At 38.5% G+C, this 57,671-nt stretch carries 57 protein-coding genes and 1 riboswitch (2 of these 58 running past the window's edge); of the genes, 17 read left to right on the top strand and 40 right to left on the bottom strand.

Features of this window, described 5'->3' with window-relative positions:
* The 4 genes from HMPREF2957_RS03040 to lysS all read left to right on the top strand — a co-directional run.
* A protein-coding gene (locus HMPREF2957_RS03040) for a DUF368 domain-containing protein (RefSeq protein ID WP_070677433.1) crosses the window boundary here: on the top strand, positions 1-557 show its 3' portion. The gene continues 286 nt to the left of window position 1, outside the view; only the last 557 of its 843 coding nucleotides appear in the window; its start codon lies beyond the left edge, outside the window; it ends in the stop codon at positions 555-557.
* Positions 557-1,042: an aminoacyl-tRNA deacylase gene (locus tag HMPREF2957_RS03035; RefSeq protein WP_070677431.1), complete on the top strand. Its 486-nt coding sequence runs from the start codon at positions 557-559 to the stop codon at positions 1,040-1,042. Before HMPREF2957_RS03040 ends, HMPREF2957_RS03035 begins: the two co-directional genes overlap by 1 nt.
* Entirely contained in the window at positions 1,039-1,662 is a 624-nt protein-coding gene (locus tag HMPREF2957_RS03030; protein WP_070677428.1) for a histidine phosphatase family protein, read from the top strand. The genes HMPREF2957_RS03035 and HMPREF2957_RS03030 overlap by 4 nt, the downstream gene beginning before the upstream one ends.
* Before the next feature lie 139 nt (positions 1,663-1,801).
* Entirely contained in the window at positions 1,802-3,292 is a 1,491-nt protein-coding gene (gene lysS, locus HMPREF2957_RS03025; RefSeq protein WP_070677425.1) for a lysine--tRNA ligase, read from the top strand.
* A gap of 83 nt (positions 3,293-3,375) precedes the next feature.
* On the opposite strand, the gene HMPREF2957_RS03020 is transcribed toward lysS, so the two are convergent.
* Positions 3,376-5,046, bottom strand: coding sequence for a formate--tetrahydrofolate ligase (locus HMPREF2957_RS03020; RefSeq protein ID WP_070677422.1), 1,671 nt, complete (start codon positions 5,044-5,046; stop codon positions 3,376-3,378).
* A 233-nt stretch (positions 5,047-5,279) separates the two neighbouring features.
* Here HMPREF2957_RS03020 and HMPREF2957_RS03015 point away from each other — a divergent pair, with 233 nt between their 5' ends.
* The 3 genes from HMPREF2957_RS03015 to HMPREF2957_RS03005 are packed head-to-tail and all read left to right on the top strand — an operon-like array spanning position 5,280 to position 7,079.
* A complete protein-coding gene (locus tag HMPREF2957_RS03015) occupies positions 5,280-5,966 on the top strand; it encodes a phosphopantothenate--cysteine ligase (protein ID WP_070677418.1) in 687 nt (228 codons plus the stop codon).
* Between the two features lie 14 nt (positions 5,967-5,980).
* Complete coding sequence (gene coaC, locus HMPREF2957_RS03010; RefSeq protein ID WP_070677415.1) at positions 5,981-6,532, top strand: phosphopantothenoylcysteine decarboxylase; 552 nt, start codon at positions 5,981-5,983, stop codon at positions 6,530-6,532.
* Positions 6,516-7,079, top strand: coding sequence for an ECF transporter S component (locus tag HMPREF2957_RS03005; RefSeq protein WP_049496359.1), 564 nt, complete (start codon positions 6,516-6,518; stop codon positions 7,077-7,079). Before coaC ends, HMPREF2957_RS03005 begins: the two co-directional genes overlap by 17 nt.
* Positions 7,080-7,113: 34 nt before the next feature.
* On the opposite strand, the gene udk is transcribed toward HMPREF2957_RS03005, so the two are convergent.
* The 3 genes from udk to HMPREF2957_RS02990 all read right to left on the bottom strand — a co-directional run bounded on the left by udk (position 7,114) and on the right by HMPREF2957_RS02990 (position 9,874).
* Positions 7,114-7,752: a uridine kinase gene (gene udk / locus HMPREF2957_RS03000; RefSeq protein WP_070677412.1), complete on the bottom strand. Its 639-nt coding sequence runs from the start codon at positions 7,750-7,752 to the stop codon at positions 7,114-7,116.
* A 120-nt stretch (positions 7,753-7,872) separates the two neighbouring features.
* Positions 7,873-9,606, bottom strand: a complete 1,734-nt coding sequence (gene ptsP, locus HMPREF2957_RS02995; protein WP_036757512.1) for a phosphoenolpyruvate--protein phosphotransferase — start codon at positions 9,604-9,606, stop codon at positions 7,873-7,875.
* 4 nt (positions 9,607-9,610) lie between these two features.
* Positions 9,611-9,874, bottom strand: a complete 264-nt coding sequence (locus tag HMPREF2957_RS02990; protein WP_000146952.1) for a phosphocarrier protein HPr — start codon at positions 9,872-9,874, stop codon at positions 9,611-9,613.
* Positions 9,875-10,234: 360 nt separating this feature from the next.
* On the opposite strand from HMPREF2957_RS02990, the gene nrdH reads away from it, so the two are divergent.
* The 4 genes from nrdH (at position 10,235) to HMPREF2957_RS02970 (ending at position 14,680) form a co-directional block, all read left to right on the top strand.
* Positions 10,235-10,453, top strand: coding sequence for a glutaredoxin-like protein NrdH (gene nrdH, locus HMPREF2957_RS02985; RefSeq protein ID WP_070677409.1), 219 nt, complete (start codon positions 10,235-10,237; stop codon positions 10,451-10,453).
* A gap of 69 nt (positions 10,454-10,522) precedes the next feature.
* On the top strand, positions 10,523-12,682 hold the full coding sequence (gene nrdE / locus HMPREF2957_RS02980) for a class 1b ribonucleoside-diphosphate reductase subunit alpha (RefSeq protein ID WP_070677405.1): 2,160 nt from the start codon (positions 10,523-10,525) through the stop codon (positions 12,680-12,682).
* Between the two features lie 137 nt (positions 12,683-12,819).
* Positions 12,820-13,782 (top strand): class 1b ribonucleoside-diphosphate reductase subunit beta, encoded by a 963-nt coding sequence (gene nrdF, locus HMPREF2957_RS02975; protein WP_070677402.1) that lies wholly within the window; start codon positions 12,820-12,822, stop codon positions 13,780-13,782.
* 130 nt (positions 13,783-13,912) lie between these two features.
* Positions 13,913-14,680: a DeoR/GlpR family DNA-binding transcription regulator gene (locus HMPREF2957_RS02970; protein WP_070677399.1), complete on the top strand. Its 768-nt coding sequence runs from the start codon at positions 13,913-13,915 to the stop codon at positions 14,678-14,680.
* 37 nt (positions 14,681-14,717) lie between these two features.
* On the opposite strand, the gene lacG is transcribed toward HMPREF2957_RS02970, so the two are convergent.
* From lacG to xseA, 21 genes are all read right to left on the bottom strand, one after another.
* Positions 14,718-16,124 carry a 6-phospho-beta-galactosidase gene (gene lacG, locus HMPREF2957_RS02965; RefSeq protein WP_315940884.1) on the bottom strand — a complete coding sequence of 469 codons (1,407 nt, stop codon included), beginning with the start codon at positions 16,122-16,124 and terminating at the stop codon, positions 14,718-14,720.
* An 87-nt stretch (positions 16,125-16,211) separates the two neighbouring features.
* Positions 16,212-17,906, bottom strand: coding sequence for a lactose-specific PTS transporter subunit EIIC (locus HMPREF2957_RS02960; RefSeq protein ID WP_070677394.1), 1,695 nt, complete (start codon positions 17,904-17,906; stop codon positions 16,212-16,214).
* Positions 17,906-18,223 (bottom strand): PTS lactose/cellobiose transporter subunit IIA, encoded by a 318-nt coding sequence (locus tag HMPREF2957_RS02955; RefSeq protein WP_006152303.1) that lies wholly within the window; start codon positions 18,221-18,223, stop codon positions 17,906-17,908. The genes HMPREF2957_RS02960 and HMPREF2957_RS02955 overlap by 1 nt, the downstream gene beginning before the upstream one ends.
* Before the next feature lie 34 nt (positions 18,224-18,257).
* The gene (locus HMPREF2957_RS02950) at positions 18,258-19,094 is read right to left on the bottom strand and encodes a PRD domain-containing protein (protein WP_070677391.1); all 837 of its coding nucleotides are present in this window, start codon (positions 19,092-19,094) and stop codon (positions 18,258-18,260) included.
* 232 nt (positions 19,095-19,326) lie between these two features.
* Positions 19,327-20,307, bottom strand: coding sequence for a tagatose-bisphosphate aldolase (gene lacD / locus HMPREF2957_RS02945; protein WP_006148581.1), 981 nt, complete (start codon positions 20,305-20,307; stop codon positions 19,327-19,329).
* A 1-nt stretch (position 20,308) separates the two neighbouring features.
* A complete protein-coding gene (locus HMPREF2957_RS02940) occupies positions 20,309-21,238 on the bottom strand; it encodes a tagatose-6-phosphate kinase (RefSeq protein WP_049496385.1) in 930 nt (309 codons plus the stop codon).
* 10 nt (positions 21,239-21,248) lie between these two features.
* Positions 21,249-21,764 carry a galactose-6-phosphate isomerase subunit LacB gene (gene lacB / locus HMPREF2957_RS02935; RefSeq protein WP_001216925.1) on the bottom strand — a complete coding sequence of 172 codons (516 nt, stop codon included), beginning with the start codon at positions 21,762-21,764 and terminating at the stop codon, positions 21,249-21,251.
* 29 nt (positions 21,765-21,793) lie between these two features.
* The gene (gene lacA / locus HMPREF2957_RS02930; RefSeq protein WP_006148584.1) at positions 21,794-22,219 is read right to left on the bottom strand and encodes a galactose-6-phosphate isomerase subunit LacA; all 426 of its coding nucleotides are present in this window, start codon (positions 22,217-22,219) and stop codon (positions 21,794-21,796) included.
* A 262-nt stretch (positions 22,220-22,481) separates the two neighbouring features.
* Positions 22,482-23,375: an aldose 1-epimerase family protein gene (locus HMPREF2957_RS02925; RefSeq protein WP_070677388.1), complete on the bottom strand. Its 894-nt coding sequence runs from the start codon at positions 23,373-23,375 to the stop codon at positions 22,482-22,484.
* A gap of 95 nt (positions 23,376-23,470) precedes the next feature.
* Positions 23,471-24,946 carry a PTS galactitol transporter subunit IIC gene (locus HMPREF2957_RS02920; protein ID WP_070677385.1) on the bottom strand — a complete coding sequence of 492 codons (1,476 nt, stop codon included), beginning with the start codon at positions 24,944-24,946 and terminating at the stop codon, positions 23,471-23,473.
* A 44-nt stretch (positions 24,947-24,990) separates the two neighbouring features.
* The gene (locus HMPREF2957_RS02915) at positions 24,991-25,296 is read right to left on the bottom strand and encodes a PTS sugar transporter subunit IIB (protein ID WP_006148587.1); all 306 of its coding nucleotides are present in this window, start codon (positions 25,294-25,296) and stop codon (positions 24,991-24,993) included.
* A gap of 41 nt (positions 25,297-25,337) precedes the next feature.
* The gene (locus tag HMPREF2957_RS02910) at positions 25,338-25,814 is read right to left on the bottom strand and encodes a PTS sugar transporter subunit IIA (RefSeq protein WP_070677382.1); all 477 of its coding nucleotides are present in this window, start codon (positions 25,812-25,814) and stop codon (positions 25,338-25,340) included.
* A gap of 186 nt (positions 25,815-26,000) precedes the next feature.
* A complete protein-coding gene (locus HMPREF2957_RS02905) occupies positions 26,001-26,612 on the bottom strand; it encodes a hypothetical protein (RefSeq protein WP_070677379.1) in 612 nt (203 codons plus the stop codon).
* 73 nt (positions 26,613-26,685) lie between these two features.
* Positions 26,686-28,509: a translation elongation factor 4 gene (gene lepA, locus HMPREF2957_RS02900; protein ID WP_070677376.1), complete on the bottom strand. Its 1,824-nt coding sequence runs from the start codon at positions 28,507-28,509 to the stop codon at positions 26,686-26,688.
* An 81-nt stretch (positions 28,510-28,590) separates the two neighbouring features.
* Positions 28,591-29,319, bottom strand: a complete 729-nt coding sequence (locus tag HMPREF2957_RS02895; protein ID WP_070677373.1) for a metallophosphoesterase family protein — start codon at positions 29,317-29,319, stop codon at positions 28,591-28,593.
* Positions 29,320-30,987, bottom strand: a complete 1,668-nt coding sequence (recN, locus tag HMPREF2957_RS02890; RefSeq protein WP_070677368.1) for a DNA repair protein RecN — start codon at positions 30,985-30,987, stop codon at positions 29,320-29,322.
* Between the two features lie 6 nt (positions 30,988-30,993).
* Complete coding sequence (locus HMPREF2957_RS02885; RefSeq protein WP_070677365.1) at positions 30,994-31,425, bottom strand: arginine repressor; 432 nt, start codon at positions 31,423-31,425, stop codon at positions 30,994-30,996.
* Positions 31,418-32,233: a TlyA family RNA methyltransferase gene (locus HMPREF2957_RS02880; protein ID WP_004253522.1), complete on the bottom strand. Its 816-nt coding sequence runs from the start codon at positions 32,231-32,233 to the stop codon at positions 31,418-31,420. The genes HMPREF2957_RS02885 and HMPREF2957_RS02880 overlap by 8 nt, the downstream gene beginning before the upstream one ends.
* Positions 32,226-33,101, bottom strand: a complete 876-nt coding sequence (locus HMPREF2957_RS02875) for a polyprenyl synthetase family protein (RefSeq protein WP_004253519.1) — start codon at positions 33,099-33,101, stop codon at positions 32,226-32,228. The genes HMPREF2957_RS02880 and HMPREF2957_RS02875 overlap by 8 nt, the downstream gene beginning before the upstream one ends.
* Positions 33,098-33,310 carry an exodeoxyribonuclease VII small subunit gene (locus HMPREF2957_RS02870; RefSeq protein ID WP_004253516.1) on the bottom strand — a complete coding sequence of 71 codons (213 nt, stop codon included), beginning with the start codon at positions 33,308-33,310 and terminating at the stop codon, positions 33,098-33,100. Before HMPREF2957_RS02870 ends, HMPREF2957_RS02875 begins: the two co-directional genes overlap by 4 nt.
* Entirely contained in the window at positions 33,288-34,628 is a 1,341-nt protein-coding gene (gene xseA / locus HMPREF2957_RS02865; protein ID WP_004253514.1) for an exodeoxyribonuclease VII large subunit, read from the bottom strand. The genes HMPREF2957_RS02870 and xseA overlap by 23 nt, the downstream gene beginning before the upstream one ends.
* Positions 34,629-35,201: 573 nt before the next feature.
* On the opposite strand from xseA, the gene HMPREF2957_RS02860 reads away from it, so the two are divergent.
* From HMPREF2957_RS02860 to HMPREF2957_RS02840, 5 genes are all read left to right on the top strand, one after another.
* Complete coding sequence (locus tag HMPREF2957_RS02860) at positions 35,202-35,381, top strand: hypothetical protein (RefSeq protein ID WP_070677362.1); 180 nt, start codon at positions 35,202-35,204, stop codon at positions 35,379-35,381.
* A gap of 119 nt (positions 35,382-35,500) precedes the next feature.
* Positions 35,501-35,851: a helix-turn-helix domain-containing protein gene (locus tag HMPREF2957_RS02855; protein WP_070677359.1), complete on the top strand. Its 351-nt coding sequence runs from the start codon at positions 35,501-35,503 to the stop codon at positions 35,849-35,851.
* Entirely contained in the window at positions 35,848-36,249 is a 402-nt protein-coding gene (locus tag HMPREF2957_RS02850; RefSeq protein ID WP_083312332.1) for an ImmA/IrrE family metallo-endopeptidase, read from the top strand. The genes HMPREF2957_RS02855 and HMPREF2957_RS02850 overlap by 4 nt, the downstream gene beginning before the upstream one ends.
* 1 nt (position 36,250) lies before the next feature.
* A complete protein-coding gene (locus HMPREF2957_RS02845; protein WP_070677356.1) occupies positions 36,251-36,922 on the top strand; it encodes a zinc ribbon domain-containing protein in 672 nt (223 codons plus the stop codon).
* 127 nt (positions 36,923-37,049) lie between these two features.
* The gene (locus HMPREF2957_RS02840) at positions 37,050-37,874 is read left to right on the top strand and encodes a tyrosine-type recombinase/integrase (RefSeq protein ID WP_070677353.1); all 825 of its coding nucleotides are present in this window, start codon (positions 37,050-37,052) and stop codon (positions 37,872-37,874) included.
* A gap of 85 nt (positions 37,875-37,959) precedes the next feature.
* On the opposite strand, the gene eno is transcribed toward HMPREF2957_RS02840, so the two are convergent.
* Positions 37,960-39,264 carry a surface-displayed alpha-enolase gene (gene eno, locus HMPREF2957_RS02835; protein WP_004253512.1) on the bottom strand — a complete coding sequence of 435 codons (1,305 nt, stop codon included), beginning with the start codon at positions 39,262-39,264 and terminating at the stop codon, positions 37,960-37,962.
* A 163-nt stretch (positions 39,265-39,427) separates the two neighbouring features.
* Here eno and HMPREF2957_RS02830 point away from each other — a divergent pair, with 163 nt between their 5' ends.
* Positions 39,428-39,871, top strand: coding sequence for a DUF1694 domain-containing protein (locus tag HMPREF2957_RS02830; RefSeq protein WP_070677350.1), 444 nt, complete (start codon positions 39,428-39,430; stop codon positions 39,869-39,871).
* A gap of 2 nt (positions 39,872-39,873) precedes the next feature.
* Here the strand turns inward: HMPREF2957_RS02830 and HMPREF2957_RS02825 are convergent, their stop codons facing one another.
* The 14 genes from HMPREF2957_RS02825 to leuC all read right to left on the bottom strand — a co-directional run.
* Positions 39,874-40,983: a glycerate kinase gene (locus HMPREF2957_RS02825; RefSeq protein WP_070677346.1), complete on the bottom strand. Its 1,110-nt coding sequence runs from the start codon at positions 40,981-40,983 to the stop codon at positions 39,874-39,876.
* Positions 40,984-41,001: 18 nt separating this feature from the next.
* Complete coding sequence (gene serB, locus HMPREF2957_RS02820; protein ID WP_070677343.1) at positions 41,002-41,643, bottom strand: phosphoserine phosphatase SerB; 642 nt, start codon at positions 41,641-41,643, stop codon at positions 41,002-41,004.
* 62 nt (positions 41,644-41,705) lie between these two features.
* A complete protein-coding gene (gene glgA / locus HMPREF2957_RS02815; protein WP_070677341.1) occupies positions 41,706-43,139 on the bottom strand; it encodes a glycogen synthase GlgA in 1,434 nt (477 codons plus the stop codon).
* Positions 43,136-44,275: a glucose-1-phosphate adenylyltransferase subunit GlgD gene (glgD, locus tag HMPREF2957_RS02810; protein WP_070677338.1), complete on the bottom strand. Its 1,140-nt coding sequence runs from the start codon at positions 44,273-44,275 to the stop codon at positions 43,136-43,138. Before glgD ends, glgA begins: the two co-directional genes overlap by 4 nt.
* Positions 44,265-45,407 (bottom strand): glucose-1-phosphate adenylyltransferase, encoded by a 1,143-nt coding sequence (locus HMPREF2957_RS02805; RefSeq protein ID WP_004253502.1) that lies wholly within the window; start codon positions 45,405-45,407, stop codon positions 44,265-44,267. Before HMPREF2957_RS02805 ends, glgD begins: the two co-directional genes overlap by 11 nt.
* A complete protein-coding gene (glgB, locus tag HMPREF2957_RS02800) occupies positions 45,397-47,325 on the bottom strand; it encodes a 1,4-alpha-glucan branching protein GlgB (protein ID WP_004253500.1) in 1,929 nt (642 codons plus the stop codon). Before glgB ends, HMPREF2957_RS02805 begins: the two co-directional genes overlap by 11 nt.
* Before the next feature lie 409 nt (positions 47,326-47,734).
* On the bottom strand, positions 47,735-50,017 hold the full coding sequence (pulA, locus tag HMPREF2957_RS02795; protein WP_070677335.1) for a type I pullulanase: 2,283 nt from the start codon (positions 50,015-50,017) through the stop codon (positions 47,735-47,737).
* 107 nt (positions 50,018-50,124) lie between these two features.
* Positions 50,125-52,083 carry an NAD-dependent DNA ligase LigA gene (gene ligA, locus HMPREF2957_RS02790; RefSeq protein WP_070677332.1) on the bottom strand — a complete coding sequence of 653 codons (1,959 nt, stop codon included), beginning with the start codon at positions 52,081-52,083 and terminating at the stop codon, positions 50,125-50,127.
* Positions 52,084-52,176: 93 nt separating this feature from the next.
* Positions 52,177-53,436, bottom strand: a complete 1,260-nt coding sequence (locus HMPREF2957_RS02785; RefSeq protein ID WP_070677329.1) for a nucleobase:cation symporter-2 family protein — start codon at positions 53,434-53,436, stop codon at positions 52,177-52,179.
* Positions 53,436-54,017 (bottom strand): xanthine phosphoribosyltransferase, encoded by a 582-nt coding sequence (locus HMPREF2957_RS02780; protein ID WP_006151911.1) that lies wholly within the window; start codon positions 54,015-54,017, stop codon positions 53,436-53,438. The genes HMPREF2957_RS02785 and HMPREF2957_RS02780 overlap by 1 nt, the downstream gene beginning before the upstream one ends.
* Positions 54,018-54,093: 76 nt before the next feature.
* Positions 54,094-54,190: riboswitch (purine riboswitch) on the bottom strand.
* Positions 54,183-55,166: a GMP reductase gene (gene guaC / locus HMPREF2957_RS02775; protein WP_070677326.1), complete on the bottom strand. Its 984-nt coding sequence runs from the start codon at positions 55,164-55,166 to the stop codon at positions 54,183-54,185. It overlaps the preceding riboswitch by 8 nt.
* Positions 55,167-55,365: 199 nt before the next feature.
* Positions 55,366-56,145, bottom strand: coding sequence for an L-threonylcarbamoyladenylate synthase (locus tag HMPREF2957_RS02770; RefSeq protein WP_070677323.1), 780 nt, complete (start codon positions 56,143-56,145; stop codon positions 55,366-55,368).
* A gap of 27 nt (positions 56,146-56,172) precedes the next feature.
* Positions 56,173-56,766, bottom strand: coding sequence for a 3-isopropylmalate dehydratase small subunit (leuD, locus tag HMPREF2957_RS02765; RefSeq protein WP_070677321.1), 594 nt, complete (start codon positions 56,764-56,766; stop codon positions 56,173-56,175).
* A gap of 9 nt (positions 56,767-56,775) precedes the next feature.
* Positions 56,776-57,671, bottom strand: the 3' portion of a protein-coding gene (leuC, locus tag HMPREF2957_RS02760; RefSeq protein WP_070677318.1) for a 3-isopropylmalate dehydratase large subunit. The gene runs 487 nt beyond the window's last position; the window shows 896 of its 1,383 coding nt (coding positions 488-1,383); its start codon lies off the right edge, out of view — the gene reads right to left on this strand; its stop codon occupies positions 56,776-56,778.

The raw sequence follows: 57,671 nt of genomic DNA, 5'->3' as shown, positions 1-57,671 counted from the left end.
CAGTCCCAAGTCTTGTAAAAGAAGCTACTCAAGATTCAGAAAGAGACAAAGTCGATCTTATCTGGTTTTGGGTGACCTTTATTGTTTCTGGAATTGGTCTTTACGCTTTAAACTTTGTTGTTGGTTCACTCAGCGCAAGTTTCACAAGTTTTATCCTAGCTGGTGCTCTGCTTGCTCTAGGTATCTTGGTTCCTGGATTAAGCCCCTCAAATCTTCTCTTGATTTTAGGTCTTTATACCCCAATGTTAACTGGATTTAAAACTTTTGATTTATTTGGTACCTTCCTTCCAATAGGAATTGGAGCTGCTGCTACTCTTATTATTTTTTCAAAATTGATGGACTACGCTCTTCGAGAGTATCACTCTCGTGTTTATCACTTCATCATTGCAATCGTTCTTTCAAGTACACTCTTGATATTGATTCCAAATGCGGGTAATGCTGAAAGCATTAACTACAGTGGTTTATCTCTTGTGTCTTATGTGATTGTTGCCTTCTTTTTTGCTCTTGGCATTTGGTTAGGTATCTGGATGAGTCAGTTGGAGGATAAATACAAATAATGGTTAAGAAAGTTAAAGTTAAAAAAACCTTAGTAGAGCAAATTTTGACTAAGGCAGGTGTTGACCATCAAGGTATTCAAATCAATGCTTTAGAAGGAGAACTTCCTTCTGGTTATGATAGAAATCATATCTTTAAGACCTTAGCATTATTGGGTGATAAGACTGGTCCGGTAATAGGAATTGTTCCTATCACCGAACACCTTTCTGAAAAGAAATTAGCAAAGATTTCTGGTAATAAAAAAATTGCCATGATTCCTCAAAAGGATTTAGAAAAAACGACTGGATATATCCATGGAGCTAATAACCCTGTAGGTATCCGTCAAAAACACAACTACCCTATTTTTATTGATGAAACAGCTTTAGAATTGGAAAAATTGATTGTCTCTGCTGGCGAGGTCGGACACAGTATCATCATCGCACCTAAAGACCTGGCAAACTTTGTAAAAGCCAGCTTTGTAGACATTTTGGAGGAAAGTAACTCATGAAACTTTACTTTGTCCGCCACGGTCAAACAGTATGGAATCTAGAAGGGCGTTTTCAAGGTGCTGGCGGAGATTCACCACTTCTTCCTGAATCTATTGAAACTTTAAAAAACCTGGGCCAGTATCTTAAAGATATCCCTTTTGACAAGATCTATTCGAGTGATTTACCAAGAGCGGTAAAATCAGCTGAGATTATCCAAAGTCAACTGACAAACCCATGTCCCTTAGAAAGTGTTCCCGAACTCAGAGAATGGCACCTCGGTAAACTGGAAGGTCTAAAAATTGCGACTTTAAATGCTATCTACCCTCAGCAAATTCAAGCCTTTAAAACTAACTTAGCTAAGTTTGATACTCGCATGTTTGAAGCTGAATCACTTTACACTACAACTCAGCGCACCATCCAATTTATCAAGTCCTTAAAAAATTCTAAGGCAGAGCAACTATTACTAGTCGGTCATGGAGCAAACCTTACTGCAAGTCTTCGCACGCTGATAGGCTATCAGGAAGCTCTGCTTCGTAAAGACGGAGGTTTGGCCAATGCAAGTTTAACAATTATAGAGACCGACGACTTCGAAAAATTTACTCTTAAGACTTGGAACGATACATCCTATCAGAAAAATTAATTGAACTTGATCTACTGCGTCAAGTTCTTTTTAGTTTTTATAGAATATCCGTGAATTTCTTGATTATTTATGATAAAATGGGAGTATCGTGAAAAATTGATTTATTATTTCAAAATTTGAATTTCATTAGGAGGAACACATGTCAACAGAACATATGGAAGAATTGAATGACCAGCAGATCGTTCGCCGTGAAAAAATGGCTGCGCTCCGTGAACAAGGAATTGATCCATTCGGTAAACGTTTTGAACGTACTGCTAACTCTCAAGAACTAAAAGATAAATTTGCTGACCTTGATAAAGAACAACTACACGAACTAAACGAAACTGCTACTATTGCGGGTCGTCTTGTTACCAAACGTGGTAAAGGTAAGGTTGGATTTGCCCACCTTCAAGACCGTGAAGGTCAAATCCAAATCTACGTTCGTAAAGATGAAGTTGGTGAAGAAAACTACGAAATCTTCAAAAAAGCTGACCTCGGAGACTTCCTTGGTGTCGAAGGTGAAGTTATGCGTACAGATATGGGAGAACTTTCTATCAAGGCGACTCATATCACGCACTTGTCTAAAGCCCTTCGTCCCCTTCCAGAGAAATTCCACGGTTTAACAGACGTTGAAACTATTTACCGCAAACGTTACCTTGATTTGATTTCAAACCGTGAAAGCTTTGAACGCTTTGTTACTCGCTCAAAAATCATCTCTGAAATTCGTCGTTATCTTGATCAAAAAGGTTTCCTAGAAGTTGAAACACCTGTTCTTCACAATGAAGCTGGTGGTGCTGCTGCTCGTCCGTTTATCACTCACCACAATGCCCAAAACATTGACATGGTGCTTCGTATCGCGACTGAGCTTCACTTGAAACGCCTTATCGTTGGTGGTATGGAACGTGTTTATGAGATCGGTCGTATCTTCCGTAACGAAGGAATGGACGCTACACACAATCCTGAGTTCACTTCTATCGAGGTTTACCAAGCTTATGCAGACTTCCAAGATATCATGGACTTGACTGAAGGTATTATTCAACACGTTGCAAAAGCTGTTAAAGGCAATGCCCCAGTTATTTATCAAGGAACTGAGATTAAACTTAACGAACCATTTAAACGTGTACACATGGTTGATGCTATCAAAGAAATTACAGGTGTTGATTTCTGGCAAGATATGACCTTCGAAGAAGCTAAAGATATTGCTGCTGAGAAGAAAGTTCCAGTTGAGAAACACTATACTGAAGTCGGTCACATTATCAATGCTTTCTTTGAAGAATTTGTTGAAGAAACATTGATTCAACCAACCTTTGTCTATGGACATCCAGTAGCAGTATCTCCACTTGCTAAGAAGAACCCTGAAGACGAACGCTTTACTGACCGTTTCGAACTCTTTATCATGACTAAAGAATACGGGAATGCCTTTACTGAGTTGAACGACCCAATCGATCAGCTTAGCCGTTTCGAAGCCCAAGCCAAAGCCAAAGAACTTGGTGACGATGAAGCAACTGGCATTGACTACGACTACATCGAAGCCCTTGAATATGGTATGCCACCAACAGGTGGTTTGGGAATCGGTATCGACCGTCTTTGCATGCTACTCACTGATACTACTACTATCCGTGATGTACTTCTTTTCCCAACTATGAAATAAAAACTAAACTCCTAGATGATTTCTAGGAGTTTTTTGTAGTTAAAAAGACAACCTTATCAAAGAGGTTGTCTTTTGTGTTTGAATTAGAATAGACCTAAAACAGTTCCATCACTTTCAACATCCATGTTGAGAGCGGCAGGTCGTTTTGGAAGTCCAGGCATGGTCATGACATCACCAGTAAGGGCTACGATGAAGCCAGCACCAAGTTTTGGTACCAATTCACGAATAGTAATTTCAAAGTTTTCAGGTGCACCAAGTGCATTTGGATTATCTGAGAAACTGTATTGAGTCTTAGCCATACAGATTGGCAGTTTATCCCAACCATTTTGTACGATTTGTGCAATTTGGGTTTGAGCTTTCTTCTCGAAGTTTACTTTGCTACCACGATAGATTTCAGTAACAATCTTTTCGATTTTTTCTTGAACAGAAAGGTCGTTGTCATAGAGACGTTTGTAGTTGGCTGGATTTTCGTCGATTGTTTTTACGAGAGTTTCAGCTAGAGAAACTCCTCCTTCAGCTCCATCAGCCCATACGCTCGCTAACTCGACTGGTACATCGATTGAAGCACATAGTTCTTTCAAAGCTGCGATTTCCGCTTCTGTATCAGAAACAAATTCATTGATAGCAACAACCGCTGGAATACCGAATTTACGAATATTTTCAACGTGGCGTTTCAAGTTTGCAAATCCAGCACGTACTGCTTCTACATTCTCTTCCGTCAGAGCATCTTTAGCAACTCCACCATTCATTTTAAGGGCACGAAGAGTCGCTACAATGACTACTGCACTTGGAGCTGTTGGCAAATTTGGAGTCTTGATATCCAGGAACTTCTCTGCACCAAGGTCTGCACCAAAGCCAGCTTCTGTTACAGTATAATCAGCTAAACGAAGAGCTGTTTTTGTCGCCAATACAGAGTTACAACCGTGGGCAATATTTGCAAATGGACCACCGTGTACGAATGCTGGTGTACCATATATTGTTTGCACAAGGTTTGGTTTGATAGCATCTTTCAAAATCAATGCCAAGGCACCCTCAACCTGTAAATCACCAACTGAAACTGGTGTGCGGTCATAACGGTAGCCGATGACGATATTAGCCAAACGACGTTTCAAATCTTCAATATCCGTTGCCAAGCAAAGGATAGCCATGATCTCTGAAGCAACTGTGATATCAAAACCATCTTCACGTGGAATACCATTAAGTGGACCACCAAGACCAACAGTTACGTGACGAAGCGCACGATCATTCAAGTCAACAACACGTTTCCAGAGAATACGACGTTGATCGATTCCTAGCTCATTTCCTTGGTGTAAGTGATTGTCAATCAAGGCAGAAAGAGCATTGTTGGCAGTTGTGATTGCGTGCATATCACCAGTAAAGTGAAGGTTGATGTCTTCCATTGGTAACACTTGGGCATAACCACCCCCAGCAGCTCCACCTTTAATACCCATAACAGGACCAAGTGAAGGTTCGCGAATGGCAATCATCGTTTTCTTGCCAATCTTGTTCAAAGCATCAGCAAGACCAATGGTAATAGTTGATTTCCCTTCACCAGCAGGTGTTGGGTTGATAGCTGTAACAAGAATCAACTTACCAACTGGGTTTGCCTCAACTTCACGAATCTTATCAAAGCTTAGTTTAGCCTTGTACTTTCCATACAACTCCAAATCATCGTATGAAATACCAAGTTTCTCAACAACATCAACGATCGGTTTCAACTCAATACTCTGTGCAATTTCAATATCTGTTTTCATAAAAAACTCCTCTAGCCTCTAATGTGTTAATTCATTATATCATAAAACAAGATTTTTAACAGTCATTATGATTAGTAACATTCGTAAATATCGCTAAATAACAGACTTTCATTAACTCTATTTAAATTTTTATATGCCTTTATAGATTTTAACTATGGATTAACATCCTATTTTCGGGCCTTGTTACATCGCTTTCATTTTACTTAATGCTCATTTTTTTGTACAATAGTTCTATGAAAATTTTAGTTACTTCTGGTGGTACAAGTGAAAAAATAGATAGAGTTCGTTCTATTACCAATCACTCTTCCGGTAAACTTGGAAAAATTATCACCGAGACTCTTCTAAAGGCTGGCCATGAAGTTTGTTTGATTACCACTCTTCAGGCAGTTAAGCCAGTTAGTCATCCAAACTTGACCATCATCGAAATTAAAAATACAGCTGATTTGCTGCAAGTCATGAAAGATAAGGTTACGGATCACCAAGTCTTAATCCATTCTATGGCTGTATCAGATTACACTCCTGTCTATATGGCTGGTTTTGATGAGGTTGAAGCTAGTCAAGATTTAACAGAGTTTTTAGATAAGAAAAATCAGGAAACAAAAATCTCATCTAAGGAAGACGTTCAGGTTCTATTTCTCAAGAAGAATCCAAAAATCATATCTCTTATTAAAGAATGGAATCCTAACATTCATCTGATTGGATTTAAATTACTGGTTGATGTCAGCCAGGAACATCTAATTCAAATTGCCCGGGAAAGTCTTGAAAAGAACCAAGCTGATTTAATTGTCGCAAACGACCTTACTCAGATTAGTAGCGAGCAACATAAGGCTTACTTAGTTGAAAAAAATTCTTTCCAAACTGCTATGAGTAAACATGAAATTGCTGATTTACTCCTCGAGAAAATCAAAAGTTATGACTAAAAGAAAGGAATTTTATGGCCCGTATTACACTCGCTATTACAGGTTCTATTGCTGCATACAAGACAGTTGACCTAGTTAGTTCTTTAAAAAAACAGGGGCATTCTGTTACTGTTCTTATGACTCAGTCAGCAACAGAATTCATTCAGCCATTAACTTTACAAGTACTATCTCAAAATACTGTACATCTCGATGTCATGCACGAACCTTTTCCAGATCAAGTGAATCACATTCAAATAGGAAAAGAAACAGATTTATTTATCGTAGTTCCTGCGACAGCCAATACAATCGCTAAATTAGCTCACGGTTTTGCTGACAATATTGTGACTGCTACTGCTCTTGCTTTGCCACACTTTGTACCTAAACTATTGGCTCCAGCTATGAATACAAAAATGTATGACAATCCTGCTACCCAAGCTAATCTTAAAACTTTAGAAAATTATGGTTATACAATTATTTCTCCCAAAGATTCTCTACTGGCCTGTGGGGATACAGGTCGTGGTGCTCTCGCTAATCTCGAAACTATTTTACAAGAAATAAAGGATAAAATTCATGAACAAACGCTCTAATATTGCTCCAATCGCTATCTTTTTTGCTATTATGATTGTTATTCATTTACTAAGCTCAATTTTATTTAATGTACTTCCCTTTCCAATCAAACCAACCATCGTTCACATTCCAGTAATTATTGCAAGTATTATCTACGGACCAAGAATTGGCGCAACCTTAGGTTTTCTGATGGGAATGCTTAGCTTAACGGTTAATACTCTCACAATCCTGCCAACAAGCTATCTCTTCTCACCATTTGTACCAAATGGTAACTTCTATTCAGTTGTGATCGCAATTGTTCCTCGTATCTTAATCGGTTTGACACCTTATTTCGTCTATAAACTACTAAAGGGAAGAGCTGGACTCATCTTTGCAGGTGCACTTGGCTCACTCACGAATACAGTATTTGTCTTAGGTGGTATCTTCTTTCTCTTTGGTAATGTTTTTGATGGAAATATTCAAAAACTATTAGCGACTGTTATCTCAACAAATTCAATCGCAGAATTAATTATCTCAGCCCTCTTAACTCTCGTCATTGTTCCGAGACTTGAAAAAATTAAACAATAAAAACTGTATCAAGAGATACAGTTTTTTATTTCTATTACTGGGCTAAACGAGCTTCTTCTAAAATCTTTTCAATCTTTGTTGTCAGTAAATCAATTGCTACTGTATTTGACACTCCTTCTGGAATAACGATATCTGCATAACGCTTTGTTGGCTCGATAAACTGATGATACATAGGTTTTACGACACCAAGATACTGATCAATAACGCTATCCAAACTACGACCACGCTCTTCCATATCACGCTTAATACGACGAATGATACGAACATCATCATCAGTGTCCACAAAAATCTTGATATCCATCAAATCACGAAGACGTTTGTCTTCCAAAACCAAGATTCCTTCTACGATAAATACGTCTTGAGGTTCTTGGCGATAGGTTTTCGAGCTTCTGGTATGCGCAGCATAATCATAGGTAGGAATATCAACAGGGCGCCCCGCCAACAATTCTTTGATTTGCGCAATCATCAAGTCAGTATCAAAAGCAAAAGGATGGTCATAATTAGTCTTAATACGTTCTTCAAAGGTTAAATGAGATTGATCTTTATAGTAGGAATCATGCTCAATCATGGCAATTTTTTCGTTGGGAAAATGCGATAAAATTGCTTTAGAAACACTGGTTTTTCCTCCACCAGATCCCCCTGTTACTCCGATAATGATTGGTCTGTTTTGCATAGTTGCCTCCGTATTATTCCTTTGTCTATTTTACCATATTTTTAGAAAAATTTACAGGTGGACTTTTTAAATTAGAGTTGAAAAAACCTTGTAGTTTAGTTCTACAAGGTTTTAATGTTTTTAATCAAAGTTAACGTATTCTTTTGAAAGTTCAAGAACTTCTTCCATTGTTGAACATTCAGTAAGAGCACGGTTAGCGTATTCTTGCATCTTAGCTGTGTCAAGTTTCTTCATCAAGCTACGTGTACGAAGTACTGAAGTAGCTGACATTGAGAACTCATCCAAGCCCATTCCGACAAGAAGTGGAACAGCTGTTTGGTCCCCAGCCATCTCACCACACATACCAGCCCATTTACCTTCAGCGTGAGCTGCTTTAATTACGTTGTTAATCAAACGAAGAATCGATGGGTTATATGGTTGGTAAAGGTATGAAACTTGTTCGTTCATACGGTCAGCAGCCATTGTGTATTGGATCAAGTCGTTTGTACCGATTGAGAAGAAATCAACTTCTTTAGCAAATTGGTCAGCAAGCATAGCTGCAGCAGGAATTTCAATCATGATACCAACTTGGATATCATCCGCAACAGCAACACCTTCAGCAACCAATTTTGCTTTTTCTTCTTCAAGAATAGCTTTAGCAGTACGGAACTCTTTCAACAAAGCAACCATTGGGAACATGATACGCAATTTACCGTGAACAGATGCACGAAGCAATGCACGCAATTGTGTACGGAACATTTGGTTACCAGTTTCAGAGATAGAGATACGCAAAGCACGGTAACCCAAGAATGGGTTCATTTCTTTAGGAAGATCGAAGTAAGGAAGTTCTTTATCCCCACCGATATCCATTGTACGAACGACAACAGGTTTACCGTTCATACCTTCAAGAACTGCTTTGTAAGCTTCGTATTGGTCGTCTTCTGTTGGGAAATCTTGAGAATCCATGTACAAGAATTCTGTACGATAAAGACCAACAGCTTCAGCACCATTTTCGTTCACACCTTCAACGTCTTTAGGTGTACCGATATTAGCTGCCAACTCAAAGTGTTTACCATCTGCAGTAACAGTTTTAGCATCTTTCAAAAGAGCCCATTCAGCTTTTTGTTTAGCGTAAGCTTCACCAGCTGCTTTGAATTCTGCAATTTGTTCTTCAGTTGGGTTGATAACAACTTCACCTGAAATACCTGAAACAGCCAAAATGTCACCATCTTTTACAAGTTCAGTGATGTTGTTTGTACCCAAGACAGCTGCAATTTCAAGTGTACGAGCCATGATAGCTGAGTGACTTGTACGTCCACCAATGTTTGTCACAAAAGCTTTTACAAAGTTTTTGTCCAATTGAGCAGTATCAGATGGAGTCAAGTCATGTGCAATCACGATTACTTCTTCATTAATAGAAGCTGGGTTTGGCAGTTTCTTGCCAAGAAGATTTGCCAAAACACGTTTTGTAACGTCGCGAATATCCGCTGCACGTTCCTGCATGTATGGGTTGTCTTCCATGCCTTCAAAGATTGTGATAAACATGTCTGTAACTTCTTTCAGACCTGCTTCTGCATTTACTTTCTTAGCACGAATTGTTTCTTTAATCTGACCGATCAATTCAGGGTCAGCAAGAACCATCAAGTGAGCGTCAAATACTTGCGCCGCTTCTTCACCAAGCGTACCTACAGCCTTCTCGCGGATAAGAGAAAGCTCGTTTTGAGAAGCTTCAAGAGCAACATCCAAACGAGCCTCTTCTGCATTTGTATCTTCGACTGTAATAGTCTCGAATGATAAATCCGGTTGAACGAGTAGATATGCTTTAGCAACTGCAACACCATCAGATGCTGCGATTCCTTTAAGCATTTCTGTCATATCCTTATGCCAATCCTTCTTTTTCCATTGTTTCTGAGATAGCAGCGATAGCGTCATCAGCGTCTGCACCTTCAGCAGTGATTGTAACGTCAGCACCTTGACCAACACCAAGGCTCATAACACCCATGATAGATTTAAGGTTAACTGATTTACCTTTGTACTCAAGAGTAATATCTGAAGCAAATTTGCTAGCAGTTTGTACCAACAATGTTGCTGGACGTGCGTGAATACCTGTTTCTGCCACTACGTGGAAATCTTTAGAAGCCATAATTTGACTCTCCTTTAAATGTTTTCTTTTTGAGTTATATCTGATAACCCTTACAATTTGGTATTATATCACCTTCTAGGAATTTTTTCAAGTATTTTATGGGATTTCTTCTTTTTCCTTTCAGATAACTTGCTGAAAATCTTCTATTTTATGTATCAAAATACATTATGTAGTTTTTTATAATTTTAACATTTAGAAAACGCTGTTATTTATGGGTTTTATTTTTTGTAATCACTATATATTGTGTTTAGATAACTCTCATCTAAAAAAAATCTACAATATTTAGTTTTTCTTCGTTGACAAAGATTTTTTTTCTGATATACTTAAGAAGTAATTAAATTTTGAAAGAGGAGTTACAGAATGGTAACCGTTTATTCTAAAAACAATTGTGTTCAATGTAAAATGACCAAACGATTCTTAGATAGTAACAACATCGCATATCGCGAAATCAATCTTGATGAACAACCTGAATTTATTGAACAAGTTAAAGAGCTAGGCTTCAGCGCTGCTCCTATCATTCAAACACCAAATGAAGTTTTCTCTGGTTTCCAACCAGCAAAACTTAAAGAACTTGCTTAAGTATCAGGATTAAAAGCTTCTATGTCAATCTTAGAAGCCTTTCTTTTGTAATGAATTAAAGGAAATTTTATGGGATTAAAACAACTTGAGGACGTAACTTACTTCCGTCTAAATAATGAAATCAACCGTCCTGTTAATGGACAAATCATGCTCCACAAAGATAAAGAAGCCTTGGACGCTTTCTTTAAAGAAAATGTTGTACCAAATTCTATGGTTTTTGATTCTATCACTGATAAAATCGATTACCTTATTAAACAAGACTATATCGAAACAGCGTTTATCAAGAAATATCGTCCAGAATTCTTAGAAGAGCTTTACCAATTTATTAAGGATCAAAACTTCCAATTCAAGTCTTTCATGGCAGCATACAAGTTTTACAATCAATATGCCTTGAAAACTAATGACGGAGAGTACTATCTTGAGAGCATGGAAGACCGTGTCTTCTTTAACGCTCTTTACTTTGCTGATGGTGACGAAGCTATCGCAATTGATATTGCCAATGAAATCATCCACCAGCGTTACCAGCCTGCTACACCTTCTTTCTTGAATGCAGGCCGTGCACGTCGTGGTGAATTGGTATCCTGTTTCTTGATTCAGGTAACAGATGATATGAACTCTATTGGACGTTCTATCAACTCAGCTCTTCAACTTTCACGTATCGGTGGTGGTGTAGGAATTTCCCTCAGCAACCTTCGTGAAGCTGGAGCACCTATCAAAGGGTATGAAGGTGCTGCTTCTGGTGTCGTACCAGTTATGAAGCTTTTCGAAGACAGCTTCTCTTACTCTAACCAACTTGGTCAACGTCAAGGTGCTGGGGTTGTTTACCTTAACGTCTTCCACCCAGACATTATTGCTTTCCTTTCTACTAAGAAAGAAAATGCTGATGAAAAAGTTCGTGTCAAGACTCTTTCACTTGGTGTTGTGGTGCCAGATAAATTCTACGAATTAGCACGTAAGAATGAAGAAATGTACCTCTTCAGTCCTTATTCTGTTGAAAAAGAGTATGGTGTACCTTTTAACTACATCGATATCACAGAAAAATACGATGAATTGGTGGCAAATCCCAACATCCGTAAGACAAAAATTAAGGCCCGTGATTTGGAAACAGAAATTTCTAAATTGCAACAAGAATCTGGCTATCCTTATGTAGTCAATATCGATACTGCTAACCGTGCAAATCCTATCGATGGTAAGATTATCATGAGTAACTTGTGTTCAGAAATTCTTCAAGTCCAAGAACCAAGTCTTATCAACGATGCGCAAGAATTCCTTCAAATGGGTACTGACGTTTCATGTAACCTTGGTTCAACTAATGTTGTAAATATGATGACATCACCTGACTTTGGACGTTCTATTCGCGCAATGGTTCGCGCTTTGACCTTTGTAACAGATAGCTCTCACATCGTTGCTGTTCCAACTATCGACCACGGAAATAGCCAAGCTCATACATTTGGACTTGGTGCTATGGGGCTTCACAGCTATCTTGCTCAGCAATTAATCGAATATGGATCTCCTGAGTCTGTTGAATTTACAAGCATCTACTTTATGCTTTTGAATTATTGGACTTTGGTAGAATCAAACAATATTGCGCGTGAACGTGGCATTACCTTCCACAACTTTGAGAAATCAGACTATGCAAATGGTACTTATTTCGATAAGTATACGTCTGGTCAATTTGTTCCAAAATCTGATCGAGTTAAAGAACTCTTTGAAGGAATCTTTATCCCGTCTGCAGCTGATTGGGCTGAACTTCGTGATAAAGTTAAAGCAGATGGACTTTACCACCAAAACCGTCTTGCTGTAGCGCCGAATGGTTCTATCAGCTACATCAATGACGTGTCTGCTTCTATCCACCCAATTACCCAACGTATTGAAGAACGTCAAGAGAAGAAAATTGGTAAGATTTACTATCCTGCTGCAGGATTATCAACTGAAACTATTCCTTACTACACTTCTGCCTATGACATGGATATGCGTAAAGTTATCGATGTCTATGCTGCTGCAACTGAGCACGTAGACCAAGGGCTTTCACTTACTCTCTTCATGCGTAGTGATATCCCAACAGGTCTTTACGAATGGAAGAAAGAGAACAAACAAACTACACGTGACCTATCTATCCTTCGTAACTACGCCTTTAACAAGGGCATTAAGTCTATCTACTACGTTCGTACCTACACAGATGACGGCGGTGAAGTTGGTGCTAACCAATGTGAAAGCTGTGTGATTTAAAATCTCACTAAAATCTTGTTTACAAAGATAAGGTAACATCAAAAAGTCGGAGTACCGACTTTTTGTGCGGTAACCCAATCACACAAGGCTAGAACATTCATCACTATTTTAATAAAATCAAAAGAAAGAGATTTGTAATGGAAACTTACTACAAAGCCATTAACTGGAATGCCATCGAAGATGTCATCGATAAATCAACATGGGAAAAACTAACTGAACAATTTTGGTTGGATACACGTATTCCCTTATCTAATGACTTAGATGACTGGAGAAAGTTATCAAATCAAGAAAAAGACTTGGTAGGAAAAGTCTTTGGCGGTTTGACACTTTTGGATACCATGCAGTCTGAAACAGGGGTAAATGCTCTTCGCTCTGATATTCGTACTCCTCACGAAGAAGCTGTTTTTAACAACATCCAATTCATGGAATCTGTCCACGCTAAATCTTATTCTTCTATTTTCTCAACCTTGAATACCAAGACAGAAATTGAAGAAATCTTTGAATGGACTGATACAAACCCATATCTTCAGAAAAAGGCACAAATCATCAATGAGATTTACCTTAACGGAACACCACTTGAAAAGAAAGTGGCTAGTGTATTCCTTGAAACCTTCCTCTTCTACTCTGGTTTCTTCACTCCACTCTACTATCTAGGAAATAACAAGTTGGCAAACGTTGCTGAAATCATCAAACTCATCATTCGGGACGAGTCAGTTCACGGAACATATATTGGTTATAAATTCCAACTTGGTTTTAACGAATTACCAGAAGAAGAGCAAGAAAAATTAAAAGACTGGATGTACGACCTCCTCTACACTCTTTATGAAAATGAAGAAGGTTATACAGAGAGTTTATATGATGGTGTTGGTTGGACTGAAGAAGTGAAAACATTCCTTCGCTACAACGCCAATAAAGCTCTTATGAACCTAGGACAAGATCCTCTCTTCCCTGACTCAGCTGACGATGTAAACCCTATTGTTATGAATGGAATTTCAACTGGTACATCCAACCACGACTTCTTCTCTCAAGTTGGTAATGGATATCTACTTGGTGAAGTTGAAGCTATGCAGGACGATGATTATAACTACGGATTAGACTAATTAAGAAATATAAAAACATCTGAGTTAAAAACAAACACAGATGTTTTTTGTTTTTGTTTATTTTTGTTTTGTTTAAGTTGCTTAGATGTTTAAAATATGATAAAATGATATTGGATATGGGGGTGATTCAATGCTAAAACAAGAAAAACTAGATGTGATTATAGAGATTGTCAATACAAGAGGAACCATCACAGTCAAAGAAATAATGAATCGTTTAGATATTTCTGATATGACTGCTCGACGTTATCTGCAAGAGTTAGCTGACAAAGATCTACTTGTTCGAGTGCATGGAGGCGCTGAAAAACTTCGTTCTGGTTCTCTATTAGCAAATGAACGCTCGAATATCGAAAAACAAGGTCTTCAGATTGCTGAAAAACAAGAAATCGCAAAATTTGCTGGTCATTTAGTCGAAGAAAGAGAAACGATTTTTATCGGTCCAGGTACTACTCTTGAGTTCTTTGCGCGTGAACTTCCGATAGATAATATTCGTGTGGTAACAAATAGCCTTCCTGTTTTCATTATCTTGAATGAACGAAAACTGACTGATTTAATTTTGATTGGTGGAAATTATCGAGAAATCACTGGTGCCTTTGTCGGAACCTTAACGCTCCAAGATATCGAAAGTCTTCAATTCTCTAAAGCTTTTGTTAGTTGCAATGGTATAAAAGATCATGCTATCGCTACTTTTAGCGAAGATGAAGGTGAAGTCCAAAAGCTAGCATTAAATAATGCTAATAAAAAGATCCTTCTTGCTGACCACAGTAAATTTAATAAGTTTGATTTTTATACTTTCTATAATATCTCTGATATTGATACAATTATTTCAGATTCAAAACTTAACCAAGAAACCCTAAAAACTTTGTCCAAACAAACAAAGATTATTAAATCGACACCTTAAAAAGTCTCACCAATGGTGAGACTTTTTTTCGTTATATTTACTCAATAAGGCCTGTTTCAGCTAATTTCTTGTACCAATGAGCTGATTTCTTAGGATAACGTTCTTGTGTATCAAAATTAACGTAGAAGAGTCCGTAACGTTTTTCATAACCATTTGACCAAGAGAAGACATCCATGAGTGACCAGATGAAGTATCCTTTTACGTTTGCACCATCGGCAATCGCATCAGACAGTACTTCCAAGTGTTGTTTCACATAATCAATACGGCCATCATCGTAAACAGTGTTGTCCACAAATTCATCTTTGTATCCAAGTCCGTTTTCAGTGATGTAGATTTTCTTATAGTTTGGATAATCCGCCTTCACACGCATGATCTGATCATATAGCCCTTGAGGATAGATAATCCAGTCCCAATCAGTACGAGGTACATAATCAGGAGCTACACGACGTCCAACACCTTTGATTTGGTATTTAGAGCTTCCTTTCTCCCCTTTACCGTTGTGGATGATTTCAGTTTCACCATCAAATGCTTCCATCCAATCACTCATGTAGTAGTTAATTCCAAGGAAATCATTTAGGTCTTTAGCTGCTTCAAGTGCCACAAAGTCTTCGTCTCGAAGATCCAACTCACCACCATTAACGGATAAGATGTGATTTACCGCTTCCATGGTTGCATCTGAATAGTGACCAAGGTAAGTAGCATCCAAGATAAATTTGTTGTGGATGATATCTTCCAACTCAGCAGCCCGAACGTCTGCAGGATTTTTAGGATCCAATGGATATTTAGTTGGAAGGGCGTGAACAACCCCGATTTCACCTTTGTAGCCTTTGTCTTTGTACAATTTCACTGCACGTGCATGAGAAACCATCATATTGTGGTGTGATTGGAAGACTTTCGCAAGGTCATATTGAATACCTGGTGGGAATTTACCGACCAAGTATTGACCATCTCCGATTGGGCCAATTTCATTGAAGGTTGTCCAGTAGTTGACTTCTGGGAATTCTTCAAAACAGAAGGCTGCATAATCAACGAAATGGTCCATATTCTCACGATTCAAGAAGTCCCCATTTGAGTGAAGGGCTTCTGGTGTATCAAAGTGATGGAGGGTTACAAAAGGCTCCACATGGCGTTTGTGGCATTCCGCAAATAACTTATGATAGAATTCTACCCCTTTTGGATTGACTTCACCATATCCAGTTGGGAAAATACGTGACCAAGCAATAGAAATACGAATTCCGTTTACGCCATATTCTTCAGCCAACTGTAAGTCTACCGGATATTTATGGTAGAAATCACTTGCTGGTTCAGCAGTATACCAATAGTTGTCTGCTAAGTATTTGTCCCATGCAACAGGTCCTTTACCGTCTGTATGAGTCGCACCTTCTGCCTGATAAGCTGCAGTTGCGCCACCAAAAATAAAATCTTTAGGAAGTGTTTTTGTCATTTTTTCACCTATTTCTTGATTAGATAAAATGAAAAGTGAGGGGAGAGGAGTTAGTGAGCCATCCATCTCCATCTCACTTTTTAGTTCTTATTCTTCAAATTGCTCCTGAACAAATGCCAGAGCACCTTTTCCATCACGGGTTAACTTGATGTACTGAGCACCTTCTGTCTTAGCAAGTTTGATACCTAATTTATCAGTTTCAGCTTTCATATCCTCAAAGTTTGAAGCAACTTGTGGTGCTAAGATAACCAAATCAAACTCTGGTAACATTTCACGGTGGGCTCCATAGCCACCTGCTGCAGCTTTAACAGGAACTTTATACTCTTCTGCAGCTTTATTCAAAGCATTGGCAAGAAGACCGCTTGTTCCACCACCCGCACAAAGAACGAGGACGTTTGTTTCTTCAGTAATTGTATTTTGTGCTGGTTCTACTCCAGCTTTTGCAAGAATAGCATCTGCTTTTGCAGTGTTAAAGTTTGCTGCAACTTTTTCTTTTAATTCATCATTAGCTTTACCTGAACGTTCTTCTTCAAGAATTTGTTCATCATAAACCTTGAGGAATGGATAGTAGATAGCAATATCTACTACAATTAACAATGCTGCAAGAGCGAATGATAAGAACTGGAAGTTTGTACCAAGAACAATACCAAGAGGTCCTGGTGTAGTCCATGGAAGGTTGGCAGTAAATGAGTTCATGCCAAGTGTTTCAATAAAGAACTTAAAGATCCATACGTTTGCAATTGGTGCAAAGATGAATGGGATAAAGAAGATCGGGTTCAAAACAAGTGGTGCACCAAACAAGATTGGTTCGTTTACACCAAAGAATGTAGGAACTACTGAAGCGCGTCCAATAGCACGATTTCGTTTCGATTTACATAACCACATAAACATGAATGGAACCACAAGAGTTGCCCCTGTACCACCCATAGTAACGATAAACATTTGTGTACCAGATGTAAGGATCTTATCAGCGTGCATACCTTGTTGAAGAAGGTTCAAGTTGACTTCAGCATTTGCATAAGTGATCGCTGCAATCGCAGGCTCAACGATAGATGGGCCGTGAATACCAATAAACCAGAAGAATGCAAAGGCACCGAAAATAATCGTAATACCAACATAACCGTCTGCTGCTGAGAATAGAGGCGCAAAGAATTTACCGATTGATTCTGCTACGCTTGCACCAACAAAATGACGAGCAAGTAAGTCAAGACCGTAAAGGGAAACGACAGAAAGCGTAAATGGAATAACATCTTTAAAGACCTGTGAGATATTTGGTGGAACTTCATCCGGCATTCGAATAGTAACATTATTCTTCACACAAACCTTATAGATTGCTACAGTCACAAAGGCTGCTAGAAAAGCTGAAAGCAAACCTTTTGTTCCAAGGAAACCTGTTGCAAATCCCCCTTCAATTGGGTCAGCTGCCAAGATCAATAAACCAACAATAGCAGCTAATAGAGTTGACATATAGTTGATTTGGTTGGTTTTTTCCATGCTACGGTTAACAGAGTCTGTTAATGATTTAGCAGTTGTACCCGCGACCAAGAGGGCGAGAATCCCCATTGAATAGCTATAAGGTTTCATCAAAAGAGCCACAACTTCATCAGACCATACAAATCCCCATGAATTAGGCACAAAGGCAATCAAGATAAAAATACTTGAGAATAGAATGACAGGCATTCCAGCGATAAATCCATCACGAATAGCACGAAGATAGATATTTCGAGATAGTTTTTCAAAGAAAGGCTTTCCTTTCTCAATATAGGCAATTAACTTATTCATTATTTAGCTCCTCTTTTATAAAGTTCAATTAAATGATGCATCAAATCTTTTAGCAAGATTGTAGTCATCAGGTGGTCTTGACCATGCATCATGGTCACGCTATAGGCCAAATCGTCACCTGCAGCTTCCTTTGTTAACAAGCTTGTTTGGGCATGGTGAGCCTCTGCGATGCAAGCACCGGCTTCTTCAACTAACGCATCTGCTTTAGCAAAATCACCAGCTTCAGCAGCTTTCAGAGCTTCTAAGAGTTTTGAACGAGCATCGCCAGCATAGGCAACAATCTCAAAACCTAACAGTGTTACTTCTTCTCTATTCATGATAGATTTCTCCTTATATAATTTTTAGTAAATATTATGACAATAAACGTTGAATATGTAGAACAAGGTAAACTCGTTCACTCTTATATAGGTCTACCCCAGTTTCCTGAGCAATGACTTCATAAATTTTGCTACCAATTTCAAATGCTTTTGGATATGTAGTTTTGATATGTTCTTCCATATCGAGCAAGGATTGATTATCATCCCGACTTCGATCAAGGTAATCCAAGAAATAATTTAGATGAATCATAAAACGATCGTAGAAATTATTATTTTCATGGGTTCTTTGAATGTCATAGCTCCTGAGAAGACTCTCAACCTTCTTTATGATTTCCTTTCTCTTATCAATAGCTTCTGCAACTTCTACCTCATTCTCACCCTCGGCATTAATAAAGTGGTAGGCTATTCTTTTTATTTCATCCTTTGGTAAATTACCAGATAGTTTAATATTATAGATTTCAAAAGACTCTTGAGCTATTTGAAAAGCAATAGGATACTCCTTTGAAATATCAGGTAAATTACTATCCTTATAACGTCCTTGGCTAATCGCTTGATAAGAACAATAGATATGGTCTGTTAAGGTTACGTAGAGGTACTCTTGAACAGGATATTGGTATTTTTTTGAAAGATTATCGATAATTTCATAAGTAACGGTAATAAAGTCTAACGGAACATCCTTGAGTAGAGTCATAAAATTTTCTCGAGATTCTTCAGTCTTCATCCGAAAGACTTTTTCAACCTGATCCTCAGAAATCAAATCTCCCTTCTTCTTACCAAACGAAATACCCTTACCAACTACAATCAACTCCTCTCCCTTGCTATTCCGCACAAGAGAAACATTGTTATTCATTGGATTTAATATCCGATACATGTCGACCTCCTTGTTCAGTCATTTAAGAGCTAGAGCATAAAAAATGACCACAAATGACCCTGAAAATAAATTTCTGAGTCATCTGTGATCATGCCTAATATTACTTAGTAACACTCACTCTTATTAACTTGTGACTTAAGTATAGCACAAGATTTTTGTTTTGTAAACCTTTACATATAACTTTTTTTAAAAGTTTTTTAGCTGGGTTTTAGAACATAAAAAGGGTGGAAATTTACACACGTTCGGTCCATGAAGTTGCTGTTGTTTTAAGAACTTTGTTGAGTTCATCGATGTTCTCAAAACCAGTCGTACGAAGCCATTCGCGAGCAGCTGCTTCACCGTCTTTGATATAAGCTTCAACTGATCCAGCCCATGTTGCACGTCCACAAAGAACTCCATTGAAGTTTGCACCTGATTCGTGCGCAAATACAAGAGTTTCTTGGAAGAGCTTAGCTGATACACCTGCACTCAAGTAGATGTATGGCAAGTTAGTAGCTTCGTCTTGAGCTTTAAAGAAGTCTGCTGCTTCTTCACGTGTGTGAACGATTTCGCCATCGCCAAATCCTTCAACGTATTTCACGTTAACTGGAACTTCTACTTTCAAGACATCGATGTTAAAGCGTGGGTCTGAGAAGACCTTCATAGCACCGATAACCTTGCGTGGTTTTACTTTAGCGTATTCTGCAGAACCTGCGTCCGCAATCTTTTCATCGTAAGCCAAGATTTCAAGGAAGAATGGAATATCTTCAGCTACACACTCAGAACCAATACGTTCAATGTAGGCTTGTTTTTGTTGGTTGAGTTCGTCAGAGCTATCTACGTCATAGTAAAGCAAGAATTTAACGGCATCTGCACCTTGTTCTTTGATACGTTTTGCAGACCAAACGTCCAAGCAGTCTGGCAAGCGTTTTGTACTTGTTGTATCGTATCCTGTTTTCTCGTAAGCAAGGAGAAGACCTGCATTTGGATCAAGAGCTTTTGTAGCTGGAAGTCCGTACTCAGGGTCAAGTAGCATAGATGAAGCATATTTAGTCAATTCATCTGCTACCAATACTTTAAGTTCTTCCATTTGAGCAACTGTTGGCTCTTCTGTTTGATATTGAGCCATGAGTCGTTTCAAAGCACCACGTTGGTCAAAGGCGAGAGCTGAGATGATACCATTCTCATCAGAGAGTTTTTGCATACAAGCGCGTTTATTTTCTGTTAAAACCATTTTATACCTCTTTTACAATTAATTGGTCATAGAGACCTTGATAGTTAGCCATATTGACATGACCGGTCATTTTTTCTTGAGCATTAAGCATACCTAGGACATTTGCCTTGATCAACAGTTCTTGATCCGTTTCTCTATGGAAAAAACCTGAAGCAATACCTGCCACTGTAGAATCTCCAGAACCGACTGGATTTACTACTTGAATTCTTGGAATATCTACTTTGTAGAAAGTGTTACCGTGTTTGGCAAAGGCACCATTAGCGCCTAAGGAAACGATAATCCACTCGATTCCATCAAATAGTGGTTCTTGAAGGACTTCTTTTAATTCATCCAAATCTTTAGAAATTTCTCTTCCCAAAAGTTGAGATAATTCTTCATTATTTGGTTTGATAACTGTTGGCTTATGTGGAGATTCAAGAACCGCCTGAAGTGAAGCTCCTGAACAGTCCAAGACAACAGGTTTACCAGCTTGGTTAGCAAGTTCAACCAGACTAGCATAATAATCCACTGGAAGTCCTGCAGGTAGACTACCTGAAATAGCCACTACCTCTACAGTCTCTAAAAGTTCTTTGAAATGAGCCAAGAAATCTTGACCTTCTTTTTCTTGAACTTCAGGACCTTTTTCTAGGATTTCTGTTTGGTTTTCTCCATGTAGAATTGCGATACAGTTACGGGTTTCACCTTGAATAGAGAAGAAACGTTTGCTTACTTTATCATCAATATTTTCTACTAAAAAATCACCAAGTTTACCACCGACAAGTCCTGTTGCGACTACGGAGTCACCAAATTCCGATAGGACACGAGTAACGTTAAGACCTTTACCACCAGCCGTTTTAGTGACATCCACCACACGGTTGACAGTGTCGATTTTCAGTTCATCCAAAGGATAGGAAATATCAATGGATGGGTTCATTGTGACTGTTAAAATCATAAGTCACCTCTTAGTCGTGGTATTCACCACGATCCCATTTTTCAAGGAACTCTGTAAAGAAGTTGGCATCCGTTTGATGATCGTTATGAGTTTCAACGTGTTGGATTTTAGCGATCAATTTTTTGTTTTCTTCTGATGGTTTGTATTCAGCGTTGATGAAAGCTTCAATGATATCACACATGAGCAATTCACCAGTGATTTTACCACCAAATCCGATTACGTTGGCATTCAATTGTTCTTTTGCATATAAAGCTGTTGTCATATCGCGAACCAAAGCAGAACGAACACCAGGAACCTTGTTAACAGCATTATTGATACCTACACCAGTACCACAGATACATACACCAAGATCAGCTTGGCCACTAACTACTGCTTCACCAACTTTTTTACCAAAGATTGGATAGTGGGTACGAGCGTGGTCATAAGTACCAAAGTCGATGACTTCATGTCCTTTTGATTTCAAAAATTCTGAAACAGCCATTTTTTCATTTGTTACGATGTGGTCACATCCGATTGCAATTCTCATTTTATCTTACCTTTCTTTCAATATCAAAATTAGCACATTTTATTCAACATGTCGACACGGATTTGGTGACGACCGCCGTCGTATTTACCATTTACAAAGCCTTTAGCAATGTTTTTAGCTAATTCATCACCAACAAGTTGAGCACCCATCGTAATCATACGTGAGTTGTTGTGACCTCGAGTCATATAAGCTGAACGTTCATCAGATACTTCTGCAGCAACCATTCCTTTGATTTTAGTAGCAACCATAAACGGACCTGCACCATAAGCATCAATGACGATACCAAGGTTTTGTTCTTCTTTCTTAACTTCTTCCGCAACTGCTAGAGTTACATCAACAAAGTCTTGACCTTCTGCTGTAACATCCACTACGTGGAAGTTTTCTTTTTCCAAGAAGTCTTTTACAACTTCTTTCAATCTTAAACCTGCAGCATCTGCACCAATAACAATAGCCATATTGTATACTCCTTTTTTATAAAAGACCAGTAAAACTTTCTGATTCTAGCCTAAAAGAGACCTTTCTCAAATAGTTACTAGTAGTTTTGTTGACAATAATTTAAATTAAGAACAAATATCTTATTTGTTTCTTAATAAGCTTTCTTCAGAGAAAAGCCAGAACAGTAATCTTGTTAAAATAAACACAAATTGTTCTTTATAAACATAATATACTACTATTAGTTGGAAAAGTCAACAATTTATGTTTGTTTTTGTTTATTTTTTATAGAATCTCGATATCAAAGCCAATCTGGTCAAAATCACTAGGTTTTATAATCTTAACATCTTTCTTATCTTCCAGTCTATCTCCTTCTTCTATTGAAGTAGACAAACCTGACCATGGTTCCAAGGCAATAAAAGGACCTTTATTAAGAGTTGACCATACGATTAAATTTGGAAACTCTTTAAAATCTAGTTTCAAACCTTTATCATGTTTTCGTGAACGCAAAGCTACTGTGCGAGATTCTAACTCATCTAATGTCACAGCATCATAGCTAAAGAAGTCATAATTCAAGTCTATTTCTTTTTGATTGTTTAACCAAGAACTTCTATCTTTGAAATCTAACATTCCTGTTTCTGGGAAAGGTTTTGGAACTGTACATGTTTCTGGCTTTTCAAATTCAAGATAGTAATCTTCATATACCTCGTCATCTAGTAAAGGACAGTTAAAACCAGGATGCCCACCAATAAAGTATGGCATCGATTTTTCAGCTTCTTTATTATAGATTTTATACTGAGTACGTATGGTTTTCCCAGTCACTGTATAAGTGATTTCTAAACGAAAATGATAAGGGTAATTTGCATACATTTCTTCATCATCTTCAATAGCAAATGTAACAGAATTATCTGTTTGTTCGACTAATGTAAAATCTTTTTTTCTTACTAAGCCATGTCGAGGGATTTTTCCTTTTACTTGACTACCATCTTCCTTATCATAAAGGACCGTATCATTTCTTACTGAACCACATATTGGGAATAATACGGGTGCTTGCCCACTCCAATAAGTTGGATCCCCCTGCCACAAATACTCTACGCCTTCCTTGTCTTTTATGGAAGAAAGGGCGCCTCCAAGCGTTTGAAACTCAACATTTAATTGATCTGATTTTAATACAATCATAAGTCTTACCTCCAATTCTCTAAAAAAACTAGGCTGACTGCTCCATAGTGGAAACTGACAACCTAGTTTTTACAATTTACATTTTTAGGAGCAAATTATTTTGCGTTTGCTGCGTATTCTTCATTACGTTTGATCATTTGTTTTCTGTACCATGCAAAGATACCAACGTAGAATACAAGGAATACTAATGCGCCAAGGATAGCTTTGATATCACCAGTTGTAGCGTTACCGATTGCCCAACCAAATAGTTTTTCGATTGGTCCTTCAAGAGTTGAGTGAGTAATCAATTGTGATTGGTTCACACCTTCTGGGAAGGCACCTACACCTTTAGCAAGTTCAGTTGCGAATGGTGCGATAAGTGTACCTGAAAGAAGGAAGAGTGGCAACAAGAGAGTTCCGAAGATAATCATACGGAGCAATTTACCACGAGTAACTACCAAGAGAGCTGGAGTTACACCCATAGCGATGATACCAGCAAGTGGCAAGATACCATTTCCGACATTTGAAAGAAGCACTGCTTCAACCAACATGATTGGTGCAAGTACGTTAGCACAAGCCCAGATTTCAGCACGACCAGCGATAAATGGCCAGTCAAGACCGATGTTGAATTTACGTCCTTGAAGACGTTTAGTAGCAACGTTTGTAATACCTTGTGAAAGTGGTTCTACGGCTGCGATGAACCATGAACCGATCAATGAGAAGAGCTCCAAGCAGACACCGGCAGTCAAACCAAGTGACAACCAACCTTTAATAACAAGTTCCCATGAAGATGCATCTTCTACTCCAGCAACTGGATGTGGAGTACCCATCAAACCGATAACGATACCTAGGATGAAACCGATGAAGAATTTAGATCCCCAGAAACCGATTCGTTTGTTCAATTTAGCAGCGTCAAAGTCGTATTTATCAAGACCTGGGAAGAATTTATCAAAAATCTTATCCAAAACCATGATAACTGGGTTCATCATGTAGTTCATGTGAGTTGAAGTCATTGGTGATGAACTTGGTGCGTTAAGAAGGTCATCAAATGTTGGTTTCATCAAGTCAGAGTTGATGATTTTAAGAACCCCAACAAGAACAACTGCTGCAGTCGCGATGAAGAGTGAAACTCCTTGGCTAACTCCATTGTTGTCAGCGTACCATTTGATCAAAAGACCTGTGATAGACAAGTGCCAGATATCGAAGATATCAACGTCAAGTGTATCAGTTTTCTTTATTGCAAGCATGACAACGTTGACAATCAACATAACTAGCAAGAAGTAAAGTGTCCAAGCAGAACCCCAAGTGATTGTAGCGAGTGGTGCCCAACCAACGTCGGTGATGTTCAATTGAATACCAGTATTTTCAACGAATTTTGCAAGTGAAGCTGAGAAAGCTCCATTAAGCATACCGATGATAGCACCGATACCAGTAAGCGCGATGGCAAGTTTGATACCACCTTCAAGTGCTTTGGAGAATTTCACTCCGAAAAGCAAGGCCAATACTGTCAAAATGATCAGCATGATGATTGGGCCACCCATAGCCAAGATTGGTTTAAAGAAATCGTTGGCTAGATTGATAATGAAATCCATAATTTTTCCTCCCTTTATTTTTATGGAAAATTACAAAATAATAATTAACTTAATCCGTGTTCTTTGATTGCTGCTTCAATATTGTCATAGACCGGAGCGCTCATTGCTGGAATACGGAATAAGATAGGTCCAGCTTCTACTACTGGGATACCAGGGTCAAAACCTAAGTCTGTTGCAGCAATTGGTGTGAAGATATCATAACCTTTAATCAAGTCTTCATTGACATCTTTTACCATAACTGCGTCACACTGTACGTCGTATCCACGGTTAGATAGCTCCTCTTCTAGAGCGCTTTTAATTTGGTGGCTTGAGTTAACACCTGCACCACATGCAGCAAGAATTTTAATCATTTGGATTTCCTCCGATTTTTATTTACTATTAATTTATGAATTTAAGCAGTTGTTTCTGAGATATACTGGAACAAAGCTTCTGGTTCTGTAATCTTAGAAAGTGCTTCTAGATGACCATTACCTGTAAAGAAGTCCATCAATTGAGCAAGAATATTTGTTTGACTCGAACTTGAATTATTGATGATAAAGAAGAGTAATGATACTTCTACTTCCTTGTCAGGAGCAATCATGTTGTGGAATGTTACTGGTTTCGCTAAGCGAACCACAACAACGTTTTCAGTTAAATTATGAATCGTGTCTGTGTGAGGGATTGCTACATTCGGCAAGTCCTTCCCAAGAAATTCCATATCTAAACCGGTTGGGAACATTTTTTCACGTTCAATCAATGCCGATCGATAGGTATCCGTAACAACTTTCTTTTCTTCTAATAGGGTTGCAACTTGATCAAATAGTTGCTCTTGATTATCTGCTTCTAAACAAAAAACTAAGTCTTTGCTGAAGAAATGATCTAATCCCATGACCTTCTCCCTTCATATTTAACTTTTATGATACAAGTATATCACTATATGAAACCGTTGTCAATATTTTTTTGTTGTATTTTGTTTGATTTTTATTTTTTTTGTTTGATTTTAAACAGCAAATAATTTTAAATAGTTTTGAAAAAAGATAGAAAAAAACAGGACATACATCCTGTTTTTTTTATATTAATTATTTTTCGTAGTCCAACTTTGTTCAATCAATGGAAGCATATCCTTTAAAACTTCAGGTGTTCCTTCTAGAGAAACGTATCTAAACTTACCATCGTCTGATTTAAAGATCCAGATCACTAAATATTTACCATTTTTAGCAATACAGTTTACGACATAGGCGTCATAACCACCAATTTTTGACTTAGATCCCCAAACTTTAGAGAAATCCTTGCTTTGTTGTTTAGTTTGATAAACACTAGTAGAGACTTGAACAGCATCAAGAGCAGCATATTCACTTTCACTAACACCAAGGTGCTCTGGTTTAAAAGTATTTAGGGTTACGATATTGATGTCCGTTCCATCACAGTACTGAATATCATCACCACCCTCAACTTCTGTAAAATGAATCCATGATTTTGGCACTTTTACGTAGCCATAAGCATCTGACCCAATTACCTGTGTATCTTTAATTGTCGATTCGGCTACAGTTGTTGTTTCTTGAGCTGTAGTAGTTTCCTGGACTGTTGTTGTATCTGAGGCTACTTCTTTCTTAGTTTTTGAAGCATTACAAGCAGCAAGAGTTAAGCAACACACTAAAAGCGTAGATAAGCTGACGATTTTTTTCATGATCCTTCTCCTTTCACTTCTATTCTAATGAAAGAAAAGATAAGTGTCAAAAGATAACTGTATTAGGAATCAATTATTCTTCATCCATACTCAAGACACTTAGGAAGGCTTCTTGAGGAACTTCTACTGATCCGATAGCTTTCATGCGCTTTTTACCAGCTTTTTGCTTTTCAAGAAGTTTACGTTTACGCGAAACATCTCCTCCATAACACTTGGCAAGAACGTTCTTACGAAGAGCTTTGATATCTGTACGAGCTACAATCTTGTGTCCAATAGCTGCTTGGATTGGAACTTCAAATTGTTGACGTGGAATGATTTTCTTGAGTTTATCAACGATGAGTTTTCCACGTTCATAAGCAAAGTCCTTGTGAACGATAAAGCTGAGTGCATCAACCTTGTCTCCATTGAGAAGGATATCCATTTTCACTAGCTTAGATGGACGATACTCTGACAATTCATAGTCAAAGCTTGCGTATCCACGTGTTGAAGATTTGAGCTTGTCAAAGAAATCAAAGACAATTTCAGCAAGTGGAATTTGATAGATAACATTGACACGATTATCATCAATATAATCCATTGTTACAAAGTCACCACGTTTGCGCTGAGCTAGTTCCATTACTGCTCCTACGAATTCTTGTGGTACCATGATTTGTGCTTTAACATAAGGTTCTTCAATGGACGCAATTTTGGTTGGGTCTGGAAACTCAGATGGATTCGATACATCCATAGACTCACCGTCAGTTTGATTGACCTTGTAGATAACGGATGGTGCAGTCATGATCAAGTCAATGTTGAACTCACGTTCCAAACGTTCCTGAATAACATCCATATGAAGAAGGCCAAGGAAGCCACAACGGAAACCAAAACCAAGAGCTTGCGATGTTTCGGGTTCAAACTGAAGACTAGCATCGTTCAACTGCAATTTTTCAAGGGCTTCACGAAGGTCATTGTATTTATTTGACTCGATTGGATAAAGACCTGCGAAAACCATCGGATTCATCTGCTTGTATCCAGATAGGGGTTCTGAAGCCGGGTTTGCCGCCAAGGTAACTGTATCACCGACACGAGTGTCTTGAACAGTCTTGATAGATGCTGCAATATAACCAACGTCACCTGTCGCAAGGAAGTCACGTCCTACTGCTTTGGGTGTGAATATTCCGACCTCAGTAACATCAAAGGTTTTACCATTGCTCATGAGCTGAATCTTATCACCTGGCTTAACAACTCCATCCATGACACGAACTTGGAGGATAACGCCACGATAAGCATCGTAAACTGAGTCAAAAATCAAAGCTTTTAATGGTGCTGATACATCACCAGTTGGTGCTGGAACTTTTTCTACAATTTGCTCTAAAATATCTTCAATTCCAATCCCAGCTTTTGCTGAAGCTAATACAGCCTCACTAGCATCCAGACCGATGACATCTTCAATTTCTGTACGCACGCGCTCTGGATCTGCAGCAGGCAAGTCAATCTTGTTAATAACTGGAAGGATCTCCAAATCATTATCTAAGGCAAGGTAAACGTTAGCTAATGTTTGAGCCTCAATCCCTTGAGCAGCATCAACGACCAAAATTGCGCCCTCACAGGCAGCTAGAGAACGTGATACCTCATAAGTGAAGTCCACGTGTCCTGGTGTGTCAATCAGGTGGAAAATATAGGTTTCGCCGTCTTTGGCAGTATAATTAAGCTCGATGGCATTCAGTTTGATAGTAATCCCACGCTCTCTCTCTAGGTCCATACTATCAAGAAGCTGAGCTTGCATTTCACGACTAGAAACCGTCTCTGTAGCCTCCAAAATACGGTCTGCCAATGTTGACTTCCCATGGTCAATATGCGCAATAATGGAAAAGTTTCGGATCTTCTCCTGACGTTTTTTCAATTCTTCTAAATTCAAGATTCTCTTCCTTTCAGGGTATCTATTAATTATAAATTGTTTTTATGTTTTTGACAAGACCATAATACCCTGTAGAGAGTATTAATCTTCAGCAACAAAGCCGTCATTTTCGATGAAATAGTGGTCTGTCATACCTTGGTCAGTAAAGACAATTCCATGAAGGACACCACCATAGACAGCTCCTCCATCCATTCCGATTTTTCCATCTTCTGTCATCCAAAGTTCTGCAGTTCCTGGTTTTTGATCCAAAAGTCCGTAGACTGGTGTATGACCAAAAACAATTGTTTTTCCTGTATGATTAACTGCTTCGTGGAATGGTTTTCTGAGCCAGACTTTCTTGTAATCTGTAGTTTCATGCCAATCATCCAAAGTTAAATCAATTCCAGCATGAACAAAGATATACTGATCCGTTTCAATCACGAATGGCATTTGTCGGATAAAAGCAACCAAGTCTGCTGCTTCAGTTTCTACACGCTTAGCATCTGCTACTCCATCTACTAGTGCATCCAGTGGACGACCTAAAATAGAATTAATAGTTGTATCCCCACCATTACGACGATAGTGGTCATAGCTTTCTTCAGGATTATCCAACCAAGTTAAAAACATGTACTCGTGATTTCCTGAAATGCAAATCGCTCCTTGATTTTCTACTAAGTCTTTGACCATTTCAAGAACACGACGACTATCTTCCCCTCTATCAATCAAATCTCCAAGAAAGAGTAATTGAGTCTTACCATCCCATGTTTTTAGAAGGTCCTCGAGCATTCCTGCTTTTCCGTGAACATCTCCAATTACATAATAGTCTGTCATTTATTTCTCCTTACTTTGTAACAATTCTCTCGCTTGACTAAGTGCTGCTTCAGTCACATTCTCACCAGCCAACATTTTAGCAACTTCTTCTACTCTTTCTTCAACTGTCAACAAGCGAACTGTTGAAACAGTTGAATGGTCATTACTAATCTTTTCAATAAAGAACTGATAATCTGCGATCGCAATGACTTGAGGAAGATGAGATATAGCTAATACTTGGCCGTGCTGACCAATTTTATGAATCTTTTGAGCGATTGCTTGAGCAACACGACCTGAAACTCCTGTGTCCACTTCATCGAATACAATACTGGTCTTACCTTCCTTACGAGAAAAAGCAGACTTGATCGCCAACATGAGGCGAGACAACTCTCCTCCAGAAGCTACTTTGACCAATGGTTTAAAAGCTTCTCCAGGGTTGGTGGAGATGTAAAATTCAACACTTTCATTTCCTTCACGAGTAAACTTACCTTTAGTAAATTGAACCTGAAACCAAGCTTTCTCCATATAGAGGTCTTTGAGTTCTTGCTGAATCTCAATTTCTAATTGTTGCGCTAAGTTATGTCGAGCAGATGCAAGCTTACTTGCTAAGTTAACTAGACTTACTTCTAATTGTTTGAGTTCAGCTTCCATATCTTCTGAAGAAAGATTATTACCAGTCAGAAGGTTGTATTCTTCAGTGATTTTAGCAAAGTACATCAAGACATCATCGACATTTCCACCATACTTACGTGTGATGGCGTGAATGAGATCCAAACGGCTTTCAATCTGCATTAGACGATTACCGTCAAAATCAAGATCTTCAATAATATCCTCTAAACGTTTGGTAACATCTTCTAGAACATAATAAGATTCAGATAAGGAAGTAGAAATTTCACGATATTCTACATCATACTCTTCTATACTTTCCATATCATTCATAGCTGAACGCACGTTAGCTAGACTTGAAAATTCTTCATTATCTAACATTGTATAAGCATTAGTCAACGTATCAGCAATATTTTTATGATTTAGAAGTTTATCTCGTTCTTGGTTTAGTTTGAGGTCTTCACCTGGCTGTAAGGATGCAGATTCAATTTCAGCCATCTGAAATTCCAACATTTCAATACGAGCCTTGTGCTCTTCTTGATTTTTCTTAATCTCAAGAAGTTGCTTGCGCATTTTACGATAAGCATCAAAGTTTGTCTGATAGGCTTGCTTCAGTTCCAGAAAATCTGTATCACCAAACCCATCAAGCATATGAATATGCAATTGTGGACGCATTAACTCTTCTTGGTCATGTTGGCCATGGATATCAACAAGATACTGTCCAATTGAGCGAAGAACAGATAGATTAACCATCTGTCCATTGACACGACTAACACTACGCCCGTTTTGTAAAATTTCACGTCGGATGATGATTTCATCACCTAACTCTATTCCTTGCTCATCAAAAATCATTTGCAAAGCATGACTGTTTTCAACCGAGAAAAGACCTTCGATTTCAGCCTTAGGAGCACCATGACGAATGACGTCCGTTGTAGCTCTGGCGCCCAGCATCATATTCATAGCATCGATGATGATAGACTTCCCAGCACCGGTTTCTCCAGTCAGAACTGTCATCCCCTTCTCAAAATTAAGTGAAATAGCCTCAATGATGGCAAAGTTTTTAATTGAAATTTCAAGTAACATAAGGTCCTACCACTTTTTAACTTGCTCAACAATCTCTACAGCTGCTTCTTCAGTTCGCGCCACAATTAAAATTGAGTTATCATCTGCTAAACAGCTAAAAATCATATCCGAAAATGTTTGAGTCAATTGACTTTTAACAAAAATTGTATTCCCAGGAATAACATCTAAGTTGATGAGATTACCCATTCTTTCGAAACTTTCGATATTGTTCTCAGATAACTGTAAACTTTTAACTACTGACTTTGGTAATTCATAGACATATGTATTGTCTTTCAAAGGAATTTTTACAATCCCTAATTCTTTGATATCACGTGAAACAGTTGCTTGAGTAGCAGAGATGCCTGCTTCTCTCAAGTGTTCAACGATTTCTTCTTGTGTGCCGATTTGATAGTCAGTCACAAATCTTCTAATCTTTTCAAGTCTTTCTTTTTTATTCATCTTTAAACTCTCTATGTGCTTTTTCTACTACTTGTTCTATTTCAGAAACTACTTGATTGCTTGCATGTTCCTCTTTACGTAAATAAGCAAGAAACTCAATATTCCCATGTCCACCTTGAATAGGAGAGAAATCCAATCCTAAGACTGAGAATCCTTCATCAACTGCCATTTTAGTAACTGATTCTAAAACATTTTGGTGAACTTTGGCATCTCTGATAATTCCATTTTTACCAATCTGTTCTCGTCCTGCTTCAAACTGTGGTTTTATGAGTGCGACGACTTCACCTTGGTCTTCCAAGACTCTATGTAGAGCCGGTAAAATGAGACTCAAAGAAATAAAACTCACATCGATACTTGCAAAACTTGGTTCTTCTTCAAAGTCATTTTTTTCAGCATAACGAAAGTTAAATTGCTCCATGCTGATAACACGTGAATCTTGGCGTAATTTCCAGGCTAGCTGATTGGTCCCAACATCAACGGCATAAACCAGTTTCGCACCATTTTGAAGCATGACATCCGTAAAGCCTCCTGTTGAAGCTCCAATATCAATGGTCGTTTTGCCTTCAACTGATATTTCAAATTTTTCTAAAGCTTTCTCAAGTTTCAAGCCGCCTCGACTAACATACTTGAGTTTCTCACCCTTGAGTTTTAATTCAGTATCGTCAGGAATTTTTTCTCCTGGTTTATCAAAACGCTCACCATTAAGGACTGCAATCACTAATCCAGCCATTACGCCCCGCTTAGCCTGTTCTCTTGTTTCAAATAAACCTTGTTTGTAGGCAAGTACATCTACTCTTTCCTTAGGCATTGATTCTCAAACTTTCTACTATTTTTACAATTGGTTCTTTATCAAAGTCGACTAATTGGCTAATCACATCTAATTTTTCATTAGCCTGATCCAAAGTTCGGTTACAAAAAACTTTTGCCTCATCCAATCCTAACAAAGCAGGATAGGTTGATTTCTCAGCTTGCAAATCTTTTTGTGGTGTTTTACCAATTTCCTCAAAACTAGCAGTAACATCAAGGATATCATCTCTCACTTGAAAAGCAAGCCCAATCAGCTCTCCAACTGTTTTCAACTGTTTTTGAAGATTTTCATCCAATCCTGCAATAACTCCTGCCGCTTGAAAAGGGAAGGCTAAAAGTTTACCAGTTTTATTAGCATGGATGGTCTGAAGTTCTTCTAGATTTAAATGTTTACCTTCACCTTCCATATCCAAAACTTGGCCAGCGACCATCCCCATACTTCCAGAAGAAAGGGACAAAGAAGCTATTAAATCTACCTTAATTTCGTTTGGCAAGTCTGCTTGCGCTATCAAAGCATAAGGATCTAAAAAGAGGGCATCTCCTGCTAAAATTGCTAGTGCTTCACCAAACTTCTTATGGTTGGTTAAACGCCCACGACGAAAATCATCATCATCCATAGCAGGAAGATCATCATGAATTAAGCTTCCTGTGTGAATCATCTCAAGCGCTGCTGCAACCTGGGCATGAGCTATAGTGATTGGCACTTGTAAAGACTCCAAAACTTCTAAAAGTAGATAAGGACGGATCCTTTTACCACCTGCATGAATAGAATAGAGAACAGCTTCTCTGAGATTAGCAGCTAATTGCTGGTCTCCATAAAACTCCTCAAGAGCTGACTCAACCAAAGCTAATTTTTCTTGCTTGTTCATAGAAGTTCGCTTTCTGTTCCATCTTCTTGCATGACTTTAACCAAGGTCTTTTCAGCTTTATCAAGTGTTGCTTGCAATTCTTTTGAAAGAACCATTCCTTTTTGAAATGCAGTAATAGCATCTTCTAAAGCAATTTCACCATTTTCTAAACTCTGAACAATAGTCTCAAGCTCTGCTAAATTATCTTCAAATTTCTTCTGTTTTGACATCTTTAACCTCTAAATCTACTTGACCATCTCGCATCATCAGCATCACCTGGTCATTTTTTTTCAAATCATTTGCAGAAGATACCACGGTATCCTCTTTTTTAACAATCGCATAACCCCTTGCTACGATACGACTCGTATCTAACATGAGTAGAGCTTCTGACAAGCGTTTTACTTCAGCAACCTTGGCATCATAGATCACAGCCATCTGGCTACGCATTAATTTTTGTAACTGTTGAATACGGTCTTGGTAGCGCTGAATCTTGACATTTGGCGATAATTGCTCCAAACGGTGAATTTGAGCTTGAAACTTCTGTTGATTTCTAACTAACTCACCATTCAATCCCTGCTTCAGTCGAAGCATTAACTGATCCAAACGTTGCAGATATCCATCATATAAACGCTCTGGTTGCCTGAAGATGACTGATTGACTAAGCCCTCTCAAGACTTCTTTTTTCTTTGATAAAGTATTTTGTACAGCAGTAGCCATTCGTTTCTCTTGATTTTTAAGGTAGGTCAGTAGATCTAACTTAGTCACAGGTGTAGCTAACTCTGCTGCAGCAGTTGGTGTTGCTGCTCTCTTGTCGGCAACAAAATCAGCCAAAGTTACATCTGTTTCGTGGCCCACACTTGAAATAATAGGAAGGCGCGATTCAAAGATAGAACGCACTACAATCTCTTCGTTAAAAGCCCAAAGATCCTCAATTGATCCTCCACCACGACCAATGATAAGAACATCCAAGTCTTCTCGTTCATTAGCTCTAGCAATGTTACGGGCAATCTCCTCTGCTGCCCCTTCGCCTTGAACCTTGGTAGGATATAAAACAATCTCAACCCCTGGGAAACGTCTGCTAACGGTAGTAATAATATCCTGTATAACAGCACCACTACGACTAGTCACAACCCCGATGCGTTTTGCAAACTGAGGGATTGCTTGTTTAAAGCGTTCTTGAAAAAGGCCTTCTTCTGATAATTTCTTTTTTAATTGTTCGAACTGAATTGCAAGAGCCCCTACACCATCAGGCTCTGCCTTTTCAATGATGATAGAGTAGCTCCCACTTGGTTCATAGACTTGGACACGACCGATAACATTGATCTTCATCCCTTCTTCCAAATCAAAACCTAGTTTCTGATAAATACCTGACCAAATAGTCGCTTGGATTACAGCTCGATCATCTTTTAGAGAAAAATATTGATGAGTTGGACGCTTCCGGAAGTTAGAAACCTGACCAGTTAAATAGACCCTCTCCAAGTATGGGTCTTTATCGAATTTCATTTTCAGATACTTAGTCAAAGTTGTTACCGACAAATACTTTTCCATCTCAACCTCCTTCTTTCTCTAGTTTTTCCTGGGTATTATTATACCAAAAAAACGTTTAAAAATCTCTCTTTTCACCTCTAGAATACGAAAACAAGACTGGATTTCTTTGAGCTTGTCTAATAATATACAAAAGCCCTCGGAAAAATCCAAGGGCTTTAATTAGTTCACTGAACTAGATTATTTTTTAAGGTTGTAGAATGATTTCAATCCACGGTATTTTATTTTAAATGTATTATATAGGAAAAAATAAGATAAAAACCCTATAAAATAAGCATAAATAAGAAATAAACTACATATAATTTTTACCATTAAAATACAAAAGTTTACACCTTATGCCCCTTTCTTGCCACCTATTTTTTTCAAAAAACTTTATAAAAACGCTTGTCTATCTCGGTATACCGTTATATAATAAAATCAAGAGCAAAAAAGGTAAACGCTAAGAGATAGGGGCAAAAGCCCGTCACACCTCTATTTTATCAAACGAAAAGAGAAAAGCAATGGTTAGTGCAATAGCTATTTTTATAATCGCAATCAATGTATACATTTATCTCAAAAATAAAAAGGACAAATAATATGAGAAAAGTTATTCAAGAATTATTGGACAGTTCGATGTCTACATCTGCTATTTCACAAGGTGCTGGAGTTCCATGGACTACTGTTTCTGACCTTAGAAAAGGAAAAACAAGCATGGATAAAATGGCCCTTCTCACAGCAGAAAAGCTCTATGAATTTGCTACAGCTGATAAGCAGTGATTTTGGTCACTGCTTTTATTATTTTGGGAAACAAAAAATCGCATTTTTGAAACTTTTTTTATTGCATTTTTGAAACTGAAAGTGTAAAATTAAGGTGTAATATATAGGAGGCAATTACCATGAACGTTGGTGAAAAAATTAAATTAAGAAGAAAAGAATTAAAAATCTCTGCTGACGAACTAGCTGACGCAGTCGGCGTTTCACGTTCCACTATATTTCGTTACGAAAAAGGAGATATTGAGAAGGTAGGTCCGGAAGTTTTAAAGAAGATCGCTGATAAGTTGTATATTTCTCCCGCTGAGCTCATGGGGTGGAGCGATGAAACTACAATAGAACCGAAAACATATACAGATTTAGACCTACGCAAAATGGCAGAAAACGCTAAAACATTTGACGGTAAGCCGTTAAATGAAGATGATATCGAAGCCATTCAAAACATTATTGAGATATATCTCAAAGGAAGACAATGAGTATTGAAGGTATTTGCAAAAATACGGAATCCAGATTGAATACTTTGACAAGAATTTGTGGAATAGAAACGGCATCTATCATCTATATTGATGAAATTAAAGTAGTTTTTGTAAGCAAAGACTTAGCGCCTAAAAAACAGAAACAAGTTATACTGCATGAGTTAGGGCATATAGACCATACTGAGCAAGAATATAAGAATACTAAGATTAAATGTGAGAATGAAGCTGATAGAAACATAATACATCATTTACTTGCGGATGCTTTAGATCAATTAGAAAATCCGTCTGAATTTAATTATCTTGACTTCATGAAATGTTATAATTTAAAAACCACTACTGAAGAAGTAATGGTTAAGGAAGAATACCAAAGTTTACTTAAAAATTTTATTGGAGGTTAATATGAAATTTTGTCCAGAATGTGGTAACCCAGTAGAGGGCTATAAATTTTGTCCAAATTGCGGTTATTCCATCTCTAACCAAGAACTGACTGAACAACCTCAGCCAGGCGATAAAACAGCTTCTCCATCTCTTGTCCCACGAAGCAGAAAAACGGATAAAGTCGGGCCACTTGAGATTGATAGATATAATCGTACCTATCGTATTCATGGAGCTCAAAAAGCAAAAGGCTCTTCTGGATTGGTCGGAGGAGCAATTAAAGGTACAGCGAAAGCTACACTTGCGGTTAGTACAATGGGGTTATCGTTGATACCGTCATTGGTAAAGAAAGATAAAAATGACACTGACTGGTATTCATTCGAGGATTTAGTATCGTATGAATTGATTGTAAATAATCAGACTGTTGTTTCGGGTGGTGTTGGTCAAGCTTTGGTTGCAGGCGCTATGTTTGGACCTATTGGAGCAGTTGCAGGTGGTATCGTATCCAAACGAAAATCAACCTCTAAAATTCTAAACATGACCGTCCGTGTGACCTCAAATGACTTCAATAAACCGGTCATATTTATCGACTTGATTAGAAAGCCAGTAAAGAATACTTCGAAAGAGTACAAGGAAGCAGTTGAAAACGCTCAACGAATCATGGGAGCTTTGGACGTCATCGTTCATAATTCGTAAATAAAAAAATCCCCACGCTCACAAAGTTTGGCGAGTCTGAGCGTGGAGTGGGATGTATAGAAAGATAGGCATTGAAAAGCCCTCTTTTCTATGTCTATTTTACCAAGAAATGAGGTGAAAAGCAAATGTGGATGGAAGATTGATTCAAAGATTACTTGATACTGAAGAATGGACGTATACTCAAAAATATCGTGTAAAGTCTATTTTGAAAGTCTTTTTTGATTATGCCATTGACCAGGGATTCCTTGAGAATAACCCAGCTAGAAAAGCAAAGTTTCCTCGAAAAAAACAAAGTTTGCAGCAGATTAAAAATGCGAAAAACAAATACCTGGAACCAAAAGAATATAAAGCAATCTTAAAAGAACTCTATCGAAAAGACATTACTCTAAGTTATGCTTTAGCGTGTGAGTTTATGATTCTAAACGGATGTCGTGTTGGAGAGTTAGCTGGTCTTACACTAGACAAATATAACAAGGATAGCAAAACATTAGATATCCATACAACATTCAACCGATATATCCCAGATGATGACGGGACTAAGACCTTTGCAAGTTTTCGGACTACACACTTAACGAAAAGAGTAGTTGAAATTCTTGATCAGATGATTGAACTTAATCTTTTAAACGAATCAACAGATAAGAATTGGTATAAGAGCGACCGTTTTTTCGTCACAAACACTGGAAGGCCAATCCATAGTTCTATTCTATGCAAGTCGCTTCAAAGAGCAAATGAGCGCCTTAAAAAACCTATTCCTAAACATATATCCCCTCATATCTTCAGACATACCACGATTAGTATTCTAGCAGAAAATAGAATCCCTCTCAAAACGATTATGGATCGTGTTGGTCATTCTGATTCTGAAGTCACTACTTCCATCTATACCCACGTCACGAAGAATATGAAAGACGAAGCAATCAATGTCCTTGATAAAGTAATGAAGAATATTTTATAAAAAGTTTGCCCCTTTTTGCCCCCTATACAAATAAAAAGCCCTTCGGATAAAATCCGAGGGGCTTAAAACGTTGTTAAATCAACGATTATTTTTTCAAGTTGTAGAATGATTTCAATCCACGGTATTCAGCTACTTCACCAAGTTGATCTTCGATGCGAAGCAATTGGTTGTATTTAGCGATACGGTCTGTACGTGAAAGTGAACCAGTCTTGATTTGTCCTGCGTTTGTTGCAACTGCGATGTCAGCGATTGTTGAATCTTCAGTTTCACCTGAACGGTGTGATACAACGGCAGTGTAACCAGCTTCTTTCGCCATTTCGATAGCGTCGAATGTTTCAGTAAGAGTACCGATTTGGTTAACTTTGATAAGGATTGAGTTAGCAGCACCTTCTTCGATACCTTTTTCAAGATAAGAAGTGTTTGTTACGAAGAAGTCGTCACCAACCAATTGAACTTTACCACCAAGACGTTCAGTAAGAGCTTTCCAACCGTCCCAGTCGTTTTCGTCCATACCATCTTCGATAGTGATGATTGGGTATTTGTTTACCAATTCTTCAAGGTAGTCGATTTGTTCAGCAGCAGTGCGGACAGCAGCTCCTTCACCTTCGAATTTAGTGTAGTCGTATACTTTGCGTTCTTTATCGTAGAATTCTGATGATGCACAGTCAAATCCGATAAATACATCTTTACCTGGAACATAACCAGCAGCTTCGATAGCAGCAAGGATTGTTTCTACACCATCTTCAGTTCCGTCGAAACGAGGAGCGAATCCACCTTCGTCACCTACGGCAGTTTCCAAACCACGTGATTTAAGGATTTTCTTAAGTGCGTGGAAGATTTCAGCACCCCAACGAAGAGCTTCTTTGAATGTAGGTGCACCAGCAGGTACGATCATGAATTCTTGGAAAGCGATTGGAGCATCTGAGTGAGATCCACCATTGATGATGTTCATCATTGGAGTTGGAAGAACTTTAGTGTTGAATCCACCAAGGTAGCTGTAAAGTGGGATTTCAAGATAGTCAGCAGCAGCGCGAGCTACAGCGATAGACACACCAAGGATTGCGTTTGCACCCAATTTACCTTTGTTAGGAGTACCGTCAAGAGCGATCATAGCACGGTCGATAGCTTGTTGATCACGTACATCATAGCCGATAATAGCTTCAGCAATGATGTTATTTACGTTGTCAACAGCTTTTTGTGTACCAAGACCACCGTAACGAGATTTGTCACCGTCGCGAAGTTCAACTGCTTCGTGTTCACCAGTAGAAGCTCCTGATGGAACCATACCACGTCCGAAAGCACCTGATTCAGTATAAACTTCTACTTCAAGTGTTGGGTTACCGCGTGAGTCTAGGACTTCGCGAGCGTAAACATCAGTAATAATTGACATTTTTTACTCTCCTTTGAGTTTAATTATTTTACACCTCTATGATACATCAAAAAGATACCTTTTTCAAGAAAAAACGTTATCTTTGTGCAAATTTTCCTTAAGTTTGTTAAGTAATCGCTTTCTTTTCCGCCTTATCTATAGACTTTTATGATATACTATATTTATGACTGATGTATCAAAACAAATATTAGAAAAAGCTCATGGCGGGCTCAAATTAAATCCAGACGAACAAAGACGTTTTCTTGGTACCTTTGAAGAACGTGTTCTTGGCTACGCTGAACTCGCTACTGCGAATGATGACAAATTTCAAAAGGCATTTTTAACAATTTTAGAGACTTTAAAAAAAGAAACTGAACCTTTATTTGTCAAAATTTCTCCTCAAGTTGAGTTTGAAAAACAAGTTTATTATTTAAAAAATGCTAAAGATTCTGATTGCCAAGCAACTATCGTTTCTGAAGATCATAACTCTTCTCCTTTTGGACTGGTTATCCATAGCGATGTTCTGGTTCAAACAAGTGAAAAAGACCTCAGAAAGGCCTTTTCAGACTTGTGGCAAGAGAAAGAGACGAAAGCTCCTACTTCTCTCTGGAAAAAATGGTTTGGTTAACTCTATCTCAAAGACATGATTCGTGCGATGCTTGCAGCTGTATTTTCTAAATAGACAGCTGCTTTTTTTAGACTGTCTGCTAACGGTTCGCTTTTTTCAAGTATGGAAAAAGCTGCGACTATATTCTCAAATGGTAAGGGTGGTAAATCCTCAGACAAACTACCACAAATAGCAATAACTGGAACACTATTTGGTGTTCTTTTTGCAACACCGATTGGTGCCTTACCTGCCAAACTTTGCGAGTCCAGTCTACCTTCGCCAACGATAACTAGGTCTGCATCAGTAACTTTTTGATCGAAGTTTATCAAATCCAAACAAGTTTGAATACCTGATACAATCTCTGCTCCAGCGAAGGCACACAAGCCAGCTGCAATACCACCGCCTGCTCCTGCACCATCTAATTTTAATATTTCGGGTCCAACTTTACTATAGAAGTCTTTAATAGCAGCATCAACTTCTTTAAATTTAGATGGATCCAATCCCTTTTGTTTCCCAAATGTAAAGGTAGCACCCTGAGGTCCACAAAGAGGATTGGTAACATCTGCAAGTATTTTTATATGTACATCAGAAGGAATTTGAATTACTCCCTCCTTCAAAATTTTCCTGATATCAAATAGTGATTGACCATTTGCTTGAAGTACAATTCCGTTTTTGTCATAAAACTGGTAACCAAGTCCTGAAGCAGTGCCAATTCCACCATCGTTACTAGCTGTACCACCGACACCAACGTAGATATCTTTGATTCCTTGTTCTATCAAATGGAGAATAAGTTGACCAATTCCCTTTGTTTGAATCTCTAGAGGATTACGTTTATCAAAAGAGATTTTAGCAAGACCTACTAAATTTGCAACTTCAAATAGAGCTAATTCTCTTTTTTGAAAGTAAGACATCAAAACCTCATCACCAAAAGGTCCAGTTACCTGGACTGTTTTTTCTTCCAAACCTAGAGAACTTTTAATGGCGTCTACTGTCCCTTCACCTCCATCACCAACAGGTAAAAGTAAACACTCCACGTTAGGTATGGCCCTTTCGAACCCTCTTTTTATAGCTTCTGCTACTTCGTTTGCAGGAAGACTCTCCTTGAAAGAGTCCGGCGCGATAACAACTTTCATTTTGATTCCTCTTTCTATCTAAAGGAAGTCTATCATTTCCAAAACTTTCCCAAAATCTCTCTCATCTACCTGAAGATTTATTTCCTTTTTCACAATATCCTTGGCACAAAAGGCTATTCCTAGTCCTGCACTTTTAAGCATTTTTAAGTCATTAGCTCCATCACCGATTGCAATCGTTCTATCAAATGGCACTTGTAATTCTTCAGCCCATCTCACGAGGGTTGCTTCTTTTACTTCTCTGCTTATAATAGGGCCAATTAGATTTCCAGTTAAATGATCATCTTTGATTTCCAGTTGATTAGCAGTATATAATGAAATACCCAAATCTTTTGCTAATCTTTCTACAATAGTGGTAAATCCGCCTGATACTAAACCGACTTCTATCTGATTTTTTTGAAGAACTTTAATAAACCGGGCAGCATTTTTACTAAGGTGAAGTTCATGATAAATCTTATCGAAAACATTGATAGAGAGACCTTTAAGAAGAGAAACACGTCTTTTTAAACTTGCTTCGAAGTCTAATTCTCCTCTCATAGCTTGAGCTGTTAGCAGGGCTACTTTTTCTTCGCACTCTGCCTCTTTCCCTAATAAATCAATAACCTCTTCTTCTATCAGAGTTCCATCAACATCTAGGACACAGAGTCCTCTAGCTTTATTCATTTATTCCCCATACTTTCATCATCTCAAAAAATCGTATGAAAGCATCATACGATTTTATTTATTTAATTTGCTAAGCTGTGATATAAATCAAGATAAGACTGACAAGCTGTATCCCAAGAGAAGTCACATTCCATAGCTTGTACTTGAAGTTTCTTCCAAACGTCAGGATGATTATAGTAAACATCCAAAGCAGTTTGAAGAGCCCAGTTAAGCCAGTATGACGTCAAGTTGTCAAAACTAAATCCTGTACCCGTTCCTTCAATTGGATTGAATGGTTGAACAGTATCTCTCAACCCGCCTACCTCATGAACAAGTGGTAATGTTCCATAACGCATAGCCATCATTTGAGAAAGTCCACATGGTTCAAAACGACTTGGCATGAGGAAAATATCACAGGCTGCATAAATTTCTTGTGCTAGCTTGACATCAAAGGTAATATTGGCAGAAAGTTTATCTGGGAATACTTGACCAAACCATGAGAAGGCTTGTTCAAAACCAGGATCACCTGTACCCAAGAGAACGATTTGAACATCTTCTTGAAGCATGCGATGCAAACCTTCAACGACGACATCAAAACCTTTCTGTCTTGTCAAACGCGACACAATACCAATCATTGGAACATCGGGACGAACTGGAAGACCAACTTTTTCTTGAAGTTTAGCTTTATTCTGAGCTTTTCCTGATAGGTCTGATTTATTAAAATGATAATCCAACAAAGGATCCGTTTCTGGATTATAAAGATCAGTATCGATTCCATTTACAATACCAGAAAGCTTACCAGACTCCATTCGTAAAATCTGATCCAAGCCACAACCAAACTCTGTTGTCATGATTTCATAAGCATAGCTTGGCGATACAGTAGATACACGATCTGCATAGAGGATACCAGCCTTCATCCAGTTCAGGCAGTCATTCCAGCGAACTGTACCATCCGCATAGCGTTCAAATCCAACTCGGAACAAATCCCAAAGCATACCTTCAGAAAATTGACCTTGGAATTCCAAATTATGGATCGTTAAGACAGTCTTAATGTTTTGATAGGCTTGTATCCATCTGTATTTTTCCTTCAACAAGAAAGGAATCATAGCTGTATGATAATCATGAGCATGAAGAACATCTGGAATAAAACCAATACGCTCCATAGCCTCTAGAGCCGCAAGTTGGAAGAAAGCAAAGCGTTCACCATCATCGAAATCACCATACACATGACCACGGAAGAAATAATACTGGTTGTCAATAAAGTAGAAAGTAACACCATTTAAAACAGTCTTCTTAATGCCACAAAATTGTCTACGCCAACCAACATATACTTCAAATTGAAGAACATCTTCAATTTGATCACCAAACTTGGCTTCCACCATGTCATAGTATGGCAGGATAACAGCAACTTCATGACCAGCTTTAACTAATGATTTTGGAAGAGCCCCGATAACATCTCCCAAGCCACCTGTTTTAGAAAAAGGGGCTCCTTCGGCTGCTACAAATAAAATTTTCATGAAAGAATGTCCTCTGTTACTTTTTCACCTTTTTTGATGACAACAGGATTTTCTGCTGTACCACGAATAACAACTCCATCAGCTACTTCAGCACCCTTATCAATAATTGCATACTCAACTTGAGCACCTTCACCAACGACAACACGAGGGAAAACAATAGATTCTTTAACTAAGCTATCTTTATGAATTTGAACATTACGCGAAACAACTGAACGAACAACCTTACCTTCGACAATACTACCAGAAGCAAACTGCGAAGTATTTACTTCACAACCAGGTGCATAATAAGTTGGTTCTTCGTTTTTCACCTTTGTATGAATCTTTTGATTTGGAGAGAATAAAGAGTAGAATTTATGCAGATCAAGCATATCAATATTGGCTTGGTAGTATGTTTCTACAGAATGAATATTTGCTAAGTAACCAGTATACTCGTATGCAAAAGCACCTGATTCTGCTGCTAAGTCACGTAGAACATAACGTAGTTTTTCTGGGTGTTCTTTCTGAGCTTCTTCTTCCAGACGTTCAATCAACCATGGGGTATCAACGACAAAGATATCCGTTGACATGTTGTAGTATTCTTGTTCGTCTTTTTTATCGAAGAGTTTGTGAGAGAGCACGTGGTCAGTTTCATCAATATCTAGGATAGCATTTACTTCTGAAATATCCTTTTTAGGTAGTTTCTTATAAACGACTGTGATAGGAGATTTTGTAGTATTATGCAAATGGAAAACCTGAGTAAGATCAATATTTACCAAAACGTCACAGTTCAAGGAAACCGTTTGGTTAGATCCAGAACGTTTTAAATAAGTCAAGAGTTGTTGATAATACTCTTTACCAACAGTACTACTTTCCACACGAGTATTGTAGATTCCAAGATAGTAGTGGCTAAGAAGGGTATTCAAGCCCCATTCACGTCCTGAACGAATGTGGTCAAATACAGAGCTGATGTTATCTTGTTGGAAGATTCCAAAGACACTTCGAACACCAGCATTTGCTAAACTTGAGAGTGGGAAGTCAATCAAACGATACTTTCCTCCAAATGGCAAACTTGCCACTGGACGGTTACTTGTCAAGGTTGACATATCATGGAAACCAACGGTATTTCCTAAAATCGCTGAATATTTATCAATCTTCATCTGTTGCTACCCCCACTACTTCGTTATATCCGACTACTTGTACTTCTTCTGTACCATCAATTTCAACACCATCGGCAATAATTGCACCTTCACCGATGATTGCACGTGTAATTTTAGCACCTCTACCGATAACTGCTCCACTCATGATGACAGAATCAACAACTTCTGCTCCCTTACGAACTTGAGCAGCTGTAGAAAGAATGGAATGTTTTACAGTACCATTCACGTAACATCCATCTACTACTAGAGAGTCTTCTACTTGAGCAAATTCTCCAAGGTAGTTTGGTGGAGCGATAAGGTTACGAGAATAAATTTTCCATTGACGATTTCGGCTATCTAGAGCATTTTCTGGAGAGATGTATTCCATATTTGCTTCCCAAAGAGATTCGATTGTACCAACATCCTTCCAGTATCCATTGAACTCATAAGCATAGACACTTTCACCAGTTTCAAGATAATTTGGAATAACATTCTTTCCGAAATCAGACATATCTAGGTTAGCCTTTTCAGCAGCAACTAGCATGTTGCGAAGTCGTTTCCAGTCAAAGATATAAATCCCCATTGATGCCTTGGTTGATTTTGGTTGGGCAGGTTTTTCTTCGAATTCAACAATGCGATTATTAGCATCTGTATTCATGATACCGAAACGGCTAGCTTCTTTTAGTGGTACATCCAAAACAGCAACTGTCAAGCTGGCATTGTTATCCTTGTGTGATTGGAGCATATCATCATAGTCCATCTTGTAGATATGGTCTCCTGAAAGAATCAAAACATACTCAGGATTAATGCTATCGATATAGTCAATGTTTTGGTAAATCGCATGACTTGTACCTTCAAACCAACGATTTCCTTCACTTGCAGAGTAAGGTTGAAGGATAGAAACACCTGAATCAATTACATCAAGACCCCAACTAGAACCATTACCAATGTGGCTGTTGAGAGCTAGTGGTTGATACTGTGTAATAACCCCAACATTATGGATACCAGAGTTGGCACAGTTAGAAAGAGCAAAGTCAATGATACGATAGCGCCCACCAAATTGCACAGCAGGTTTTGCAATGCTTTGAGTGAGTTTACCGAGACGAGTTCCTTGCCCACCGGCAAGGATTAAAGCTAGCATTTCATTCTTCATTTTCTACTCCTTTTTGAGATTTATTTGATTCTTTTTTAGCGGGTTTCAAGCGACGTTTGATTTTCCAGATACTTGCCCCCAAAGCTGGCAAGGTAAAGGTCAATGTCTGCTCATAATCCTTCCATAACCCTTCTTGAGTTTGAACGGTTTGGTTATGTTCTTTCCAAACACCTCCCCATTGTTCCAACTCTGTATTCCAAATTTCTTCATACACACCTGCAACTGGCAGTCCAATTGTGAAATCAGGTCGTTCGACTGGTGCCATATTAAAGACACAGACTAGCATCTCGCCTTTCTTTCCTTTACGAATAAAGGAAAGAACACTCTGATCTCTATTATCTGCATCGATAATTTCAATTCCATCATAGCTTGTATCAATTTCCCAAAGACAACGGTGGTCCTTATAAAGTTGATTCAACTGAGATGTGAAGTATTTCATCTTGGCATTCATTGGATCTTCAAGGTTTGACCATTCTAATTGCTCTTCTGATTTCCACTCTAAGAACTGCCCGAATTCGCTACCCATAAAGAGCAATTTCTTACCGGGGTGACAAATTTGATAAGTATAAAGGTTTCTAAGGCCTGCAAATTGATTATAACGATCCCCCCACATCTTATGCATCATACTCTTCTTACCATGTACAACCTCATCATGTGAGAATGGTAGGAGATAATTTTCATTAAAGACATACATAAAACTGAAGGTTACAAGGTTAAAATCATACTTGCGGTAAATTGGATCTTCTTCGTAGAAACGTAAGATATCATTCATCCATCCCATGTTCCACTTGTAGTCAAATCCAAGACCACCCATCTCTTTCGGACCTGTTATTTTAGTTGCCGAAGAGCTTTCTTCTGCAATCATCATGACATCAGGATGAGCTAGCTTAATAACAGTATTTAAACGCTGAAGGAAATAATAGCCTTCGTAGTTAAGATTGCCACCGTCTTTATTTGGTGTCCAAGGTGCATTATCATAATCAAGATAAAGGATATTACTTACGGCATCAACACGGATACCATCTAAATGATAAAAATCAATCCAGAACTTAATGCTAGAAATTAGGAAAGATTGTACTTCGTTTTTCCCTAAGTCGAAGTTTAATGCCCCCCAACCATAGTTATGAGCTTTGTTATGGTCTTGATATTCAAAAGTCGGAGTTCCATCATAGTAGGCTAAGGCATCGTCATTGATTGTAAAGTGACCTGGAACCCAGTCCACGATAACACCGATATTGTTTAAGTGACACTCCTCAACAAAGTCTTGAAACTCTTCTGGTCTTCCGTAAGAATGTTCTAAACCGAAATATCCCATCAGTTGATAGCCCCAACTCAAACCTAGCGGGTGAGCCATCAAAGGCATAAACTCAATATGAGTGTAGTTCATTTCAACTAAGTAAGGGATCAACTCTTCTTTTAATTGAGCAAAACTATATGGAGTTCCATCTGGATTTCGTTTCCACGAACCAGCGTGTGCTTCGTAAATATTAACCGGCCTTTCGAAGAATCCCAAACGTTTTCTACGAGCTAACCAAAGTCCATCCTTCCATTTCTTTTCTGGAATTTCTGTTAACACAGCACCTGTGCCTGGACGTGCTTCATACCGAACAGCTAAAGGATCAATCTTCATAAGCTGATGACCGTTAGCCCGTGTGATATGATATTTATAAATCTGACCTTCTTGGGCAAAAGTTGTAAAAACTTCCCAAACTCCAGATTCGTTTCGAACCATAGGGATTTGATTTTCAACCCAATTCGTGAAATCACCGACTAGATGAACAGCCTGCGCATTTGGAGCCCAAACACGGAATGTGTAACCCCATTCCCCGTCTTTCTCCTCACGATGTGCGCCCAAATAGTGCTGAAGATGGAAATTTTCGCCTGTTGTAAAAGTTCTTAAAGCTTCTAATGTATCCATAAATCCCCCTTTATATTGTAAGCGTTTTCTATATTTCTATTATACTATCTTTTAAGAAAACTTTCAACCAATTTCCGAATTATCATAAACATTTTTTAGAAAATCTTCAAGTAATTATCTTGACATTTCTTAAATTTTCAGTATTTATTGATATTCTACCTTGATATCAGTTTTTTGTAGCATTAAATCACTTACAATATTTTTTTCAATGCTAATTTTTCAAACCAGATACTTAAAAAACTTAACGTTATTTTCATGAATCAAACTTTTTGTTCGGATAAAGTATCTTAAGTACAATTTTATCAAATTTTCTGAAATTTTCAACTATTTTTAGTAATATTCCCATATTTTTTATTAGGACAAATTTATATAGAAAAAAACTCAAGATTAATCTTGAGTTTTATTTTTTTTAAACTAAAACATTCATAACTGCAACGCTCACATTATCAAGAGTGTTTTCTTGGTTTGAACGACTATTTGTTACCAACATTTCTAGATTTCCAGCATTTTCATAATAGAAAGATGCACCTTTGGCATTAAATACAACCAAGAAATGTTCTTTAGTTCCCTGAATCTCATAGACAATCCAGCCACTATTTTCAATAGCTGTGTGAACAAAGACGTGACGGTATACTTCCTCGTATGTAGGATATGAAAAGGCACTAGTCTTTGTTTTAAGACCTATAATCTGACGAATAAATTCAATGCTTTCTTGACGCTCATTAATTAAGTTCCAGTCTACCTGGTTAACAGCGTCTGGAGCATTGTAACTGTTCATAGCGCGTTCGCGATCATCATGAGTCAACTCACAGTTTTCACCTGTAGGAACCAGTTTGGTACGTCCAAACTCTTGACCAAGTTCCATAAAGGAGATACCTTGCATGAGTAGATTCATTGCAGTTGCTGTTTCTACCTTTTTCATAATACTTGCTTGGTCTTCTGTTGGATGAAGTGTCGCTAATAAATCATGCAAGTTATAGTTATCATGGGCTTCTACATAGTTGACAACCTGGTTAGGGCTTAGATAAGAGCCTAGTTCACGACTACCAAGGATAGCTTTGGCAACAATTGGTTCAGTGGCAGCACCACTTACGAAGCCTGATTTGATATCACCGTAAACTTCAGCACCCTTAATCGCATTACGTTGATCATCATTGAAGAAGCCAATATTAGGTAACTGATAGGCATTGTCTTTCTTAGCTTTATCATAAGGAGCAAGACCAGTTCCCATATCCCACCCTTCTCCATAAAGGATGATTTTAGGATCGACTTCATCCATAGCCCAACGAATCATTTGCATCGTTTTAACGTCATGAATTCCCATCAAGTCAAAGCGGAAACCATCAATATTAAATTCATTTACCCAATAAAGAAGGGAATCAATCATGTACTTACGGAACATTTCGTGCTCACTAGCAGTCTCATTTCCTACACCAGTACCATTTTGATAACTTCCATCGCGGTTCATTCGGTAATAATAGTCTGGAACGGTTGTTTGGAATGGGGCATCAACAGTTGAAAACGTATGGTTGTATACCACATCCATGATAACGCCGATTCCAGCATCATGATAAGCTTGAATCATCGTCTTCAAATCGCGGATAACTTGACCTGGATCATTTGGATTCGTAGACATGCTGGTTTCTGGTGCATTGTAGTTTTGTGGATCGTAACCCCAGTTGTAGGTCACATTTCCATCTGCATCATACTCTTTGTGACGATCAGCAATTGGTTGCAGTTGAACATAGTTAACACCAAGTTCCTTGATGTAGTCAAATGCAGTAGACTGACCGAAGTGATTGACTGTTCCAGTCTGGGCAGCACCCAAGAATGTTCCTCTTAATTCTGGAGCAACACCAGAAGTTTCAGACTTGGTCAAGTCACGAATATGCATTTCGTAAACAACCGCTTGACAAGAATTTTCCAATCGCCAAGTTGCTTCCGTTCCATTCTTAACCTCAAAACCTTCAACTTGACGTTCTTTCTCTGAAAGAATCGCTGAACGTTTACCATCTGGACTTGTAGCAATGGTATATGGATCACGTGTCAATGATTGATGATGTGGAAAATTAATCTGATATTGATAGGCACGACCAGCAAGACTTTCAGGAACTGTCAAATTCCAAACGCCAATTGTATTATCCTTGTGACTATATGAATAACTGTTACCACGTTGCATTTCATAAGTATTTAGGATAGCCGCATCATTACTTGCTGATTCATAAACTACAACTTGTACAGTTGCTGCTGTTGGTGACCAAAGTTTAAAGCTTGTTTCTTCTTCGGAAACCTGGCATCCCAACTCTCCTTGGTAACCCCAGTGGTGATCAAAACTAGCACTGTTAATCGCTTTATCAAAAGCAAATGGATTTTGATCTTTATAGTGTGGACTTGCAATGGCCGGGTTTTCAGAATAATAAACGGTGGCATCTCCATCTAAAATCCAAACTTCTGTTAGGAGTGGATAATGATTGAATCGGATAGGATATTCTTTGCTTACTCCATCTTTATCAACTGTAAACACCATTTGTTCAAGAGGTGTTTCACTTGATTGGGTAAATGAAAACTTATCTCCAAAGTATTCTTGCTCTTTAACAAATTCTACTGAATCAGCTGGCCATTTACTAAAGTTGCAACTCTGATATGCTTCATCCTTACGATGATAATGAATAAGTACAGGATAATTGTACATAGTTCTCCCTAATTTCTAATTGCTAAATTTATATAGTAACATTTCTTGATTAACTTATTCGAATAGAACCAAGAAATGATAGCTGATTATTCTAAACTGTGTATACCTTACAAACTCTCAAGCCAAGCTTCATCACGAATCTCAATTCCCAACTCTTGTGCTTTTTGGAGTTTGCTGCCTGCATCTACTCCTGCCACAACAAGGTCAGTCTTCTTCGATACGCTACCCGTTACCTTGGCACCAAGATTTTCGAGCTTACTTTTGGCTTCCGAGCGAGTAAGACGTTCAAGTTTCCCTGTCAATACGACAGTTAGACCTGATAAGGCAGCATCTGCTGCAACGACCTGTCCTTTATAGTCTAGATTAACACCTGATTCTTTTAATTCTCTTAAAAGAATTTTAGAACCTTCTGTAGCAAAATAAGTCTGTAGACTTTGAGCAATAACACTTCCGAGACTTTCGATGCTTGCTACTTCTTCAGGATTTGCTTGAGCAAGTGACTCGATTGAATGGAAATGTTGTAAGAGTAACTGACTTGCCTTGCTTCCAACATGACGAATCCCTAAACCAAACAAAAGTTTTTCAGCAGAATTTTCTTTAGAAGCTTGAATAGCCTGATAAAGCTTTTGAGCTGATTTCTCCTTGATGCCGTCTAACAAGAGAAAATCTTCAACTGTCAAACGATATATATCTGCAACATCTTTAACTAAATTGGCGGCAAATAATTTTTCTACGATTGATGGACCAAGGCCAGAAATATTCATGGCGTCACGGGATGCAAAGTGAATCAACCCTTCCTTAATCTGAGCAGGACATCGAGGATTGATACAACGAAGAGCAACCTCATCTTCAAAGTGTAACAGCTTGCTCTCACAACTTGGACAATTTGTTGGAATGTCGAGTTTTTCTTCAGATATACGCTTGGATTCTACTACACGTAAAACAGCTGGAATGATATCCCCTGCCTTATAAACAATCACTGTATCATCCTTGCGGATATCCTTTTCAGCGATATAGTCTACATTATGAAGCGTTGCACGACTAACTGTTGTACCTGCCAATTTCACCGGAGTAAGATTAGCAGTCGGAGTTACGACACCAGTTCTTCCTACTGTCCAGTCAACAGAAAGCAATTTTGCTTCTTTTTCTTCTGCAGGGAACTTATAAGCGACTGCCCACTTAGGCGCTTTAACTGTAAAACCAAGTTGCTCTTGACCAGCTAGGTCGTTGACCTTAATAACAACACCATCAATATCATAAGGCAACTGATCTCTTTCTTGACCAATTTCTTGGATAAACTGCCATACCTCATCCATGCTGTGCGCTAATAGTCGTCTAGGGTTAACCACAAAGCCTAACTGTTCCAGATGATTTAAAACCTTCTCTTGGCTGTCTCTAGTTGAAGGACTTGCTTCCTGATAGAGGAAAGTTGCAAGATTACGCTTAGCTACTACTCCAGTGTCTAACTGGCGAAGGGTTCCTGCAGCTGCATTTCGTGGATTAGCAAACTCCGACTCCCCATTTTCTTGACGAGCAAGATTGACTTGATTGAAAGAAGCTCTTGGCATATAACATTCACCACGAACAGTGATATCTAATTTCTCTGTTAAGGATAAAGGAATGTCCTTGACACGTTTGAGATTTTCTGTGATATTCTCACCGACAGAACCATCACCACGAGTCGCTCCAGCAACAAAAATTCCTTGCTCATAAGTCAAGGAAATCGATAAACCATCAATTTTCAACTCACAGATATAAGTAACGTCATCCAATTCTTTACGAACACGCGCATCAAAGGCATCGAGCTCTTCACGAGAAAAAGCATCCTGCAAACTATAGAGAGGATACTGATGACTATATTTTTCAAAACCATCTAGAATCTTACCGCCAACACGGTGGGTTGGACTATCTGGCAAGACTTGCTCTGGGTGAGCTTTTTCTAACTCTACCAGTTCACGATAGAGACGATCATACTCACTATCAGATACAGATGGGTTATCACTTGTATAATACTCTGTCGCATAGCGATTGAGCAACTCAACGAGCTCTTTCATTCTTTCATTCATAGAACCATTTTACCATAAAAAGGACTATAGAAACAATACAGAAGCTCTAAAAAAACAAAATGAGAAGGATATTTCTATCCTTCTCATTTATTTTTATTTTTTACGATTCAAAATAGCGTTCAAAATGATGGCCACTGTACTTGCAATGACGATACCATTTGAGAAGAACATTTGTAATTCTGTTGGTAGAGTATTGAAGAGGTTGCTTCCGTTTAATCCAACCCCAGCAGCAATAGAAATTGCTGCAATGAGGAAATTGTGTTCATTATGTTCGAAATCCACACGTGCCAAGATTTGCATCCCTTGTAGAGAAACAAAACCAAACATGACGAGCATGGCTCCACCAAGAACTGGACTTGGGATAATCTGTGCCAAGGCACCAAACTTAGGCAAGAGACCAAGTAAGATGAGGAAACCACCAGCGTAGTAAATCGGTAAACGGGTACGAATACCTGAAAGTTTCACCAAACCTACGTTTTGTGAAAATCCTGTATAAGGGAAGGTATTGAAAAGTCCACCAAGTAAAACAGCAAGACCTTCAGCACGATAACCATTACGGAGACGAGTGCTATCGATTGGATCTTTAGTAATATCAGAAAGGGCAAGATATACACCAGTTGATTCTACCATTGATACAGTAGCGATAATACACATCATTACAATAGAAGAAATCTCAAATTGTGGAGCACCAAAGTAGAATGGAGTTGGGATATGAACAAGTGGAGCTTCTGCTACTGGAGAGAAATCAACCAAGCCCATAGTCGCAGCGATGATAGTACCTGCAATCAAACCAATCAAAATAGAAATTGACTTAATAAAACCTTTTGTAAAGATATTAACCAAGAGAATGATAAGAATAGTGATTGTTGCTAATGCTAGACTTTGTCCCGTTGGTTTTTCGACGTTATTTCCCATATTTCCGATAGCTACTGGAATCAAGGTTAATCCGATTGTTGTAATGACAGAACCTGTTACGATTGAAGGGAACAGATTAGCAATCTTAGAAAATACACCTGCTACAAGAACGACATAAATACCAGAAGCAATCAAGGCACCAAACATAGCACCACTACCGTGACTTTGTCCAATCATAATAAGTGGAGCAACAGACTGAAAGGCCACACCCAGAACAACCGGTAAACCGACACCGAAATATTTATTTAATTGTAACTGCAATAGAGTTGCAACACCACACATAAAGATATCTGTAGAGATAAGGTATGTCAGTTGTTGAGGTGAGTAACCTAGGGCACCTGCAATCATGATTGGTACCAGGATTGAACCTGAGTACATAGCAAGTAAGTGTTGCAAGCCCAATACGGCCGCTTTTGAGTGGTTTTCTTTTTGATTCATTAGATTTCTGCCTCCTTGAAGATAACTCTTCCATTTTCAAAACGCTCTAAACGAGCAAGTGATACTACCTGATGACCTGATTTTTCTAACAGTTCACGACCATCTTGGAATGATTTTTCAATTACAATCCCGACGGCCTCGACTGTAGCACCAGCTTGTTCGATAATCTGAATCAAACCTTTAGCTGCTTGACCATTAGCCAAGAAATCATCAATAATTAATACTTTATCTCCTGGAGATAAGAACTTCCCTGCAATGGATACGGTACTAGTAACTTGCTTAGTGAAAGAATAAACCTCAGCAGTCAAAATTCCTTCATTCATGGTAATATTTTTTGCCTTCTTAGCAAAAATCATAGGTACATCTAATTGTTCTGCAACATATAGAGCTGGAGCAATTCCAGATGCTTCAATGGTTACGACTTTGGTAATACCTGCATTTTTAAAATATTCTGCAAAGGTGCGGCCAATCTCGCGCATTAACTTATAATCAACTTGGTGAGTTAAGAAAGAATCCACCTTAAGAATATTCTCACCTAGAATATTCCCATCTTTTAAAATACGTTCCTCTAGTAATTTCACAATAACCTCCGAAATAAAAAGGGACTTACATAGTAAGCCCCTTAGAAAGATTGAAACAGATATTCCTGCTTCTTTAATCTCTCTTCGACTTACTCATTGTTAGGTATTTACGGTACCTTGTAGAAACGCCACGCCAATTCGCGACATAAATAAGTAATCATATTTTTAGTGAGCATCTCCATTCCAGATAGAGTTCTTCACAATCACATAATCCACATGTCTAAGATCAGCTACCTTTCGACCTCCAGCATAAGAAATCGAACTTTGCAAATCTTGTTCCATTTCAGTTAGGGTATCTTGTAAATGTCCTTTGGCAGGAAGAAGAATTTTCTTACCTTCGACATTCTTATAGGCACCTTTTTGGTATTCTGAAGCGGAACCATAGTATTCTTTAAATTGTTTCCCATCGACTTCGACAGTTTTACCAGGGCTTTCGATATGGCCTGCAAATAAAGAACCAATCATAACCATACTTGCACCAAAGCGGATTGACTTGGCAATATCTCCGTGTGTACGGATACCACCATCGGCAATAATCGGTTTACGCGCAGCCTTAGCACACCAGCGAAGAGCTGCTAACTGCCAACCACCAGTACCAAAACCAGTTTTAACCTTAGTAATACATACTTTACCTGGACCGATCCCGACCTTAGTAGCGTCTGCTCCAGCATTTTCAAGTTCACGAACTGCCTCGGGAGTACCAACGTTACCGGCGATGACAAAGGTATCTGGCAATTCTTTCTTAATGTGCTGAATCATTGAAATCACGCTGTCGGCATGTCCATGAGCAATATCAATAGTGATGTACTCTGGAGCATCTTCCTTTAATTGACTAACAAAATCATATTCGTAATCTTTAACACCAACAGAGATAGATGCAATCAACCCTTTTTCATGCATGCGTTTCACAAAAGGAATGCGTCCAGCTTCATCGAAGCGATGCATGATATAGAAATAACCACCTTTTGCAAGTTGTTCTGCAACATCTTCATCCAAGATAGTTTGCATATTAGAAGGAACAACTGGTAATTTAAAGGTGTGCTTCCCTAGTGTTACTTGTGTGTCAGCTTCTGCACGACTTTTAAGAACACACTTATTAGGAATTAGCTGAATATCTTCATAGTCAAAAATCGGAAATTCGTTTAACATTTCGATGTCTCGTTTCTTTTATAATGACCTACCTATGCTTTCGCATCACCACGTCTTTTCCGACGTTTCCTTTAAAGATTATAAACTAAGGTAAAGTTTTTGTCAAACATTTTGAAACATTAAAATTATTATGTTCGGATTTTACTCGTTATTTCACAAAAAATAGAGAGTTTATAGACTCTCTAATTTATGTTTAGTCTTAATAATACTCCCCTTGACGGTAGTCCCATGAGTTAAAGGTTTCTGACAGATGCATCATGATTTTATCGATGTCAAGTCCTTTACGAATCACAACTGGTGCTGGTGAAGTTGAACGTGCTCCACCTTGTTCTGGAATGAGCTTGCCGTCTTTATCAACCATAGACACCATCACACCTTGCTCGTAGCGAGTTTCAACTGTTTTGTCTGGCTGGATTGAAGCAACATAGTCGTCTGCTTCGATGACAAGATCCACTGCTCCTTCGATACGCTCCCCAATTCCTTCCACTTTACCACGATTTCCTTTTCCAGAAGGGTTTGCAGATGAAGCGTAGACCATTTTCCCTTCTTCCCAAAGTTTGGCAGCTAATTGTTCACCAGCTTTACCAAACTTGATGACAAAACAGCTAGTACCACGAACGTCTGTCATGAGTTCTTCACGTCCATCACCGTATGCTTTCAATTTTTCAAAAGCTTCTGGTTTCCAAGGAAGAATACAACCAAGGAGAATATCTTCGTCCCAATGTTTTTGATAGAAAGCTTCGATTTCAGGATTTAGCTGTGCTAAAGCGCATAGCTCGTCCATGCTACCACAGAGGACAACACCTGGTTTGTTACGGTTACGTTCTTTGGCTTCAAACTTACGCTCAAGTCCAGCCTTGTCACTAGTCATGATAATGTAACCGACTTTAGTAGGACAAACGATACATCCGCCCTCACCTTTTAAAATGTCGTAGCCTTCTTGTGAAAGTGTTCCGTCCCATTGAATGTGTTTTGTCATAGTTCTATTTCCTTTTCTATATTTTTTCTAATCCTGCCAGTAGGCTGGGCGTTGTTTTTCATAAGCAGCAATTAAATCTTCGTACTGCATGGTAATACCGATATCATCCAAACCATTTAAGAGCTTGTGTTTCCATTCGTTATCAATTTCGAAAGTGAATTCCCCAACTGGTGAGATGATTGTTTGTTGTTCCAAGTCAACCGTCACTTGATCAGTTGGTTGGAGCTGGGCGAGTTTTTCTCTAACTTCCCTTGGTTGAACAATTGGCAACATGCCATTATTGAGTTCATTATTGTAATGAATGTCACCGAAAGATCCTGCAATTACGACCTTAAAACCATAATCTGCTAATGCCCAAGCTGCGTGCTCCCTCGAAGAACCAGCCCCGAAGTTATCTCCCGTGATAAGGATAGTAGCCTTACGGTAGTCTGGCCGATTAAAGACAAAATCTGGATCCTCAGTGTAGTTATCATCCAGATAACGCCAAGCATACATGAGGTACTTACCAAAGCCTTTCTTGTCAATCAACTTCAGAAACTGTTTGGGAAGAATTTGGTCGGTGTCGATGTTATCATTCATGAGAGGAACGGTTGTTCCTGTATAAACTGTAAATTTCTCCATATCCTCTCCTTACTGAGCTTCTGGCATTTGCCGTACATCTACGAATCGCCCTGCGATTGCTGCCGCAGCTGCCATAGCTGGACTACAGAGATGAGTCTTAGCACCAAAGCCCTGTCGATCTTCAAAGTTACGGTTGCTAGTTGAGGCACAATGAACACCATCTGGTACTTTATCAGGATTCATCCCGAGGCACATGGAGCAGCCTGGGTCTCTCCATTCAAAACCAGCATCTAGAAAAACCTTGTCCAAGCCCAACTTCTCAGCAGCTCGCTTGACTGGTCGAGAACCAGGTACCACAATAGCTGTTAAGTTAGGGGCGATCTTCTTCCCTTCTACAAAGCGAGCCGCCAGTTGCAAATCACTAAGTCTAGCGTTGGTACAAGAACCAATAAAGACATAGCCTAGTTGGATTTCTGCTGGTTTTTGACCTGGTTGCAAATCCATGTAATGATAGGCTCGTTCATCATTCATATCCGTAATTTCTGGGAAACTAGAATCAAAATCAACACCCATAGCAGGATTAGTACCCCAAGTCACCATAGGAGCTAATTCTGAGACATCCAAACGAATAACCTTATCATAAACGGCATCTTCATCACTAACCAGTCTTTTCCAATCAGATACTGCTGCAGCAAAATCCTTGGGAACACACTCTCGACCCTTCAAATAATCATAAGTCCTCTGATCTGGATTCATAATTCCCATTTTGGAACCAAATTCGATGGACATATTGCAGATAGTCATACGTTCTTCCATGCTAAGTGCATCAATGGCCTGACCTCGATACTCCACCACGTAGCCAACACCACAAGCGACACCGTACTTGGCAATCAAGGCTAGAATGAAATCTTTGGAATAAACCCCTTTTTGAGGAACTCCTGTGAATTCCACCAACATTTTCTTGG

Origin of the sequence: Streptococcus sp. HMSC062D07, from assembly GCF_001814215.1 — a bacterium.
GTDB classification, from domain to species: domain Bacteria; phylum Bacillota; class Bacilli; order Lactobacillales; family Streptococcaceae; genus Streptococcus; species Streptococcus infantis_I.
The sequence above is the reverse complement of the archived record's forward strand: the minus strand, read 5'-3'. Positions and strand labels throughout refer to the sequence as shown.

What these genes read in the sequence shown, in the direction of transcription:
- HMPREF2957_RS03035 (WP_070677431.1), top strand. Translation starts at nt 557, where the DNA reads ATGGTTAAGAAAGTTAAAGTTAAAAAAACCTTAGTAGAGCAAATTTTG.
- HMPREF2957_RS03030 (WP_070677428.1), top strand. Translation starts at nt 1,039, where the DNA reads ATGAAACTTTACTTTGTCCGCCACGGTCAAACAGTATGGAATCTAGAA.
- lysS (WP_070677425.1), top strand. Translation starts at nt 1,802, where the DNA reads ATGTCAACAGAACATATGGAAGAATTGAATGACCAGCAGATCGTTCGC.
- HMPREF2957_RS03020 (WP_070677422.1), bottom strand. Translation starts at nt 5,046, where the DNA reads ATGAAAACAGATATTGAAATTGCACAGAGTATTGAGTTGAAACCGATC.
- HMPREF2957_RS03015 (WP_070677418.1), top strand. Translation starts at nt 5,280, where the DNA reads ATGAAAATTTTAGTTACTTCTGGTGGTACAAGTGAAAAAATAGATAGA.
- coaC (WP_070677415.1), top strand. Translation starts at nt 5,981, where the DNA reads ATGGCCCGTATTACACTCGCTATTACAGGTTCTATTGCTGCATACAAG.
- HMPREF2957_RS03005 (WP_049496359.1), top strand. Translation starts at nt 6,516, where the DNA reads ATGAACAAACGCTCTAATATTGCTCCAATCGCTATCTTTTTTGCTATT.
- udk (WP_070677412.1), bottom strand. Translation starts at nt 7,752, where the DNA reads ATGCAAAACAGACCAATCATTATCGGAGTAACAGGGGGATCTGGTGGA.
- ptsP (WP_036757512.1), bottom strand. Translation starts at nt 9,606, where the DNA reads ATGACAGAAATGCTTAAAGGAATCGCAGCATCTGATGGTGTTGCAGTT.
- HMPREF2957_RS02990 (WP_000146952.1), bottom strand. Translation starts at nt 9,874, where the DNA reads ATGGCTTCTAAAGATTTCCACGTAGTGGCAGAAACAGGTATTCACGCA.
- nrdH (WP_070677409.1), top strand. Translation starts at nt 10,235, where the DNA reads ATGGTAACCGTTTATTCTAAAAACAATTGTGTTCAATGTAAAATGACC.
- nrdE (WP_070677405.1), top strand. Translation starts at nt 10,523, where the DNA reads ATGGGATTAAAACAACTTGAGGACGTAACTTACTTCCGTCTAAATAAT.
- nrdF (WP_070677402.1), top strand. Translation starts at nt 12,820, where the DNA reads ATGGAAACTTACTACAAAGCCATTAACTGGAATGCCATCGAAGATGTC.
- HMPREF2957_RS02970 (WP_070677399.1), top strand. Translation starts at nt 13,913, where the DNA reads ATGCTAAAACAAGAAAAACTAGATGTGATTATAGAGATTGTCAATACA.
- lacG (WP_315940884.1), bottom strand. Translation starts at nt 16,124, where the DNA reads ATGACAAAAACACTTCCTAAAGATTTTATTTTTGGTGGCGCAACTGCA.
- HMPREF2957_RS02960 (WP_070677394.1), bottom strand. Translation starts at nt 17,906, where the DNA reads ATGAATAAGTTAATTGCCTATATTGAGAAAGGAAAGCCTTTCTTTGAA.
- HMPREF2957_RS02955 (WP_006152303.1), bottom strand. Translation starts at nt 18,223, where the DNA reads ATGAATAGAGAAGAAGTAACACTGTTAGGTTTTGAGATTGTTGCCTAT.
- HMPREF2957_RS02950 (WP_070677391.1), bottom strand. Translation starts at nt 19,094, where the DNA reads ATGTATCGGATATTAAATCCAATGAATAACAATGTTTCTCTTGTGCGG.
- lacD (WP_006148581.1), bottom strand. Translation starts at nt 20,307, where the DNA reads ATGGTTTTAACAGAAAATAAACGCGCTTGTATGCAAAAACTCTCTGAT.
- HMPREF2957_RS02940 (WP_049496385.1), bottom strand. Translation starts at nt 21,238, where the DNA reads ATGATTTTAACAGTCACAATGAACCCATCCATTGATATTTCCTATCCT.
- lacB (WP_001216925.1), bottom strand. Translation starts at nt 21,764, where the DNA reads ATGAGAATTGCAATCGGATGTGACCACATCGTAACAAATGAAAAAATG.
- lacA (WP_006148584.1), bottom strand. Translation starts at nt 22,219, where the DNA reads ATGGCTATTGTTATTGGTGCAGATGCTGCAGGTTTAAGATTGAAAGAA.
- HMPREF2957_RS02925 (WP_070677388.1), bottom strand. Translation starts at nt 23,375, where the DNA reads ATGATTGTATTAAAATCAGATCAATTAAATGTTGAGTTTCAAACGCTT.
- HMPREF2957_RS02920 (WP_070677385.1), bottom strand. Translation starts at nt 24,946, where the DNA reads ATGGATTTCATTATCAATCTAGCCAACGATTTCTTTAAACCAATCTTG.
- HMPREF2957_RS02915 (WP_006148587.1), bottom strand. Translation starts at nt 25,296, where the DNA reads ATGATTAAAATTCTTGCTGCATGTGGTGCAGGTGTTAACTCAAGCCAC.
- HMPREF2957_RS02910 (WP_070677382.1), bottom strand. Translation starts at nt 25,814, where the DNA reads ATGGGATTAGATCATTTCTTCAGCAAAGACTTAGTTTTTTGTTTAGAA.
- HMPREF2957_RS02905 (WP_070677379.1), bottom strand. Translation starts at nt 26,612, where the DNA reads ATGAAAAAAATCGTCAGCTTATCTACGCTTTTAGTGTGTTGCTTAACT.
- HMPREF2957_RS02895 (WP_070677373.1), bottom strand. Translation starts at nt 29,319, where the DNA reads ATGACAGACTATTATGTAATTGGAGATGTTCACGGAAAAGCAGGAATG.
- recN (WP_070677368.1), bottom strand. Translation starts at nt 30,987, where the DNA reads ATGTTACTTGAAATTTCAATTAAAAACTTTGCCATCATTGAGGCTATT.
- HMPREF2957_RS02885 (WP_070677365.1), bottom strand. Translation starts at nt 31,425, where the DNA reads ATGAATAAAAAAGAAAGACTTGAAAAGATTAGAAGATTTGTGACTGAC.
- HMPREF2957_RS02880 (WP_004253522.1), bottom strand. Translation starts at nt 32,233, where the DNA reads ATGCCTAAGGAAAGAGTAGATGTACTTGCCTACAAACAAGGTTTATTT.
- HMPREF2957_RS02875 (WP_004253519.1), bottom strand. Translation starts at nt 33,101, where the DNA reads ATGAACAAGCAAGAAAAATTAGCTTTGGTTGAGTCAGCTCTTGAGGAG.
- HMPREF2957_RS02870 (WP_004253516.1), bottom strand. Translation starts at nt 33,310, where the DNA reads ATGTCAAAACAGAAGAAATTTGAAGATAATTTAGCAGAGCTTGAGACT.
- xseA (WP_004253514.1), bottom strand. Translation starts at nt 34,628, where the DNA reads ATGGAAAAGTATTTGTCGGTAACAACTTTGACTAAGTATCTGAAAATG.
- HMPREF2957_RS02860 (WP_070677362.1), top strand. Translation starts at nt 35,202, where the DNA reads ATGAGAAAAGTTATTCAAGAATTATTGGACAGTTCGATGTCTACATCT.
- HMPREF2957_RS02855 (WP_070677359.1), top strand. Translation starts at nt 35,501, where the DNA reads ATGAACGTTGGTGAAAAAATTAAATTAAGAAGAAAAGAATTAAAAATC.
- HMPREF2957_RS02850 (WP_083312332.1), top strand. Translation starts at nt 35,848, where the DNA reads ATGAGTATTGAAGGTATTTGCAAAAATACGGAATCCAGATTGAATACT.
- HMPREF2957_RS02845 (WP_070677356.1), top strand. Translation starts at nt 36,251, where the DNA reads ATGAAATTTTGTCCAGAATGTGGTAACCCAGTAGAGGGCTATAAATTT.
- eno (WP_004253512.1), bottom strand. Translation starts at nt 39,264, where the DNA reads ATGTCAATTATTACTGATGTTTACGCTCGCGAAGTCCTAGACTCACGC.
- HMPREF2957_RS02830 (WP_070677350.1), top strand. Translation starts at nt 39,428, where the DNA reads ATGACTGATGTATCAAAACAAATATTAGAAAAAGCTCATGGCGGGCTC.
- HMPREF2957_RS02825 (WP_070677346.1), bottom strand. Translation starts at nt 40,983, where the DNA reads ATGAAAGTTGTTATCGCGCCGGACTCTTTCAAGGAGAGTCTTCCTGCA.
- serB (WP_070677343.1), bottom strand. Translation starts at nt 41,643, where the DNA reads ATGAATAAAGCTAGAGGACTCTGTGTCCTAGATGTTGATGGAACTCTG.
- glgA (WP_070677341.1), bottom strand. Translation starts at nt 43,139, where the DNA reads ATGAAAATTTTATTTGTAGCAGCCGAAGGAGCCCCTTTTTCTAAAACA.
- glgD (WP_070677338.1), bottom strand. Translation starts at nt 44,275, where the DNA reads ATGAAGATTGATAAATATTCAGCGATTTTAGGAAATACCGTTGGTTTC.
- HMPREF2957_RS02805 (WP_004253502.1), bottom strand. Translation starts at nt 45,407, where the DNA reads ATGAAGAATGAAATGCTAGCTTTAATCCTTGCCGGTGGGCAAGGAACT.
- glgB (WP_004253500.1), bottom strand. Translation starts at nt 47,325, where the DNA reads ATGGATACATTAGAAGCTTTAAGAACTTTTACAACAGGCGAAAATTTC.
- pulA (WP_070677335.1), bottom strand. Translation starts at nt 50,017, where the DNA reads ATGTACAATTATCCTGTACTTATTCATTATCATCGTAAGGATGAAGCA.
- ligA (WP_070677332.1), bottom strand. Translation starts at nt 52,083, where the DNA reads ATGAATGAAAGAATGAAAGAGCTCGTTGAGTTGCTCAATCGCTATGCG.
- HMPREF2957_RS02785 (WP_070677329.1), bottom strand. Translation starts at nt 53,436, where the DNA reads ATGAATCAAAAAGAAAACCACTCAAAAGCGGCCGTATTGGGCTTGCAA.
- guaC (WP_070677326.1), bottom strand. Translation starts at nt 55,166, where the DNA reads ATGTTAAACGAATTTCCGATTTTTGACTATGAAGATATTCAGCTAATT.
- HMPREF2957_RS02770 (WP_070677323.1), bottom strand. Translation starts at nt 56,145, where the DNA reads ATGACAAAACACATTCAATGGGACGGAACACTTTCACAAGAAGGCTAC.
- leuD (WP_070677321.1), bottom strand. Translation starts at nt 56,766, where the DNA reads ATGGAGAAATTTACAGTTTATACAGGAACAACCGTTCCTCTCATGAAT.